This window comes from Acidocella sp. (genome assembly GCF_027352905.1).
Taxonomy (GTDB): Bacteria; Pseudomonadota; Alphaproteobacteria; order Acetobacterales; family Acetobacteraceae; genus Acidocella.
In genome coordinates this window covers 1-46,272 of sequence record NZ_DAIEIF010000021.1, presented here as the reverse complement: position 1 = coordinate 46,272, position 46,272 = coordinate 1, and the positions used below count along the sequence as shown (strand labels likewise).

Sequence of the window (46,272 nt, the reverse complement as noted above, 5' to 3'; positions counted from 1 at the left end):
AAGGGGTTGGTCACCGCGCCGATATGCAGGCAGGCCAGATGCAGCGCCACGAACTCCCACCAATTCGGCAATTGGAAGGAGACGATATCGCCCCGTCCCACCCCCAGCTCCACCAGCCCCAGGGCGATGCGTTTGGACAGGTGCATGAGCTGTCGGTAGGAGACCGAATGGCTCCGCCCCGTCATGCTGTTGATATCGGTGACCGCGATCTTGTCCAGCCGCTCCGGCGGCGTCGCCTCGATGAAATCAAGCAAAATTCTGTCATGCCAGAACCCGCCGCGCCGGTGCCGCTCCTTAAGCGTTTCCGGTAATTGGGTTTGGATCATCGCTCCTCCGGGGGGGTTGGTTTTATATCATCAGCCAGCTTCGAGCCCGGGCAGGATGGCTCAATCCTTCGGCGGGATCAAGCAGGATTGACGACAGCCATCCGGGTTTTCATAGCCAGGGCCGGGCGCTCGACCAGATACCAGCTCATCGCCGCCACAGCCAGCGCCGCCAGCCAATTGAGCCCGGCCAGGACCGGGGCGGAGAGTCCCCGGTGCCATTGCAAGATCACCAAACCCAGCGGCCAGGCATAAATATAGAGTCCATAAGAAAAATCGGCGCGCTCCGCCCAGCGGAAGATACGCCCCGCCCGCTGGGCATGGGCAAGATAGAGAAGCATGTAACCGCCTCCCAGCCCAGTACCAATAGCGGCGAGCAGGGGCGAGCGCAAACACCAAAGAGCGGCGAGCGCGCCCAGGGCCGCCCAACCCGCGCGCGGCCGCCATCCAGGGCGGAGCAGGGCGTAACACGCGCCGCAGCAGAACATGGCGAGCAATTCTAAGACCAGTTCGGGCGGCAAGGGCGAGGCGGTGCGCAGCCCCGGCGCCATCAGCATGAGGGCGGCCCGCCCCAGCAGCAGCCCCGCCGCCAGCCCGGCCAGCCGGGCGGGATGGCGCAGCAGCCCGGCCTTGGCCAGCAGCGGCACGAGGAGGTAGCACGCCGCCTCGCAAGGCAGGGTCCAGAGCGGCAGGTTGAGCTTCTCCTGCCAGGGCGGCAGATGCAGCCCGGCGAACGCCCCCGGCGCCTTGGGCGCCTGCAGCAACGCCATGCGCGCCAGCATCCGCGCCGCCGCCGCCGGCCCGGCCGGCCAGCCGCCCCCGGCCCAGGGGGCCAAACCCAGAGCCAGCAGCAGGAACATCACGATGAAAGCGGGGTAAATCCTGAGCACCCGTTTTTCCAGATACACGCGCAACGAGGCCGACCGCAGATAGCTCCCGGTCACCAGATAGCCGCTGACGATGAAAAACCCGTCCACCGCCAGCGCCCCCAGGCTCACCCCTGGCCCGGCCCAGCCCAGCGGATCGTGGCTGAGATCCCCATAGACCAGCGCCGGCGCGTGGCTGAAAATCACCGCGCTGGCGAGGGCGAGGCGCAGCCAGCCGAAATGGGCGGAAGCATGCCTCATGCCAACCGCCGCCGCGCCTCGGCCAGACACACCTCCCGCCCGGCTAGGCAGCCCCCCATCAGCCACCAGCGCCGCAATTCGGCCAGCAGCGCGCCTAAAGCGGGGCCGGGCGGCACGCCCAGCCCGGCGAGGTCGCGGCCCCGCAGCGGAAAAACCGGGCGCGCCACAGCGCCAAGGCGCGCCCGCAGCGCGTCCCATTCCGGCCCCAACCCCTCCTCGTGCAACCAGCTGCGCCCGATCAGCACGGCCGCCTCCTCCTCCGCCAAGGCTCGGCGCAGCGCGGCGTCGTCATCGCTTGGGCGCAAGCCGAAAGGCCGGCGCAGTGCGGCGAGACGCTCCGCCTCAGTCCCACTCAGGCGCAGCCGCGCCGCCAGCCCCGGCTCGGCGGTCAACGCCGCCAGCCGCAGCAGCGGATCATCGGTGGGCGCGCCACGCGCCAACAGCGCCGCCAAACCCGCCACCTCAGCCCCCGGCAGCGCCACCGCCAGCACCCCGGTGTCCCGCATCAATTCCACCGCCAACAGCGGGTCGGGCGCGGCCAGAATGCGCTTGACCTCGGCCCAGACGCGCTCGGCCGAGAGGGCACGCAGCCCCTCCCGCCCTGCCTGGATGGCCGCCACCGCCTCCGCATCCGGCGCGGCTTTGGCGTAGCGGGCGAAAAACCGGAAAAACCGCAGAATGCGCAGATGATCCTCGGCGATGCGCTGCTCCGCCCTGCCGACAAAGCGCACGATGCCTGCCCGCAGATCCTCCCGGCCCGTGAAATAATCGTAAATCTCTCCAGCGCGGTCGCGCGACATAGCGTTTATGGTGAAATCCCGCCGCGCCGCGTCCTCCCGCCAATCGTCGATGAAGGCGACGCGCGCGTGCCGTCCGTCGGTCTCTACATCCCGGCGCAGGCTCGTCACCTCGAATCCCCGCCCTGCGGCCACCAGGGTCACGGTGCCGTGGGCAAGGCCGGTGGGCACCGCCTTCAGCCCTGCGGCGCGGGCGCGCTCCATCACCACCGCCGGGGGCAACGGCACGGCAAAATCCACATCCGCCACCTCCCGGCCCGCCAGCATGTCCCGCACCGCGCCGCCCACCATCCGTGCCTCGGGCAGGGCCGTCCATACCGCCTCCAGCCCAGGCAAGGGCGGCGGCGCGGTCACGCCGCGGCCCGGTCCAGCCGCGCCGCCAACCCGCGCAGCATCGCCGCCGTGGCGCCCCAGATCACATGATCCGGATGCGGCCATACCCACAGCTGGCGCGCGCCCGTTTTTGCCACCACCTCGCGGCGCAGCGGATAATCCGCGTTGAGCAAGGTCGAGAAGGGTAAGGTGAAAATATCCGCCACCTCATCGACGGCGGGGGTGAGCGCCACTCCGCGCGGCAGCAGCGCCACCACCGGCACGACATGAAACCCGGTGCCGGTGACGTAATCATCCAGACGCCCGAGAATTTCCGCCTGGCCCGGATCGAGCCCGATTTCCTCCTGGGCCTCGCGCAACGCCGCCGCCTCGGCCGAGGCATCCCGCGGCTCGATCTTGCCGCCGGGAAAGGCGACCTGGCCGGAATGATCAGCGAGCCGGGCGCTGCGCCGCGTTAGCCAGACGCCCCGCCCCGGCTCGATCGGCACCAGCACCGCAGCCCGGCGGAGCTTCTCCGCGGGCAACAAGCGCGGTTCAACCTTCTGGATGAAGGCCTGGCGCAACTCCTCTAGCCTCATGGCGCCAGCCCGGCGGATCTTGTGGCGTAACCGCTGGCGGGCGGATATTCAGACCGGCCCCGCCTCCACGTCGCGGCAATCATTCTCCTCGCCGAGTGGAAAGAATACACCGCCGCTCCATACGCCGAGCATCTTGCGGCCCTGGACCATGCCCGGCTCCGCCAGCGCCACCAGCTCATAATAGGTGGCGCGGTTGATCCGCGCCTCGATCGGATATCGGCCCTTGCCATCACGAATGTGAAGATAAGGCACAGGTTCGCAAGTCAGCAAATCATGCATGATCCGTAATTTATGTTCGGGTCCCGCCGTGACGCATTGATCGACATTGGTGCGGAAGGTGAGGCTTTGGTCGCGGCCGGTGCCGGTCCATTGCATCTCCACGGCCAGGAAGGGGGCGTCCTCCACCTCGATCCGCCCGCGCTCCGCCGGGGTCTCCAGCAGATAATGGCCGTCCTCGTCACGGGTGAGCACGCTCGCAAACAGGCAGACCATCGGCTTGCGGTTGATCGGCGTGCCCTTATAAAGCCAGGCGCCGTCCCGTTTGATGAGAAACGGAAGGTCGCCGCAATCCGTGACGCGGCGCGGCGGCCGGGCATCGCCCGCTTCCTCCCCCGCCGGTTTTCCCCTCAGCATCCGCTCCAACACGCCAAACTCCGAATCTTTTCCACGATATAGGCAGGGCAAAGCCCGGCGCAAAGGGAGGGCCGCTTGGGGAGGTCGGTCTCTTGCCATGCGCGCGGTGTTTGGCGTTTTCGCCGCGAATTCGCTAAAGATCGGCCATGGAATACGATGTCATCGTCATCGGCGGCGGCCATGCCGGCGCCGAGGCCGCGGCGGCGGCGGCGCGATACGGGGCGCGCACCTTGCTCATCACGCAAAGCGCGGCGCGGCTGGGAGAGATGTCCTGCAACCCGGCGATCGGGGGAATTGGCAAGGGCCATCTCGTCCGCGAGATCGACGCGCTCGGCGGGCTGATGGGCCAAGCCGCGGACGCGGCCTGCATCCATTTCAAACTGCTCAATCGCGGCAAGGGGCCGGCGGTGCGCGGCCCCCGCGCCCAGGCGGACCGCAAGCTCTACCGCCGCGCCATCCAGGCCCTGCTGGCGGCGCAGGCCAATCTTACCATCCGGGAGGAAGAAGTCACCGGGCTTCAGATTACGCAAGGGCGTCTCACCGGCCTGCGCCTCGCCTCCGGAGCCGTTTTCCGTTGTGGCGCCGCCGTGCTCACCTCCGGCACCTTCCTCAACGGCATGCTGCATTTCGGCTTGCGCAGCATGCCGGGCGGGCGGGCGGGGGACGCGCCCTCGCAAGCCTTGGCCGCCGATCTCCACCGTCTCGGCCTGCCCCTCGGGCGGCTCAAAACCGGCACCCCCGCCCGGCTCGCGCGCGCCAGCATCGATTGGGACGGCCTGCCAGAGGATCGCGGCGAGACCCCGCCCGAGCCGTTCTCCGATCTCACCGCCCAGATCACCAATCCGCAAATCTCCTGCCGGATCACCGCCACCACGGCAACGACGCATGAGATCATTCGTCAAAATATAAAGAAATCAGCTGTTTATGGGGGCGCCCTGGCCGGACGCGGCCCCCGCTACTGCCCCTCGATCGAGGATAAGGTGGTACGGTTCGCCGAGAAGCCGAGCCACCAGATCTTCCTTGAGCCGGAAGGGCTGGAGGACGAGACCGTTTATCCCAACGGCATTTCCACCTCGCTGCCGCCCGAGGTGCAGGAGGCAATGATCCGCACCATTCCCGGGCTGGAGCGGGCGCGCATCCTTCGGCCCGGCTATGCCGTGGAATACGATTATGTGGACCCGCGCGCCCTCGGCCATGGGCTAGAGGTCAAAACCTTGCCCGGGCTGTTTCTCGCTGGCCAGATCAACGGCACCACGGGCTATGAGGAAGCGGCGGCCCAGGGGCTCATCGCCGGGCTGAACGCCGCCCGGCGCGCCAGCGGGGCGGAGCTGGTGGCGCTGGCCCGGTCCGAGGCCTATATTGGCGTGCTGATCGATGATTTGGTAACGCAAGGGGTTTCCGAACCCTACCGGATGTTCACCTCCCGCGCCGAATACCGGCTGAAGCTGCGCGCCGACAATGCCAGCCTGCGCCTGACGCCCAAAGGCTTGGCCTGGGGCTGCGTCGATGCGGCGCGGGCGGCGAATTTCGCCGCGCTGCAAGCGGAGATCGCCGCGTTGGCGGCCGAGCCGGCGGGCCAGAGCAAGGCCGCGCGGATCCTGCGCGCCGATCTGCTTTACGCCGGCTATCTCGCCCGCCAGGAAGCCGAGATCCGCGCCCGCGCCAAGGATGAGGCGGTGAAAATTCCGCATGGTTTCGAGTACCGCCAGGTTGGCGGCCTCTCTTCGGAACTGAAGGAGAAACTCGAACGCGCCCAGCCCCGCAATCTTGCCGAAGCCGGGCGGATAGAGGCGATGACCCCGGCGGCGCTGGGCGCGATTTTCGGAGCGTTGCGTAAAGCCAGCCGCGCCGCATGAATGCGCCCCGGCTGGAGATTTTCGCCGGGCTGGTGCGCAAATGGTCGCCCCGTATCAACCTCGTTTCCAAAGCGGATCTGCCGCAGCTTTGGCCGCGCCATATCGAGGATTCCCTGCGGCTGCTGCCCTTGATTCCAGCCTCTACGGATCGCGCCATCGATCTCGGCTCCGGCGCGGGCTTTCCTGGCTTGGTTTTGTGCATCGCCACCGGCATTCCGTTCGATCTCATTGAGGCGGATGCGCGCAAGGCGGCCTTTCTCATGGAGGCGGCGCGTCAGACCGGCGCCCCGGCCCGGGTGCATCACTGCCGGATCGAGTCCGCGCCCATCTCCCCCGCGCCACTGATCACCGCGCGGGCCCTGGCGCCGCTGGAGATTTTGCTCGGCCTCGCCGCGCCCCTGCTGGCGCCGGGCGGGATTTGCCTATTTCCCAAAGGGCAAGGCGTCGATGCCGAATTGACGGCCGCAACCCGCCTCTGGCAGATGGATGCCGAGCGCCTGACCGCCTCGGATGGGAGCGGGAGCAGCATCCTGAAAGTGAGCCAGATTCGCCATGCCGGAGCCGCATAAGACACCGCGCGTCATCGCCATCGCCAACCAGAAAGGCGGCGTTGGCAAAACCACCACCGCCATCAACCTGGCCGCCGCCCTCGCTTTGGGCGGGCAGAAAATCCTGCTTATCGATATCGACCCACAGGGCAACGCCTCCACCGGGCTCGGCATCGACATCGCGGCGCGCCAGGGCGGCAGCTACGCCCTGCTCACCGGCGAAACCCGCCTGCCTGCAGCCGCCATCGCCACGAATGTCGAAAATCTCTCCATTGTCCCGGCGGTGGCGGATCTCATCGGGGCCGACCTCGAATTCAGCCAGACGCCACGCCGGGAATTTCTGCTTCGCGACGCCCTCGCCCAAGGGAGCGAGGCCGATATCATCTTCATCGATTGCCCGCCCGGCCTCGCCTTGCTCACCCTCAACGCCCTGGTGGCGGCGGATTCGGTACTGGTGCCGTTGCAGGCGGAATTCTTTGCCCTGGAAGGCATTTCTCAGCTCGTCCGCTCGGTGGAAATGGTGAAACGCAACCTGAATCCCCGCTTGCAAATCGAAGGCATTGTGCTGACCATGACCGACAAACGCAATAATCTCTCCGAGCAGGTGAGCGGCGACGTGAGGGCCTATTTCAAAGGCCAGGTGTACGAGACCGCGATTCCCCGCAATATTCGGGTCACCGAGGCCCCTTCCCACGGCACTCCCGTACTGCTTTATGATTTCCGCTCCAGCGGGGCGCAGGCCTATCTCGCCCTTGCTGCGGAATTCTTGCGCCGATCGCGCGGACGAAAGGAAATGGCATGAGCGGCAAACCTCCACATAGACCCTTGGGCCGGGGCTTGGCCGCGCTCTTGGGTGAGGCCACCTCTCCCATTAGCCCGCCCGTCCCGGGCGCGCAGCAATTGCCCGTGGATCTACTCGAACCAAGCCCGTTCCAGCCCCGGCAGGAGATGGACGACACCGCTCTGCAGGAATTAGCGGACTCCATCACGCGCCAGGGGGTTTTGCAGCCATTGCTGGTGCGGCCCAAGCCGGGCGCGCCGAGCCAATACCAGATCATCGCGGGGGAGCGGCGCTGGCGCGCGGCCCAGCGGGCCAGGGTGCACGAGGTGCCGGTGCTGGTCCGCCCTCTTTCGGATTCCGAGGCGATGGCTGCCGGGTTGGTGGAAAACCTGCAGCGGGAGAACCTCAACCCGATCGAGGAAGCGGAGGGATACCGGCGTCTGGCCGGGGAGTTCCAGCTCAGCCACGAGCAACTCGCCGAGGCGGTGGGTAAATCCCGCAGCCATATCAGCAATATGCTTCGGCTGACGCAGCTTCCCGCCGAGGTACAGGCCCTGCTGCGGCAAGGCCAGCTTACGGCTGGCCATGCCAAGGCTTTGCTCGCCCACCCCGACCCGGTCAAGGCGGCGGCCGAGGTGGTCCGGCGGGGGCTTTCGGTGCGCCAGACCGAGGCGCTGGTCCAGCAGGCGGGGCGCCCCACCCTGGCGTCAGAGGCGGCTTTGCGCCCGGCGGCACGGAGCGGCGATGCGGGGGAAATCGCGGCGCTGGCGGCACAGCTTACCGAAAAACTCGGGCTGAAAGTGGAGGTGCGCTATAACGGCCGGGGCGGCGCCCTCATCCTGCACTATACAGATCTCGACCAGCTGGATTCGCTTCTGGCCCTGCTCAACGGCTGATGTTCCACGTGGAACGTAGCCTCAAAGAAAGGGCAATGTTCCACGTGGAACATGGAGCCGCCCTAATTCCGGCTTGCGGTCCTGGCACGGCTAGCCAGGCCCAACAAAACCTGCCGGCAGAAATCCTGATCGGGAATATGGCTGGTTTTGCAGGCCTTTTCCGCTGCCAGCCCTGCCGCCAGCGCCTCATTGACCGCCGTCCACGGCCATAACCTTAACATTTTTTGCACCAGCGGCTGCCGCTTGAAAAATACGGGCGGGCGCAGCGCTGCCATAGCCTCCGCCGCAGACGCGCCTTCCGCCATCCTCGCCGATGCCAGCCGGAGTCGCATCAACTCGCCAAGCAAGGCACGGATCAGCCCGACAGGCGAGACGCCCTCTTCATAGGCCCGTGCCAGCGCTCTGTCGGCCCCTTCCACATCCCCCGTCAGCGCCGCATCTACCGCGTCGACGGCTGAGGTGCCGCCGCCATCGGCCAAAATGGCGCGCGCATCCTCCAATGAAAGCGTCTTTTCCGCTCCGGCGTAAAGAACGAGAAGCTCCACCGCTTGAGCCAACTGCCCCTCCTCGCCGGAGAGGTTTTGCGCCGTCCAGGCGGCTGCTTCCGGTGTGATCGCCACCGCCTCGGCGCGCAGCCGGGCGGAAATCATCTGCGGCAACCGGGCGGGCTCGACGGGATAGCAGCCCAGGCAGGCCATACCCGCCCCTGTTTCCGCCAGCCGCCGCAAACGGGATTTGCCTGGGAGTTCCCCCGCTTCCAAAATCACCAGCGCCTCGGGCGGAGTTTTCAGCAGCGTTTCCACCGCTTTTGCCAGCGGCTCGCGCGCATCGCGCACCCGCACCACCCGCCGCCCGCCGGTCAGCGCGCCGGCCAGGGCCTCAGCCAGCAAGTCTTCCGGCTCTGGGTTGGCGAGTTCCGCATAGCGAAATGGGTCGGAGGCCGCACCCTCCACCGCCCGGACCAATTCCAACCCGCGCGCTGCCACCAGCCCGGCATCTGGCCCGTGCAGCAATACCAGCGGGGCGGAAGGCGACCGCAAAAAGGCCGCAATCCGGCCCGTGTCGATCTTCATGTGGCGGGGTGAACGCGGAACCAGGCGGCAAGCTGGGTGGTGATCTGCGCCGCGATCTGATCCGCCAATTGCTGATCCACCGTATCGGTTTCCAGATTCACCGCGAAATATTGCTGGTCCAGGATGTTAAGCGCATCCATCGCCGTGGCATTGCCTGAGACCAGCGTCTTTTCCGGATGGCCGATGGGCGAGAGCCGCCACGCGGCGCTGGCGTCGAACCGGATACGGCTGGTCGAGCTATCCGGCTGCACCCCTTCGCCAATCTGGGCAATATTATAGTTCACCGCCAGAGTATAAAGTTCCGTTGCGGGCTGGCCGTTGGTATAGAATTGCTGTTGCAAGGTTTGACGAAGAATCTGGCCGTTGCGCTCGGGCAGGTTTTGCACCGCGACCGTCTCCAGCCCGGCGCTGGCGTCAGCGCCTTGCTGGCCACCATAAAGCGGGGCGAAACCGCACCCCGCCAGGGCGAGCCATGGCAGAAAAATCAGGAATTTAAGGTTTGACGACAAAATTCACGATCCTGTCCGGCACGTAGATCTGCTTGACGATGCTCTGCCCGCCTATTGCGCCCGCCACGGCCTCTTTGGCAAGCGGAATGGCGTGGTTCGCATCCGCCCCGGGCGGCAAGCGGATGGTCCCGCGCAGCTTGCCATTAACCTGCACCGCCACCGTCACCTCATCCACCGCCAACAGCGCCGGGTCGGCCACCGGCCAGTCTTGGTTGGCAAGCAGCCCCGCCTGCGGCCGCAGCCGGGTGAAGAGATGCTCAGCCAAATGCGGAACCAACGGCGCGGCGAGCCGCACGAGACTTTCCATCGCCTCGAACCGCGCCGCCGCCAATTCCGGCGCCTCGCCAGCCGCGGCGATGGCATTCAGCAATTCATAAAGCCGGGCGACGGCGAGATTGAAGGCGAAACCCTCCAGCGCCTGGGTCACCGCCTCGATGGCCCGGTGCGTCATCTGCCGCAGCTTGCGCGCGGCGGGCGCATCGCTCGCCTCGCCCGGCCCGGTCCGCGCGACCTCCTCGCCTATGCGGGCTAGGCGCTGCAGAAACCGGTAAGCCCCTTGGACCCCGGTCTCGGTCCATTCCACGTCGCGCTCGGGCGGGTTGTCGGAGAGCACGAACCAGCGCGCAGTATCGGCGCCGAACCGCGCTACGATCGCGCCGGGGTCCACCGTGTTGCGCTTGGATTTGGACATTTTTTCCACCCGCCCCACCGTGACCGGCGCGCCGGTTTTCTTATGCATGGCCCCCTCAGCGGTGCGGATCACCTCATCCGGGTAGAGCCAGCGTCCCTGCGCGTCGCGGTAGGATTCATGGGTGACCATACCCTGGGTAAACAGCCCGGCAAAGGGCTCATCGATCGCCACATGGCCGGTCTTGCGCATGGCGCGGGTAAAGAAGCGGGAATAGAGCAGATGCAGAATGGCATGCTCGATGCCGCCGACATATTGATCCACCGGCAACCAGAAATCCGCCGCCGCCCGGTCGGTGGGCGTGGGCGCGCGCGGCGCGGTGAACCGGGCGAAATACCAGGATGAATCGACGAAAGTGTCGAACGTATCCGTCTCGCGCAAGGCGGGCCGGCCGCAGGCCGGACAATTCACATGCCGCCAGCTGGGATGGTGATCGAGCGGGTTGCCCGGCCTGTCGAAGCTGACATCCCGCGGCAAAACCACGGGCAGCTGGTCCTCGGGCACTGGCTGCGGGCCGCAGGCCTCACAATGGATCACCGGAATCGGGCAGCCCCAATAGCGCTGGCGGGAGATGCCCCAATCGCGCAGCCGCCAGTTCTGCACCGCCCTGCCCGCGCCCCGCCGCTCAAGCTCGGCGATGATGCGCGTGTTGGCCTCTTTGGTCGTCAGCCCGGAAAGAAAGCCGGAATTGACGATATAGCCCTCCCCGTCCAGCGCCTGGTCCTTCACCTCCGGCGCGCTGTCTTTCGCGGGCGAGACGACGACAGGCACGGGCAGATGATATTTCCGGGCGAAATCGAGATCGCGCTGGTCGGCGCAGGGGCAACCGAAGATCGCGCCGGTACCGTATTCCATCAGCACGAAATTGGCGATCCACACCGGATGGCTCTGGCCCGTGATGGGGTTGACCACCCGCAGTCCGGTATCGAAGCCGCGCTTCTCCGCCGCCTCGATCACCGCTTCCGAGGTGCCCTGGCTGGCACATTCAGCAATGAAGGCGGCCGCTTGCGGGTTGGTTTTCGCCACCGCCTGGGCCAGCGGATGCTCCGCCGCGACGGCGAGAAACGACATGCCGAACAGCGTATCCGGCCGCGTGGTATAAACGGCCACGCTGGCCATCCCCTCCACGGGCTCGGCCAGGGGAAACACCACCTCCGCCCCTTGGGAATGGCCGATCCAGTTTTCCTGCATCAGCTTCACCCGCTCGGGCCAGCGGTCGAGCCGTTTCAGCCCGTCCAGCAAATCCTGCGCGTAATCGGTGATCTTAAAAAACCATTGGGAGAGCTTCTTCTTCTCCACCAGCGCGCCGGAGCGCCAGCCCCGCCCATCGATCACCTGCTCATTGGCGAGCACGGTCATATCCACCGGATCCCAGTTAACATTGGCGGCCCGGCGCTCGACCAGCCCCTCCCTCCAGAAATCGAGAAAGAGCTTTTGCTGCTGGCCGTAATACTCGACATCGCAGGTGGCGAACTCCCGCGACCAATCGAGCGAGAAGCCCATACGCTGCAATTCCGCCCGCATATTGGCGATATTCTGGTAGGTCCATTCCGCCGGATCGGCGTTGTTTTCGCGGGCAGCGTTCTCGGCGGGCAGGCCGAAGGCGTCCCAGCCCATCGGGTGCAGCACGGCAAAGCCCCGCGCCCGCTTATAGCGGGCGACGACATCGCCCAGCGTATAATTACGGACATGGCCCATATGGATCTTGCCCGAGGGGTAGGGGAACATTTCTAAAACGTAATATTTTGGGCGGCCATCCCGGGGATGGTCTTCCACCCGGAAGCAGGCTTGTTGCTGCCATTGGGCCTGCCAATACGGCTCGGCGGCGGCGAAATCGTAGCGTGTGGGTTCGGTCTCGGACATGGTGGCGCCTGTTTATCCTCCCGCCCCCGGCGGCGCAAACCGGGAGCGAAATCAAGGCGTGTGCCAACCTTATGGGCAATTTTACATCGTCGAATTGAACGCCCCGCCATCCAGCAGAATATTCTGTCCGACGATATAACCGGCATGGACGGAGCAGAGATAGGCGCACATCGCCCCCAATTCCTCCGGCCGGCCGAGGCGCCCGGCCGGGCTGCGGGCGGCGCGCTCCCGGACCAGCTCCTCCACATCCTTGCCCTTGGCCTTGGCCTCCGCCAGGGCGGCGGCCCGCACCCGGGCGGTGTCGAACGGGCCGGGCAACAGATTATTGATGATGACGTTATGCCGCGCCACCTCCCGCGCCACCCCCGCGACAAAACCGGTCAGCCCGGTACGGGCGGTATTGGAAAGCACCAGGCCCGCCATGGGCGTCTTCACCGCGGCGGAGGTGATGTTAACGATCCGCCCGAACTTGCGGGCGATCATGCCATCCACCGTCGCCTTGATCAGCGCGATGGGCGTGAGAAGATTGGCATTGAGCGCGGCCTGCCAATCGGCGTCGGTGAACTCGCGGAAATCACCCGGCGGCGGACCGCCCGCGTTATTCACCAATATATCGGGGTTGGGGCAGGCCGCCAGGGCGGCGGCGCGCCCCTCCGGCGTGGTGATATCTCCCGCCGCGGTGCGGATGCGCCCGCCGGTGATCTGCCGCAACTCCGCCGCCGCGGCCTCCAGCCGCTCCCGGTTGCGGCCGGTGATGGTGACCTCCACCCCCTCTTGGGCGAGGGCCTGGGCGCAGGCGCGGCCCAGCCCGGCGCTGGCGGCGCAGACGAGGGCGGTGCGGGATTGAAGGCCTAGATCCATCATTCTCTCCTGAATTGCACATGGCTTTTTCCCTTCCGATCCTCTACCATGTACATGGCAATGTACAGAGGAGAATGGTGATGAGCGCCTCGGCGCGGCTGGTGGTGCAGATGACCCCGCGGGAAAAGGAGGCGCTGGCGCGCAAGGCCCGGCGGGCCGGCCTCAGCGCCGCCGAGTTCGTGCGCCGCCGCCTGCGCGACGATACGCTGGGCGAGGCGGCCCAGCGCGAGGAGATCGAGGCCCTGCTCGCCGCCATCGAGACCGCCGCCCCCGCCATTCTCAAATCCCTCGCCAGCACCATTGCGATGACCGAGGCGATGACCGCCCAGCTCACGCAGAAGGACGGGCAAGCGGCGGCATGACCTTATCCGACCGCATCATCGCCGGGCTGAGAACCATGCTCCTCATCCAGGAGCAGGTGACGCGGCTGGAGGCGAGCCAGCTTCACTTCCAGGACGCCCTGCGCGGCAAGACCGAGGATCACGAGCGCCGTCTTACCCGGCTGGAGACGATCATCGAGATCGCCAAGCCGGAAGGGGCGATTCTCCGCATCGCCCCCGCCCGCCCCGCGGACGACCCCGGCTAGTCGTCGAGAAAACTACGCAGCTTGCGGCTGCGGGAGGGGTGCTTCAGCTTGCGCAGCGCCTTCGCCTCGATCTGGCGTATACGCTCGCGCGTCACGTTGAATTGCTGCCCCACCTCCTCCAGCGTATGGTCGGTATTCATGCCGATGCCAAAGCGCATGCGCAGCACCCGCTCCTCGCGCGGCGTCAGTGAGGAAAGCACCCGCGTCGCCGCCTCGCGCAGATTGGCCTGCACCGCCGCGTCCAGCGGGATGATCGCCGCCTTGTCCTCGATGAAATCGCCGAGATGGCTGTCTTCCTCATCGCCGATCGGCGTCTCCAGGCTGATCGGCTCCTTGGCGATCTTCAGTACCTTGCGCACCTTCTCCAGCGGCATGCCGAGCTTCTCCGCCAATTCCTCCGGCGTCGGCTCGCGGCCGATCTCGTGGAGCATCTGGCGGGATGTGCGCACCAGCTTGTTGATGGTCTCGATCATATGCACCGGAATGCGGATGGTACGGGCCTGGTCGGCGATGGAACGGGTGATCGCCTGGCGGATCCACCAGGTCGCATAGGTGCTGAATTTATAGCCGCGGCGGTATTCGAACTTATCCACCGCCTTCATCAGCCCGATATTGCCCTCCTGGATCAGATCGAGGAATTGCAGGCCGCGATTGGTGTATTTCTTGGCGATGGAGATGACGAGCCGCAGATTGGCCTCGATCATCTCCTTCTTGGCGCGGGTGGAATCGCGCTCGCCGCGCGAGACGGTGGTATAGACCCGGCGGAACTCCTCGATCGGCAACCCGGCCTCGGCGGCCACCTTGCCGATCTGCACCCGCAACTCGCCCACCTGGGCGGCGTGTTTCTTGGCGAACTCCTTCCAGCCCTTGCCCGGCAAAGCGGCGACGTCCTGCAGCCAGTTCGGGTCCATCTCCCGGCCCCGGTAATGCTGAAGAAAATCCTCGCGGCTCACCTTGGCGCTCTCGGCCAGGCGCAGCAATTGCCCCTCCAGCCCGTTCAGCCGCTGGTTCAGCACTTTCAGCTGGGCCACCAGCTCCTCGATACGGTTATTATGCAGCCGCACCTGCTCCACCTTGGCCACCAGCTCATCGCGCAGCTTTTCATACGCCTTCTCGGAGCGGGAATTGACGCCGCCGCCGGCGGTGAGATTGTCGATGCGCTTGGTCTGGAGCTTGGCCAGCTTGTCATACAGCTTCTCGATCTCCTCGAAATTCTGGAAGATCTCCGGCTTGAGCTTTTCCTCCAGCGCGGAGAGCGACATGCCGCCTCCCTCGCCATCCTCATCCTCTTCCATCTCCTCGCTGGCCTCGAAGCTGGTATCCCCCGGCTCCGAGCCGCTCTGCATCGCCTCCAGATCGATCACATCGCGCAGCAGCACGCGGCCATTCTTCAGCGCCTCATGCCAGGCGATGATGGCGCGGAAGGTCAGCGGGCTCTCGCACAGCCCGCGGATCATCATCTCCCGCCCGGCCTCGATCCGCTTGGCGATGGCGATCTCCCCCTCGCGGGAGAGCAGTTCCACCGTGCCCATCTCGCGCAGATACATGCGCACCGGGTCATCGGTACGGCTGACCGAGGCTTCCGAGATATTGCCCGCCTGCTCCTCGTCCTCGGCCAGCTCATCCTTGGGCGCGGCGGCGGCCTCGGCCTCCTCGTTCTCCTCGGATTCCACGACCTGCATGCCCATCTCATTGAGCATCGCCATGATATCCTCGATCTGCTCGGAGGAATTCTGCTCGGCGGGCAGAACGGCGTTCAGTTCATCGAAGGTGATGTAGCCCCGTTCCTTGCCCTTGGCGATCAGGCGCTTAACGGCGGCGGACTGGGTGTCCAGCACATTGGCGTCGGCCTCGGCCTCGGGGGCGGCGGGTTCCGTGGTGGCGGTTGGCTTGGTGGCCATGATCTGCAAAACTCCGGAGAAAGCGGCTCTATATTTGACAAGTTAATAAATAGGCAATGACCGGGGCGGATTTGAGTCACGCACCCGCATCATTGGCGATGGCGCGGGTCAACAGCAGGCGGTATCGCAACAGCCGGTCGCAGGCGGCGCGGTCATCGGGGTTCGCGAGCCAGGCGGCCTCAGCCTCCGCGCATTCCGCCCGCAACATGCCGACGCCAAATTCCATCAATTCGTAAAAGCTCCACCAGCTGCGCGCCGCCTCCGCCGGGCTTGCGCCTTGGAGGAGCCGCAACTCCCTCTGCGCCAGCGCGCGGATGGCCGCGGCCCGCCCATCCAGCCCAAGGCCGCCGAGATGGGCAAGCAAGGCGCCGGAGTCAAGCCCGTGCGGGGCGGCAATAAATTCATGCATCGCCGCGCGCAGCGGCTCATCCTCGGGAGGCAGCCGCACATGGGAGAACGCCTCCTCCAGCTCCGGGATCAGGGCTGGAAATTCCAGCAAAATCGCCAGCATCAGCCGCGCCCGGCGAAGATCGGCGGCTCCGGGCTCCGGCGGCGGCGGCGGGCCCGTCCGTCTCGGCGCCGCCACGCCCGGGCCCGCCATGCGCCGCCGTGCCCATTCCGGATGAAACTCCGCCTCGAAGCGGGTTTTCAGCGCCGTCCAATATTCCGTCGCCAGGCTTTTATGGGGAATGGCGCGGGCCAGGGCGCTCAGCCGGTCCTTGAACCGGGCGATCCCCTCCGGCGTCCGCCCCGCCATTTCCGCGCGGGCCAGGGCGTAAAGCGCGGCGGCCAGCGGCTCGGCGGCGGCGAGCGCGGCGGCGAACCCCGCCGGGCCGCCCCGGCGGATCAGGCTGTCGGGATCGTCCTGGGGCGGCAGGCGCAAAACCTTCAAGGATCGCTCGGGAGTCAGATGGGCGAGCGCCAGTTCCGCCGCGCGCAACGCCGCGCGCTGGCCCGCCGCGTCGCCGTCGAAGCAGATCACCGGCTCCGGCGAGATCTGCCACAGCGTTTCCAGATGCTCTTCCGTCAACGCGGTGCCGAGCGGCGCCACCGCCCCGCCGAACCCGGCCTGGGCGAGGGCGATGACATCCATATACCCTTCCGCGACGATCAGCGCCGCGCCCTGGCGCACCGCCCCGCGCGCCAGGCTCAGCCCGTAAAGCGCCCGCCGCTTGGCGAACAGCGCGGTCTCCGGCCCGTTCACGTATTTCGGCTGCCCCTCGCCGATGATGCGCCCGCCAAAGGAGATCAGCCCGCCCCGCCGGTCGCGGATGGGAAACATGACGCGCGAGAAGAACATGTCCACCGGGCCGCGCTCGCTTGCCTTCATCAGCCCGGCCTCGGCCAGCTGCGCCGCGGAGACGCCCCGCCCCGCCAGTGCTGCGGCCAGCGCTCCCCTGCCCTCGCCTGACCAGCCGAGCTGAAAGCGGCGGATTGTTTCATCCTGCAAGCCGCGCCCGCGCAGATAGGCGAGCGCCGCCCGCCCCTCCTGGCCCCAGAGCCAAAGCTGATACTCCCGGCACGCCGCCTCCAGCACCTCGGCCAGGCTGGCGCGCCGGGCCTCGGCGGCGGCGGCCTGGGGGGTGGGCTTGGGCACTTCCAGCCCGGCCTGGGCGGCGAGATCTTGCACCGCCTCCATGAAGGAGAGTCCCCCCGTCTTCATCGTGAAGGTGATGACATCGCCATGCGCGCCGCAGCCGAAGCAATGGTAATGATCGTCATACACGTAAAAGGAGGGCGTCTTCTCGCCATGAAAGGGGCAGCAGCCCTTGCGCTCCCGGCCTGAGCGGCTGAGCTTCACCGTGCGGCCGATCACGGCGGCGACCGGCAGCCGCGCCCGCAATTCCTCGAGAAAATTGGCGGGAAGCGCCATCTACCCGGCCAAACCCGCCTTCACCGCGGCGGAGGCGGCGGCCATGTCCAAAGCCGCGCCGTGCTTGGCCTTCAGCGCCGCCATCACCTTGCCCATATCCTTCGGGCCGGCCGCCCCGCTCGCGGCGATCGCCTCGGCCACGGCCGCCTCTAGCGCCGCGCCCTCCAGCGTCCGCGGCAGGAATTCCGAGATCACGGCAATCTCCCGCTCCTCCTTCGCCGCCAGCTCCTCGCGCCCGCCCTGGCGGTAGAGCGCCGCCGATTCCCGGCGGGATTTGATCATCGAGCGCAGCAGCGCCTGCACCTCCTCATCGGAGATCTGGGTCACGCCCTTGGGACGGGCGGCGATATCCGCATCCTTCAGCTTGGCCTGGATCATCCGCAGGGCGGAGGTGCGCTCCGCATCCCGGGCCAGCATGGCCTCCTTCACGGCGGCGGTCAGTTTCTCTCTTAGGCTCACACTCAAACTCCGTTTCCTGGGCCGGAAAAAATTTCCGCGCCAGCCTATATCCTCGTTGAGCCGGGAACAAAATTCCGCTAAGCGGCCTCATGCCCCGTCCCCTTGATGATATACTCCGCCGCCTCGGCGGTAACGAGGCCGCCGCCCGGCTGGCCGGCGTCTCGGCCGAGGCCGTGCGCAAATGGCGCAGCGCCGGGGTCATCCCGCCCCGCCATTGGCCCGCCATTATGGCCGCAACCGGCCTCGCCTGGGAAGATTTTTCAGCCGCGCCGGAAACGGGCGAGGCCCCGCCCGGCGCCACCGCCGCCCTGGTGCTGGCGGATGGCTCGGTCTTCTGGGGCCGGGGGTTCGGCGCGCATGGCATCAGCGCCCCCGCCGAGCTTTGCTTTTCCACCGGCATGACCGGCTATCAGGAAACCCTGACCGACCCCTCATTCGCCGGGCAGATCATCACCTTCACCTTCCCCCATATCGGCAATACCGGCGCCAATATCGAGGATATGGAGGCGCCGCGCATCTTCGCGCGCGGCCTCGTCACCAAGGAAGACCCGACCCTCCCATCTAATTACCGCGCCGCCGAATCCTTCGGCGCCTGGCTGCGCAAGATGGAGATTCCCGGCATCGCCGGGCTGGACACCCGCGCGCTCACCCTGCGCATCCGCGACCTCGGCCCTCCCGCCGCCATCCTCGCCCACCCCGCCGATCAGAAATTCGACCTTCCCGCCCTGGCGCGAAAAGCCGCCGCCTGGCCGGGGCTGGAGGGGCTGGACCTCGCGCGGGAGGTTTCCTGTACCCAGCCCTATGAATGGACGGACGGGGTCTGGGATTGGGAGCGCGGCTTCGCCGAGACGGCGGGCGGGCGGCTGGTCGTCGCCGTGGATTACGGCGCCAAGCGCAACATTCTCCGCTGCCTGGCCTCGGCGGGCTGCCGGGTCGTCGTCGTTCCCGCCACCAGCAGCGCCGAGGAGATACTCCGCCACCGGCCAGAGGGAGTGTTTCTCTCCAACGGCCCGGGCGACCCGGCGGCCACCGCCGAATACGCCGTTCCCGCCATCCAGGGGGTGCTGGCGGCGGAGGTGCCTGTCTTTGGCATCTGCCTCGGCCATCAATTACTAGCGACGGCCCTGGGCGGGCGCACCTACAAGCTGGAGCGCGGCCATCGCGGCGCCAACCAGCCGGTGAAGGAGCTTGCCACTGGCAAGGTGGAAATCACCTCGCAGAATCACGGTTTCGCGGTGGATGCGGCGAGCCTGCCCGCCGGGGTGGAGGTGACCCATGTCTCGCTCTTCGACGGGTCAAACGAGGGCATCGCCGCCTGGAGCCGGCGCGCCTTCTCGGTGCAATACCACCCCGAGGCGTCACCCGGCCCAAGCGACGCGGCCCATCTTTTCCGCCGCTTCGTGGAGAGGCTGGGCTGAGTAATATGATTTTTATCTTTTTATAGTAAAAAATGGCTATAACTTGATAAATCATCTATAAATTCGCTATGGACCCTGTTCGCAACCCCTTTGCCCCTGGCGCGGGCACGCCACCGCCAGAACTCAGCGGCCGCTGGGAATTGATCGAGCAGGCGCGTGTCGCGCTTGATCGGCTGAAACTTGGCCGTCCGGTGAAAAGCCTGATCGCCGTCGGCTTGCGCGGGGTGGGCAAAACCGTGCTCCTGAACGAATTCCGTCTGATGGCCGAGGCGCGAGGCTATTATTGCCTGAGCCTGGAAGCGCATGAGGATAAGCGTCTGCCCGCCTTGCTTATTCCCGCCCTGCGCCGCCTGCTGCTCGATCTCGACCGCCTCGGCGCGCTCTCGGAACAGGCCAAGCGCGCCTTGCGCATCTTCAAAAGCTTCATGAGCGGGCTGCGGTTAAAATATGGCGAGGCCGAGCTGACCTTGGACGTGGACCCGGAAACAGGAGTCGCGGATAGCGGGGATCTCGAGGCGGATCTGCCGGATCTCTTCACCGCCATCGGCAGGGCGGCGGCAGACCGGCAACGCCATGTCGTCATCCTCATCGATGAGCTTCAATACCTCAAAGAAGCGGAAATGAGCGCGCTCATCATGTCGGTGCACCGCATGGCGCAGCTCGGCCTGCCGATCCTCATGTTCGGCGCCGGCCTGCCGCAGGTGGTGGGCCTGATGGGCCGCTCGAAATCCTACGCCGAGCGCCTGTTCGATTTCCCGCGTGTTGGCGCCCTTAAGGATACCGACAGCATCGACGCCATCCGCAAGCCGATCCAAGCCGAAGGAGAGGAGATCGAGCCGGATGCGCTGAACGAGATTCTCGGCTGGACCCAGGGTTATCCGTTCTTTCTGCAGGAATGGGGATATCAGGCCTGGAACACCACCGCCCGCTCGCCGATCACCCAGGCGGATGTCGCCAAGGCGACGGAGAAGGCCCTGACCCGGCTCGACCAAGGCTTCTTCAAGGTCCGCTTCGAGCGCCTGACCCCGCGCGAGCGGGACTATGTGCGGGCTATGGCCGCGCTGCCCGGAACCGGGTCCTACCGCTCGGGAGAAATCGCCCAGGCGCTCGGCGTCACGCCTCAATCCATCGCCCCTATCCGCAACAACCTCATCGCCAAGGGCATGATTTACGCCCCCGCCCATGGCGACACCGCCTTCACCGTGCCGTTGTTTGAACAATATCTCCGCCGCGTCCGGCCGGATTGATTTTCCCAAAGAGAGCGCCATGCCCAAACGCACCGACATCGCCTCCATCATGATCATCGGCGCCGGGCCGATCGTCATCGGCCAGGCCTGCGAGTTCGACTATTCCGGCGCTCAGGCCTGCAAGGCGCTGCGCGAAGAGGGCTACCGCGTCATCCTCGTCAACTCCAACCCGGCGACGATCATGACCGACCCCTCCCTGGCCGACGCCACCTATATCGAGCCGATCACGCCCGAGATGGTGGAGAAGATCATCGCCCGGGAGCGGCCGGACGCGCTGCTGCCCACCATGGGCGGGCAAACGGCCCTCAACACCGCCATGGCCCTGGCCAGGTCGGGCGCGCTGGAGCGCTTCGGGGTGGAGCTGATCGGCGCGCGGGCCGAGGTCATCGACCGCGCCGAGGACCGCTTGAAATTCCGCGACGCCATGGCCGAGATCGGCGTGATGGGCCCCCGCTCCGCCATCGCCCATAACCGGGACGAGGCGGCGGCGGCCTTGGCCCAGGTCGGGCTGCCCGCCGTCATCCGCCCCAGCTTCACCCTGGGCGGCACCGGCGGCGGCATCGCCTATAACCGCGAGGAATTCTTCGAGATCTGCCTCGGCGGCATCGAGGCCTCGCCCACCAACGAGGTGCTGGTCGAGGAATCGGTGCTGGGCTGGAAGGAGTACGAGATGGAGGTGGTCCGCGACAAGGCGGATAACTGCATCATCGTCTGCGCCATCGAGAATATCGACCCGATGGGCGTGCATACCGGCGATTCCGTCACCGTCGCCCCGGCGCTCACCCTCACGGATAAAGAATACCAGCGCATGCGCGACGCCAGCATCGCCTGTTTGCGCCGCATCGGCGTGGAGACCGGCGGCTCCAATGTCCAGTTCGCCATCAACCCCGAGGATGGCCGCATGGTCGTCATCGAGATGAACCCCCGCGTCTCCCGCTCCTCCGCGCTCGCCTCCAAGGCCACCGGCTTTCCCATCGCCAAGATCGCGGCCAAGCTCGCCATCGGCTACACGCTGGACGAATTGCGCAACGACATCACCCGCACCACCCCGGCCGCCTTCGAACCGGTGCTGGATTACGTGGTCATCAAAATTCCCCGCTTCACCTTCGAGAAATTCCCCGGCACCCCGGCCCTGCTCTCCACCTCGATGAAATCGGTCGGCGAGGCGATGGCGATCGGCCGCAATTTCCAGGAGGCGTTGCAAAAAGGGCTGCGCTCGCTGGAAACCGGTCTCTCCGGGCTGGACGAGATCGACCCCCCCGGCGATGGCGGGGCGGATGCCTTCCGCGCGGCACTCTCCACCCCCCGGCCGGACCGGTTGCTGGTGGCAGCACAGGCGCTGCGCGCCGGGCTCTCCGTCGCGGATATCAACGCCGCCTGCGGGTTCGACCCCTGGTTCCTGCGCCAGATGGCGGAGATCATCGCCGCCGAGCGGGACATCAAGGCGCGCGGCCTGCCCCGCCAGGCGGCGGAATGGCGGCGGCTGAAGGCGATGGGCTTCGCCGACCAGCGCCTCGCCCAGATCGCCGGCCAGAAGGAGGCGGCGGTCACCGCCCAGCGCCTCAAACTCGGCGTCACCCCCGCCTATAAGCGCATCGACACCTGCGCGGGCGAGTTCGCCTCCGCCACCTCCTACATGTATTCCACCTATGAGGGCGGCTTCGCCCCGCCGCTCGATGAATCCGCAGTCTCAGACCGGCGCAAGGTGGTCATTCTCGGCGGCGGCCCCAACCGCATCGGCCAGGGCATCGAGTTCGATTATTGCTGCGTCCACGCCGCCTACGCCCTGCGCGAGGCCGGGTTCGAGACCATCATGGTCAATTGCAACCCGGAGACCGTCTCCACTGATTACGACACCTCGGACCGGCTCTATTTCGAGCCGCTTTTCGCCGAGGATGTCATTTCCCTGCTGCGCAAGGAGCAGGAAAAGGGCGAGCTGCTCGGCTGCATCGTGCAATATGGCGGGCAGACGCCGCTCAAGCTCTCCCTCGCTCTCGAGGCGGCGGGCATTCCCATCCTCGGCACCTCGGCCGATGCCATCGACATCGCCGAGGACCGCGAGCGCTTCCAGGAATTACTGAAGCGCCTGTCCCTGCGCCAGCCGGAGAACGGCATCGCCCGCAGCGTCGAACAGGCGGAGGCGGTGGCGGCGCGCATCGGCTATCCCGTGCTCATCCGCCCCTCTTACGTGCTGGGCGGGCGGGCGATGGAGATCGTCCATGACCGCGCCGGGCTGGAGCGCTACATGCGCGAGGCGGTGCGCGTCTCCGGGGACAATCCGGTGCTGATCGACCGCTATCTCAACGAGGCCGCCGAGGTGGATGTGGATTGTATCTGCGACGGGCGCGACGTCCACGTGGCCGGGGTGATGGAGCATATCGAGGAGGCGGGCATCCATTCCGGGGATTCCGCCTGCTCCCTGCCGCCTTATTCGCTCTCCCCCGCCATTGTCGAGGAGTTGCGGGCGGAGACCGTCGCCCTCGCCAAGGCGCTGGGCGTGGTGGGGCTGATGAATGTGCAATACGCCATCCAGGACGAAACGATCTACGTGCTGGAGGTCAATCCCCGCGCCTCGCGCACCGTTCCCTTCGTCGCCAAGGCCACCGGCGTGCCCGTCGCCAAAATCGGCGCGCTGGTCATGGCGGGGGCCAGGCTGGCGGGGTTCGGCCTGGATGATTCCGTGCCTCCCGCCCATGTGGCGGTGAAGGAGGCGGTGTTCCCTTTCGCCCGCTTCCCCAATGTCGATACCATCCTGGGGCCGGAGATGAAATCCACGGGCGAGGTGATGGGGCTGGACACGAATTTCGCCCGCGCCTTCGCCAAGGCCCAGCTGGGCGCGGGGGTGCAATTGCCGCTCTCCGGCGCCGCCTTCGTCTCGGTGAAGGACGCGGACAAGCCCGCCATTCTGCCAGTGGCGCGGCGCCTGGCCGAGCTCGGCTTCGCCCTCATGGCCACCGGCGGCACCGCGCGGGTGCTGGCCGAGGCCGGGATTCCGGTGCGCCGGGTCAACAAGGTGCTGGAGGGCCGCCCGCATTGCGTGGACGCCATCCGCTCCGGCGAGGTGCAGCTGATCATCAACACCGCCTCCGGCGCGCAGGCGGTGGCGGACAGCTTCGCCATCCGCCGCACCGCCCTCACCCACGCGGTGCCGCATTTCACCACCATCGCCGGGGCGCGGGCGGCGGCGCACGCCATCGCCGCCCTGAAATCGCGCACTCTTGAAGTCGCGCCGCTCCAGTCGTATTTTACGCAATCCTTCTGATCGCCGCCGGCGTTCACGCGCCGGCGGCGGTTTTTCACGTCACCCCAACCCGCGGGAGCCCCTGGCCCCGAGGAGCAGCAGTTGCAGAAATTTCCCATGACCGCGGCGGGCCTCGCGGCGCTCGAAGATGAGTTGCGGACCCTCAAGAGCGTTGAGCGCCCCGCCATCATCCGCGCCATCGCCGAGGCGCGCGCCCATGGCGACCTCTCGGAGAACGCCGAATACCACGCCGCGCGGGAGCGCCAATCCTTCGTCGAGGGACGCATCGCCGAGCTGGAGGAGATCGTCTCGGCGGTGGAGGTGATCGACCCCGCCGCCCTCTCCGGCGATACGGTGAAATTCGGCGCCACCATCCATCTGGTGGACGAGGATAACGATCAGGAAGTCTCCTATCAGATCGTCGGGCTCTACGAGGCGGATGTGAAACAGCGCAAGCTCTCCATCACCTCGCCTCTCGCCAAGGCGCTGATCTCCAAGCGCGTGGGAGATACGGTCTCCGTGCCCGCCCCTGGCGGCGACCGCTCTTACGAAATCCTCAAAATCTCCTACGTCTGAGATGCTCCGCTTCGAGGACGTCCTGGCCGCCCGCGAGCGGATCCGGGGCAGCGTGGTGCGCACCCCCTTCCTGCGCTCGGAGTCGCTCTCCCGTCTCACCGGGGCGGAGCTATACGTCAAATACGACCATCTCCAGGCCATCGGCGCCTTCAAGGAGCGGGGCGCGGCCAACCGCATCGCCCTGCTCACGCCGCAGGAGCGGGAGCGCGGCGTCGTCGCCATGTCGGCGGGCAACCACGCCCAGGCGGTGGCCCGCCACGCCGCGCTGGCGGGCATTGGCGCCACCATCGTCATGCCCCGCCATACCCCCGCCACCAAGGTCACGCGCACGGCGGGCTGGGGGGCAAATGTGGTGCTGCATGGCGAGACCCTGGCCGAGGCCGCCGCCGAGGCGCGCCGGCTTGAACGCGAGGAGGGGCTGGTCTTCATCCACCCCTATGACGACCCGGCGGTGATGGCGGGCCAGGGCACGATGGCGCTGGAAATGCTGGAGGACGTGCCGGATCTCGACGCGCTGGTGGTGGCGACCGGCGGGGGCGGGCTGGTGGCGGGCAGCGCCATCGTCGCCCGGCACATGCGCCCGCAATGCAAGGTCTATGGCGTGGAGGTCGAGCGTTACGCCGCCTTCGCCCAGGCGCTCGCCGGGCAGGAGATCAAGGTGGGAGGCCCGACCATCGCCGAGGGCATCGCCGTGCGCGATATCGGCCAGCGCCCGCTCGCCGTGCTGCGGGCGCTCGGCGTGCCGGTGCTGGTGGTCAGCGAGCACGCGGCGGAGAGCGCCATCGCCGCCTTCGCCGAAAACGCCAAACAGATCACGGAAGGGGCGGGCGCGGTCGGGCTGGCGGCGGTGATGAGCTTTCCCGAGCATTTCCGGGGCCGCAAGATCGGCATCTCCATCTGCGGCGCCAATATCGATCCGCGCATCCTCGCCAACACGCTGATGCGCTGCCTGCTGCGCGACGGGCGCATGCTGCGCCTGGTGCTGGAACTGCCGGACCGGCCCGGCATGCTGGCCGAGGTCTCCCGCCGCATCGGCGATCTCGGCGGCAACATCCTCGAGGTGGCGCATCACCGCCTGTTCTCCAGCCCCTCGGTGCAGGACGCCCAGCTGGAGGTGATGATCGAGGCGCGCGATGCCGGCCATGGCGAGGCGATCGAGGCCTCGCTGGCCGAGGTCTTCGTCCTGCGCCGGCTCTAGGCCGGCCTAGAGCCGTCTCGTCTGATTTGAATGATCACAGGCTTCAAATCAGATGATTGAAATTGCTCGTTAAAACCAGGCTGGCTAGGCAGGGGGAGAGCGCTGGGCTATGCGTCGCTTAATCAAGCGGGCGGAGATCCACCATGTCCTGGCTGCATCATCCCACCGGCCCGCAAGGCGGGGCGGCCCTCATCATCAACCCCGTCATCCATGAGCTGGGCGGGCTGCGCGTCGGCCGCGCCCTCCCCCATGCCCGGCGGCGCATGGTCGGGCCGTTCGTTTTTCTCGACCATATCGGCCCGGCCCGCTTCGCCCCCGGCGAGGGGCTGGATATCGGCCCCCATCCCCATATTGGCCTGGCGACGATCACCTATTTGCTGGAGGGGCGCATCCGCCACCGGGATTCGCTGGGCAGCGACCAGGATATCGTCCCCGGCGAGGTCAATTGGATGACGGCCGGGCGCGGCATCACCCATTCCGAGCGCACGCCCGGCGAGGCGCGCCGCCACGGCCATTCCCTGCTCGGCGTGCAAAGCTGGGTGGCGCTGCCGCGCGCGGCGGAGGAGACGGAGCCCGGTTTTTATCACCACCCCGGCACCGATCTGCCGCTGCTGGAGGATACCGGCCTCGCCGTGCGGGTCATCGCCGGCCAGGCCTATGGCGCCCGCTCCCCCGTGCGGGTCTTCTCCCCCACCCTGTACGCCGATGCGCGGCTGGAGGCCGGCGCCGCCTTGCCCCTGCCCGGCGAGCATGAGGAACGCTCCGCCCATATCATCGAGGGCGAGATCGAGATCGCGGGGGAGCGCTTCACCACCGGCCAATTGCTGATCTTCCGCCCCGGCGACGCCATCACCCTGCGCGCCCTGGCCGAGAGCCGGGTGCTGCTGCTGGGCGGCGCGCCGCTGGACGGCCCGCGTCACATCTGGTGGAATTTCGTCAGCTCCTCGCCAGAGCGGATCGCCGCGGCGCGCGAGGATTGGCTGCGCGGCCATTTCGGCCCGGTGGCGGAGGAGGAGCCCGCCTTGAACGATACGAGCAGGGAGAAGAGCCGATGAGCGACGAGGTCACCATCCACATCACCCGCCAGGAAGGCTACCGCTATCTTGTCGAGTTCGGACCGCAATACGCGACGCTGATCGCGGACCAGCCGGAGCCGATCGGCCAGGATTCCGGCCCCTCCCCCGAGCATCTGCTCGCCGCCGCCATCGCCAATTGCCTCTGCGCTAGCCTCACCTTCGCCTGCGCCAAATATCATGGCAATCCCGGCGAGGTCTCCGCCACCGTCACCTGCCGCACCGGCCGCAACGAGCGCAACCGCGTGCGGGTGCGCCAGGTCGATGTCACAATCACCCTCGGCGCGGCGGCGGCGCAATTGCCGCATCTTGACCGGGCCTTGGCGAGCTTCGAGGATTTCTGCACCGTCACCGCCAGCGTGCGGGAGGGGATCGCCGTCGCCGTCACCGTGCGGGGGCCGGATGGCGCGGCGCTGACGGCCTAGCAGGCTAGGGCAATTTCAGCCAGGCGGGCGGGCAAGGGGTCAGCGGCGCGCCCGCCGCCGCCAGCGGCCGGGCGAGCGCGTCCAGCCGCAACATCGCCAGCGCCATATCGCCCGCGCCGGAGCGCAGCGTGCCCGCCTCCTGCTCCCCGGCCAGCACCGGCGTGCAGGGCAGCGCCCCGGGCGCGGCCAGCCGCACCGGCAGCAGGCGGCGCTTGACGAGACCGCGATATTTGGTCCGCGCCGTCAGCTCCTGGCCCATATAGCAGCCTTTCTGCCAATCCACCCCGCCCAGCTCGTCGAACCCCGCCTCCAAGAGCAGGGTCTTGTCGGGTTCCAGATCGGGCGGCCCGTCCGGCAGGCCGAGCGGGATGCGATGCGCCGCATACTCCGCCGCCGTCGCGTTCGCGGCCATGCCCGGCGGCAGCAGGCGGCGATACCCGGCGGCGGGCAGGCGCGGATCGGCGGCGGCGAGCGGGTCTTTCGCCGGCGGCGGCCCGCCGCCCCAGAGCGCATAGACGCCGAGCCGCTCCGAGACGTCGGCGATCTCCACCGCGGCGCGCAGCTTGAAGCGGCGCAGCTTCTGGATGAGCCCGGGAATGGCGGCGCGGGGCGTATCGAGACACAGCCTCTCCCCGTCGGAAAAAATAAAGAAATCCACGAGATAGCGGCCCTGCGGGGTGAGAAGCGCCGCCCACACCGCCCGGCCCGGCCCGGCCCGGGCGACATCGTTGCTGACCAGGCCGTTGAGAAAACCCACCCGGTCCGCCCCGCTCAGCTCCACCACGCCGCGCTCCGGCAGAAACGCCATCTTATCCATGGCGGCAAGATGGACACGCCCCGCCCCGGGCGCAAGCCGGTTTGCGATGGCGGCGGCGGCGGGCTACAGCCGCTGCCCATGCGGATTCTGTTCGTCACCTCCTCGCGCATCGGCGACGCCGTTATCTCCTGCGGGATACTCGAGGCGCTGCGTCAGTCCCATCCGCAGGCCCGCTTCACCATCGCCTGCGGCACGGTGGCGGCGGGGGTGTTCACCCGCTTTCCCGCGCTGGACCGGCTGATCATTTTCAAAAAAGAGCGGTTCGACCTGCACTGGGCGCGGCTCTGGACCAAGCTCGTTCCGCAGATCTGGGATCTGGCGGTGGATGTGCGCGGCTCCGGCCTCACCCTGGCTCTCGCCGCGCGCAAGCGGCGGATTCTGCGCGGCGGCCGCCGCCCGGGCCGCCGCTATGCCCAGCTGGCGGCCGCGCTGGGCTACGACCCGCCGCCCCTGCCGGTGGTCTGGACCGCCCCCGCCGACGAGGCCAAGGCGGCGGCCCTGCTGGGCGAAGGCCCGTTCATTGCCCTCGCCCCCACCGCCAATTGGGCGGGAAAGCTCTGGCCGCCGGAGCGATTCATAAATTTGTTTTATGAATTGCGGCGCTCCCTTCCCGGGGCGCGCGCCGCGGTGTTCGGCGGGCCGGGCGCGGCGGAGGCCGCGATGGCCGCGCCGGTTCTCGCCGGCTTGCCCGGCGCGCTCGACCTCACCGGGCGGCTCACCTTGCCCGAGGCCGCCGCCTGCCTGCGCCGGGCAAGCCTGTTCGTCGGCAATGATTCCGGCCTCATGCATCTCGCCGCGGCGGCGGGGGCGCCGACGCTCGGCCTGTTTGGCCGTTCGCGCGCCAGCGAGTACGCTCCCGCCGGGCCTCGCACCGCCATCGCCGTGGCGCCGGGGCCGGAGGGCGAGGCGCCGATGGCCGGGCTCAGCGTCGAGGCCGCCGCCGCCGCCGCCCTGGCGCTTCTCGGCCGAGGACCATAATTCATGAGCTACGATCTGATCCTGGAAAACGGCACCGTGCTTTTCCCCTGGGGCGAAGCGGCGGCGGATGTGGCGGTCCAGGACGGGCGGATCGCCGCCATCGGCGCCCGGCTCGGCGCGGCGGCGGCGCGCTTCAACGCCTATGGGCTGCACGTGCTGCCCGGCATCATCGACCCGCATGTCCATTTCCGCGATGGCGGCCAGGGCGGCATACCGGGGGTGGAAGACATGCGCTCCGGCTCGCTCGGGGCGGTGCTGGGCGGGGTGACGGCGGCCTTCGACATGCCCAACACCACTCCGCCCGGCGTGGACGCGGCCAGCCTCACGGCCAAGCACCACTATATCGCCGGGCATAGCTGGTGCGAAATCGGCCTGTTCGCCGGCGCGACGAGGGAAAATCTCGACGAGAGCGGCGCGCTGGAAACCCTGCCCGGCATCTGCGCGATGAAGGTCTTCGCCGGGTCCTCCACCGGGGACCTGCTGGTGGCGGACGATGCGAGCATCGAGCGGCTGATGCGCTCCGGGCGGCGGCGGGTCGCCTTCCATGCCGAGGATGAGGAGCGGCTGCAGGAGCGCAAGCCCCTTTTTGCCCAGGGCGGCCCCTATAGCGACCATTGCCAGTGGCGCGACGTGGAATGCGCCTTCAAAGGCACGCGCCGCATCACCGCCATCGCCCGGCGCACCGGCCGCCCCGCTCATATCCTTCATGTGTCGACGGCCGAGGAATTCGCCTTCCTGCGCGGGCAGAAGGATCTGGTGGGCTGCGAGGTGCTGGTGAACCATCTGCTGCAATGCGCGCCGGAAGTATATGAGCGCCTGCGCGGCTACGCGGTGATGAACCCGCCCTTGCGCGAGAAGCGCCATATGGAAGCGGCCTGGGCGGCGGTGGCGGATGGCACGGTGGACAACATCGCCTCCGACCATGCCCCCCACCCCCGCGCCGCCAAGGAGCGGCCCTGGCCGGCCACCGCCGCCGGGCTGACCGGGGTGCAAACCCTGCTGCCGCTGATGCTGACGCAGGTGCATGCGGGCCGGCTCTCCTTGCTGCGGCTGGCGCAGCTGATGGCGGAAGGCCCGGCCCGCATTTACGGCGCGGTGGGCAAGGGCCGCATCGTCGCCGGCAACGACGCCGATTTCTCGGTGGTGGATCTCCGCGCGGTTCGGCGGATCGAAAACCGCTGGATCGCCAGCCCCTGCGGCTGGACGCCCTTCGACGGAGTGGAATGCACCGGCTGGCCGGTGGCGACGATCATTCGCGGCCAGGTGGTGATGTATGAGGGGCAGGTGACCGGCGAGCCCATCGGCCGCCCGGTGAGCTTCCGCTCCTGAATCCGTTCAGAACCGACGCTCGAACACGGTGATGACATCCCCCGGCTGCACCGGCGCGGCGGGCGAGGCGCGGTATTGGCTGCCGCCGCGGGTGACGCCGACATAACCCGTCTCCGCCCGGTCGGTGAAGCCGCCCGCGATGGACACCGCCGTCAGTACGCTCATGCCCGGGCGGAAGGGATATTGGCCGGGCGCGTTGACCTCGCCCAGAATATAAAAAGGCCGGTAGGCCGCGACCTCCACCGCCACCGAGGGGTTGAGAATGAACTGGCGCTGGCGCAGCGCGGCGGCTATGCGCGCGGCGAGCTGATCCGGGCTGGCCCCGCCCGCTTGCACCGGCCCCAGCAAGGGCATGTCGACGGCGCCGCTGTCATCCACGTGATAGCTGCCGGAGAGCTGCGGCTGGTCATAGACGCGGATGGCGAGCGCGTCGCCCGGGCCCAGCCGGTAGGGACCGGGCGGCGGGGCGGGCAAGGGGGGCAGATGCGCCCCGGGCGCCCGCCAGGAGGCGCAGCCGGAGAGCAGCAGGGCCAGGCCGCCGAAAACGCCGCGCCGGTACAGCATGCGGATAAACTCCCGTATCTCCCGCCCTGTTTACCGGAGCCGGGAAACGCGGCAAAGCGAATCCCGACTCACCGGGGGTTTCGCATGCGCCGTCTCGCCGCCTTGTTCTCGCTGCTCGTCATCATCGCCGCCGGCGCTTTCCTGCTCTGGCCACGCGGGCAGGGCGGCGGCGAAGAAAAACATCCGGGCGGCGGCCCTCCCCCGGCGGCGGCCAATCACGACCCCCGCCCCCTCACCGCCGCCGAACAGGCGGCGTTTCTGCCGCTGGTCTGCGCCGGGGCCGGCGGCCCCGCCCAAGGCTTCGCGCATCAATGCGCCTCGCTGCCCGGCTATCCCTCCCAGGATTACGGCGGGGCCGGGCTCGGTCTCGGCATCAGCCTCGACACCGTTATTCTCGGCCATCTCACCAGCGCGGGCGCGGATGAGGCCTATGTGACCTATGAAGGCAGTTTCGAGCCGCACGCCACCAATTTCGGCGGCGGCATTCTCTTCAGGCGCGGGCCGCAGGGCTGGCGGCGCCAGGGCTGGTATCCGGGCGGCCAGGCGGATCGCTGCGTCTCCCTCAACCCCACCGGCCAGGCGGTGTTTCTCTGCCTCACCAGCTGGGAGGGCCAGGGCGAGGCGGACAGCGCCGTGACCCAGGAAACGCTGCCGCCCGGCCAGACGCGCCACGTGCTGAGCGCCAGCGATCTGCGCGGCACGCTCGACCCCAACGCCAATTGCCAAACGCTGGGGGCGGGGCGGGCGGTGCTGCTGGCCATCGAGAATCTCGCCCCCGTCCCGGGCGGCGCCTTGGCCCATATCGTCTACGTAAGCGCCAGCGACGCCAAAACCGCCTGCGCCGCGCATGATTTCCCCAGCGCCCCGGAGCGGAAGGCGGCGCTCGATCTGCGCTGGAATGGCAAGAGCGTCAGCGTCTCTCCCGAGCTCGCTTTCGCCGCCCCGGCGCAATGAGCGGCGCTGGCTGGCGGCGGGAGCTGATCGCCGCGGCGCGGGAGATGGCGGCGCGCGGATTGGCGGTGGGCACGGCCGGCAATGTCTCGCTGCGCGCGCCGGAGGGGATTCTCATCACCCCCTCGGCTGTGCCTTACGCGGAGCTTACCCCGGAGATGATCCCGGTGCTCCATGAGGATGGCGGTTTCGAGGGGCGCTGGCGCCCGTCATCGGAATGGCGGTTTCATCTCGACATCTATCTCACCCGGCCCGAGGCGGGTGGCATCGTCCACCACCACGCGCCGCATACCACCGCGCTCGCCATGGCGCGGCGGGAAATTCCTGCCTGCCATTACATGATCGCCCGGTTCGGCGGCGCGCCGCTGCGCTGCGCGGAGTATGCGCTCTTCGGCACCGCCGCCCTCTCCCAGGCCCTGCTGCGGGCGCTGGCGGGGCGCACGGCCTGCCTGATGGCCAATCACGGCGGGCTGGCCCTGGGCGCGGACGTGCATGGCGCGCTGGCCGCCGCCACCGAGCTGGAGGCGCTGGCCCAGCATTATCTGCTCTCGCTCCAGGCGGGCGGGCCTGTGCTGCTCAGCGAGCGCGAGGTGGCCGAGGCGGTGGAGCAATTCGCCACCGCCTACCGGCCCAACCGGCCAAAGGGGTGAGCGCTCAGACCGGCTTGATGTTGATGGCGGCGTCCTTGCCGCGTTCCTTGGTGATGTCGAAACTCACCTGCTGGCCCTCATCCAGCCCGCGCAGGCCGGCGGCCTGCACCGCGGTGATATGAACGAACACATCCTTGCCGCCATCCTGCGGCACGATGAATCCGTAACCCTTCGTCGTGTTGAACCATTTCACGGTGCCGCTTGGCATAGTCTTCGCTCCTCCAACTCTGCGGGCCCGGCCAAAAGGCTGGCCGGAACAATCGGGGGTTTTGCCGCCTTGTCTGCGTCCGGCCCGCGAAGCGCGCGTGAACTCAAGCCAAAGTCTGAAATCGATTGCGGCAAAATCAGGCACAGAAATGTGGGGGTTTGTCAACGACTCGGCAAGAACCGGGCGCAGATGCGGAACGCGCTTTCACGCCGGCGGGAAGTTTGCCATAATCGTTGAAGCCAAAAAACAAGCTGGAGGGCCACGCTTTGTCCGACACCGATCTCATTCCGGTCAAGCCGGAAATCGCCGCCAGATCCTTCATCGACGCCGCGCGGTATGAGGAGATGTGCAAGCGCGCCGCCGAGGACCCGGACGGATTTTGGGCCGAGGAATGCAAGCGCATCACCTGGATGAAGCCCCCCACCCGGATAAAGAATGCCAGCTTCGCGGACGAGGTCTCGATCAAATGGTTCGAGGACGGCACGCTGAACGCCGCCGCCAACTGCCTGGACCGGCATCTGGCCGAGCGCGGCGACGCGGTGGCGATCATCTGGGAGGGGGACGACCCCGGCCAGTCCCACAAAGTCACCTACCGGCAACTGCACGAGCAGGTCTGCCGCCTCGCCAATGTGCTGACCGCCCAGGGGATCAAGAAGGGGGACGTCGTCACCATCTATCTGCCGATGGTGGTGGAGGCGGCGGCGGCGGTGCTGGCCTGCGCGCGCATCGGCGCCATCCATTCCGTGGTGTTCGGCGGCTTCTCGCCGGACAGCCTCGCCAGCCGCATCCAGGATTGCGGCTCGGTGGCGCTGATCACCGCCGATGAGGGCCGCCGCGGCGGCCGCCGGGTGGCGTTGAAGGCGAATGCGGACGAGGCGCTGAAAACCTGCCCGAGCGTCAAGACCGTCATCGTCGCGAGGGTCACCGGCGGCGCGGTGGAGATGCAGGCCGGGCGAGACCTCTGGTACCATGAGGAGACCGCGAAGGCCGCCCCCACCCATGCGGCGGTGGAGATGAACGCCGAGGACCCGCTATTCATCCTTTATACCTCCGGCTCGACGGGCAAGCCCAAGGGCGTGCTCCACACCACCGGCGGCTACATGGTCTGGGCGAGCTACACCCACCAATACGTGTTCGATTACCGGCCCGGCGAGGTGTATTGGTGCACCGCCGATATCGGCTGGGTGACCGGCCACACCTATATCGTCTACGGGCCGCTCGCCAATGGCGCGACGACGCTGATGTTTGAGGGCATCCCCAGCTATCCCAGCAGCTCGCGCTTCTGGGAGGTGGTGGACAAACACCAGGTCAATATCTTCTACACCGCTCCCACCGCCATCCGCGCGCTGATGCGCGAGGGAGAGGGGCCGGTGAAGAAAACCTCCCGCAAGAGCCTGCGCCTGCTGGGCTCGGTGGGCGAGCCGATCAACCCCGAGGCGTGGCGCTGGTATTATCACGTCGTCGGCGAGGACCGCTGCCCGATCGTGGATACGTGGTGGCAGACGGAAACGGGCGGGATCTTGATGTCGCCGCTGGAAGGGGCGATGGCGCTCAAGCCCGGCTCCGCCGCCAAGCCGCTGCCGGGCGTGCTCCCGGTCATCGTGGATGGCGCGGGCAAGGAGCTGAGCGGCGTGGCGGAGGGTAATCTCTGCATCAAGGAAAGCTGGCCGGGGCAGATGCGCAGCGTCTATGGCGACCATGCCCGCTTCGTGCAGACCTATTTTTCCACCTTCAAGCACTTGTATTTCACCGGCGACGGCGCCCGCCGCGACGCGGACGGGTATTACTGGATCACCGGGCGGGTGGATGACGTCATCAACGTCTCCGGCCACCGCATGGGCACCGCCGAGGTGGAATCCGCCCTCGTCGCCCATAAGGCGGTGGCGGAGGCGGCCGTGGTCGGCTACCCGCACGAGCTCAAGGGCCAGGGCATCTACGCCTATGTCACGCTGAAGGAGGGGATCGAGCCGAACGAGGAGTTGCGCAAGGAGCTCATCGCCTGGGTGCGGCGGGAGATTGGGCCGATCGCCGCGCCGGATGTGATCCAATGGGCGCCGGGCCTGCCCAAGACCCGCTCGGGCAAGATCATGCGCCGCATTCTGCGCAAGATCGCCGCCAACGAGACCGACAGCCTGGGCGACACCTCCACCCTCGCCGATCCCGGCGTGGTAACCGAGCTGGTGGACAACCGCGCCGCCTGACCGCAGGGGCGGGCCGGCGGAACCCGGGGCCGCCCGCCCCCTCGACGCGGTTGGCTATTGTCTGGTTCCGCCGTCTTTGTTAGCGTTTCACAAAAAAGGACAGAGGAGCGGACACGATGACTGAACTCGCGATGAATCTCATCCGCCGGCAGAATTTGGGCGACACGTTACGGCGCGCCGCCTTTGCCGCGCCAGACAAGGCGGCGGTGATCTTTTACACCACCGAGGGCGCCAGCCGCACGATCACCTTTAGCCAGATGAACGCGCGGGCCTGTTCCGTGGCCCAGACGCTGCTCGCCGAGGGCGTCCGCCATGGTGACCGCGTCGTGATTTTGTCCCGCAACAGCATCGAGTTTCTCATCGTCAGCTTCGCGCTGCACAAGATCGGCGCCTGGGCGGTGCCGGTGAATTTCATGCTGCCGCCGCCCGATGTCCAGCATCTCATCCAATTCTCGGAAGCGCGCTGGGTGTTTGTCGAGGACGCGCAGGCCGCCAAGGTCACCGCCATCATCGCCGCCATCCCCCATGTCGAGGCCTTCGTGCAGATCGGCAATGGAGCGCCGCTCCCCGCCGGCTGGCGCGAGTTCAACGAGCTGCTCGCCGCGCCGCCCGAGGAGCCGGAAATCCTCATCGAGAGCGATGACGTCGCCACGCTGCTATTCACCAGCGGCACGGAATCCGCTCCCAAGGGGGTGATGCTGTCGCACGCGAATTATTGCGCCGCGCATCTGAGCTGGTCCTTCAATTTCAATTTATCCGAGCAGGACCGGTTTCTCCTCAGCATTCCGCTCATCCACATGGCGGGGTATCTGTTCTCCACCCTCTGCCTCGCCAACCGCGCCACCATCGTGATGACGCAAACCCCCCAGCCGGCGCAGATGATCGAGCTGATGGCGCGCCACCGCCTCACCGGCACCGCCTTGCCGCCCACCCTTTACGTGTCGATGATCTCCCAGCCCAATTTCCGCACTTCCGACCTCACCTGCGTGACCAAATGCCTGAGCTGGGCATCCACCATCCCCAAGGCGATGGTGGATGGCTGGCGCTCCGTCTCGCCCCAGCTGCGCTTCTTCTCCGGCCAGGGGATGAGCGAATCCACCGCCGCGATCCTCACCGGCGGTTTCTTCGGCGAGTGGAGCGACCTGCCCAATGGCGATGGCCGCTGGGTGGGCCGCGCCTGCTCCTTCGGCGTGGATGTCCGGCTGGTGGATGACGAGGACAAGGATGTCGCCATCGGCGAGCCGGGCGAGCAGATCGTGCGCGGGCCGATCATCATGAAAGGCTATTACAAGAACGAGGAGGCCAATCGCCGCGCCTTTCGGGGCGGCTGGTTCCATACCGGCGACGTGCTGATCCGCGACGCGGAGGGGAATTATTTCTTTGCCGACCGGGTGAAGGACATGATCAAGACCGGCGGGGAGAATGTCTACTCCCAGGAGGTCGAGAGCGTGCTCGGCACCCATCCCGAGGTGATGCAATGCGCCGTGTTCGCCGTGCCGGACCCGCATTGGGGCGAGGCGGTGGCCGCCGCGGTCATCGTCAAGCCCGGCAGCGACCCGGCGGAGGCGCAGCTGATCGCCTATTGCCGCGAGCGGCTGGCCGGGTTCAAGACGCCGAAATACATCTTCTTCCGTGAGACCATGCCGGTGAGCGCCGCCAACAAATTGCTCAAGCGCGAGCTGAAGGCCGAGTACGGAAAGAAGATGGCGAGCTAGAGCCGGGTCAGGGCAGCATCAGCGCCCGGACCCGGCCATGCCGGCGCAGATGCGTCTCGATCACCTCATCCACCGCGGCGAAGCTGTCGAGCCGGTACCAGACGCCTTCCGGGTAGAACACGGCGCAGGGGCCAAGCTCGCAGCGGTCGAGGCAGCCCGCCTGGTTCACCCGGATATTTTGCAGCCCCAGCTCCTTCACCCGCGCCTTCATGTAATCGCGGATCTTCTCGCTGCCCTTGCTCGCGCAATCCCCGCGCGGATGCCCCGCCGGACGGCGGTTGCCGCAGACAAAAACGTGCGTCTCATAAAAAAGCGGCGGGTCGCCGGCCATTCTTTCGCCCAACTCTGGTCTCCTCTGGCGTGATCCCCATGTGATAGCGGTATCGCGACCGAAGCCCAACCGCGGAGGAGACGGCCATGCGCAACCGCCTGGGAGAGGCGTCCTCTCCCTATCTGCTCCAGCACAAGGATAATCCGGTGCATTGGCATATATGGGGCGAGGAGGCCTTCGCCGAGGCGCGGGCGCGCGACGTGCCGGTGTTGCTCTCCATCGGCTACGCCGCCTGCCATTGGTGCCATGTGATGGCGCATGAGAGCTTCGAATCCCCCGCCATCGCGGCGCTGATGAATGAGCATTTCGTCTGCATCAAGGTGGACCGCGAGGAGCGGCCCGATATCGACCAGATCTATATGACCGCCCTGCAAGCCATGGGCCAGCCGGGAGGCTGGCCGCTGACCATGGCGCTGACCCCGGAGGGCGCGCCTTTCTGGGGCGGCACCTATTTTCCGCCCGCGCCGCGCTTCGGCCAGCCGGGCTTCCCCCAGGTACTGGTAGCCCTCGCCCGCGCCTGGGCGCAGGACCGCGAGCGCCTTCTCCAGTCAGCGGCGGCGTTCGGCGCGGCGCTGGGGGAGGCCGCCGCGCCCCGCCCGGGCGACCCGCCCGGCCCGGCCCTGCTGGCGGCGGTGCGCGGGGCGTTTCTGCGCGGGGTGGATTGGGAGCAAGGCGGGCTGGGCGGCGCGCCGAAATTCCCCAACATCCCGGTTTTCCGGTTCCTCTGGGCTGAATATTTCCGGACCGGGGAGGCGGATTGCGCCCGCGCCACGCATCTGCTGCTGGAGCGGATGAGCCAGGGGGGAATCTACGACCATCTGGGCGGCGGCTATGCCCGCTACGCCACCGATGCGGCCTGGCTGGTGCCGCATTTCGAGAAGATGCTCTACGACAACGCCCTTATCCTCGAAATGCTGGCGCTGGCGCAGGCCGACCGGCCGGGTCCGCTCTACGCGGCGCGGGCGCGCGAGACGGTGGGCTGGCTCACCCGGGACATGCGGGCGGAGGGCGCCTTCGCCGCCTCTGAGGATGCGGATTCCGAGGGCGAGGAAGGCAGGTTTTATGTCTGGAGCCGCGCCGAGATCGAAGCGGTGCTGGGCGGCGAGACCGAATTTTTCGCCCGCCACTATCCTCTGCCCGCCGCGGGCAATTGGGAGGGAAAGATCATCCTGGAGCGGCGCAGCGGGTTCGGCGCGGAGGAGGCGCGGCTCGCCGCCTGCCGGGCGCGTCTCCTCGCCGCGCGGGAGAAGCGGGTGCGGCCGGGGCGCGACGACAAGGTGCTGGCGGATTGGAACGCCCTGGCCGTGGCGGCGCTGGTCAAGGCCGGGGTGGTGTTCGGCGAGCCGGGCTGGGTGAGGCTGGCGGCGGAGGTCTTCGCGGCGCTGCGAGCCGGGCTCGGCCAGCCGGATGGCCGCATCGCCCACGCCATGCGCCAGGGCCGGGTCTCCGCCGCCGGGCTGCTGGAGGATCAGGCGGCGATGATCCGCGCCGCGCTGGCTTTGTACCAGGCGACCGGGGCGGCGGCGTATCTCGGGGCGGCGGAGACGATCCTCGCCGCCGCCGAGGCGCGTTTCAGCGATGGCGCTGGCGCCTTCTTCACCACCGCCGATGACGCGGCGGATGTCTTCACCCCGCGCGGGCGCAGCGCCCAGGATGGTCCCACCCCCTCCGGCATCGGCATGATGGCGGCCAATTACGCCGTCTTCTACCATCTGACCGGGCGGGATGGGTACCGCGCCCGCGCCGAGGCGGCGCTGGCCGCCTATGGCGGCGATGCCCGCGCCCTCGCCGCCGCCCCCAGCCTGCTCCTGGCGGCGGGTCTGCTCGCCAATGCCGCCTGCGTGGTGGTGACGGGCGAAGCGGAGGATCTGCTGGAAACCGCTCTCGCCGCCGCCGACCCCGCCGTGCTGGTGCTGCGCGGCGGCGGCGAGCTGGCGCCCGGGCATCCGGCCCATGGCAAACCGGCCGGGGCGCGCGCCGCCTATATCTGCCAGGCCGGAATGTGCGGGCCGGTGGTGGGGGAGGCCGCGGCTTTGCGCGCGGCGCTACGCCGGAAGGCGGATGAGGGACATGGTGGGCGCGACAGGGATTGAACCTGTGACCCTTCGCGTGTGAAGCGAATGCTCTACCGCTGAGCTACGCGCCCGCCGCGCGGCGCTGGATAGGGGCAAGCGGCGGGGCTGTCAATGATCCGTCCCGCGGCTTTTGCCTGAAGGGACAAAAACGGCCAGAATGGGAGCGATGGCAGACGATACCCGGCGGAATCCCGATGGCGAATGTGACGGGGCGGCGATGCTCGCCGCCTTCCGCGCCGCCGCGTTCTCCCTGCCGGGCTATCTCTGGACCGCCGGCCCCGACGGCCGGGTGAACTGGATGTGCGACTCCCTGCGCGCCTGCCTCGCCGGGGGCGGGGAGGCCGGGGAGGATTGGGGAGGGCTGGTCCACCCCGCCGACCGCCAGCGCATCACCCGGCTCTGGGCGGAGGCCTTGACGAAAGGCGGGATATACGAGGCGGAGTGCCGGATGCGCAGCGCCTCGGGCGAATATTTCTGGCATCTCATCCATGCCACCGCCCTGCATGAGCCGGGCGGCGGTATCGCCGGCTGGATTGGCAGCAATGCCAACATCCATGCCCGCAAGCTGGCGGAGCGCGAGGCGGGGCGGGCGCGCAGCCGCATCTGGGCGCTGAGCCGGGTCTTCATGCTCATCTTCGACAATGAGTGGAAAATCCGCCAGGCCAATCCGGCCCTCCAGCGGGCGATGGGTTGGCGGCCGGATGAGATCGAGGGCCGGGATTTGCTCTCCTTCGTCCATCCCGAAGATGCGGAACGCGCCCGGGAGACTCTTCAGCGGATCGCCCGGAAGGAGGTGGTCGAAGGCTTCGAGTGCCGGGTCAGCACGAAAAGCGGCGCCTACCGGGTGATGGATTGGGAGATCGTGCCGGATGGCGGCCTGAACCAGGCCGTGGGGCGCGACCTGACCGAGCAGCACGAGGCGAGACGGGAATTGGAGCGCACCTGGGCGCTTTCCCCCGTGCTGAAATTCGTGCTGCGCCCGGATGGCGGCATCATCACCGTCAACCCCGCCTGGAGCAAATCCCTGGGCTGGAGCGAGCCGGAAACGCTGGGGCGGAGCATTTATGAGTTCATCGCGGCGAAGGACATTCCAGCAATGCGCGCGCGGCTGCGCCAGGAGCAGGGCCCCGCCGCCACGCTCGGCCTGACCATGCTGACCCGCCAGGGCGAGGAGCGCGACATCACCTGGACCAGCATATTCGATGGCGGGCTGCTTTACGGCTTCGGCCGGGATGTGACGGCGGAACGGCGGGCGGCGGCGGCGGCGGCGGCGGCCAGCGCCGAGCGCGAGCGCGTCTGGACCTCCACCAACGACCTGATGACGACGATGGAGGTGGACGGCCGGTTGCGGGCCGTGAATCCGGCCTGGACCCGGCTGCTTGGCCATGCGGAGAGCGACCTGCTCGGCGCCCGGGCCCTCTCCTTCGTGGTGCCGGAGGACCGGGGACGGGTGATGGCGGCGATCCGCGCCCTGAGCCAAGGCGAGGCGATGCGCAATCTCGAATGCCGGATGATCGACCAGGCCGGGCGGCGGCCGCTCATTTCCTGGTCCGCCGACCCGCAAGACGGCTATATTTACATGGTCGGGCGCGATGTCAGCGCCCAGCGCGAGGCGGAGGAGCAGCTGCGCCAGGCCCAGAAGATGGAGGCCGTGGGCCAGCTCACCGGCGGTATCGCCCATGATTTCAACAATTTCCTGCAAGGGATCAAGGGTAGCCTGGAATTGCTGAGCAAGCGCCTCGCCCGGGGCGAGACCAGCGGGCTGGAGCGGTTCATCAGCATCGCGGCGGAGGCGGCGGACCGGGCGGCGGCGCTCACCCACCGGCTGCTCGCCTTCTCCCGCCGCCAGCCGCTCAACCCCAAGCCGGTGGAGGTCAACCCCCTCATCGCCTCGATCGAAATGCTGCTCCAGCGCACGCTGGGCGAGCATTCGGAGTTGCGGCTGGAGTTGCAGGAGGATCTCTGGCGCGTTCTCTGCGACCCCAACCAGCTGGAAAACGCGCTGCTCAACCTCGCCATCAACGCGCGGGACGCGATGCCGGAGGGGGGGCGGCTGAGCATCCGCACCGGCAACGTGACCTTCGGCAAGGCGGCGCCGGGCGGGCTGGCGCCGGGAGAGTATGTGTGCATCGATGTCACCGATACCGGGGTGGGCATGGATGCGGACACCCTCGCCAAGGTGTTCGAGCCCTTCTTCACCACCAAGCCGGTGGGGCTGGGCACGGGGCTCGGCCTCTCGATGATCTACGGCTTCGCCCGGCAATCCAACGGCCATGTCGAGATCGACTCCGCGCCGGGGCGGGGCGCCACCGTGCGGCTCTATCTGCCCCGCCATGACGGCGAGCCGGAGGAGGAGCTTGCCGAGGAGGAAGAGGCGGCGGCGCATGACGAAACCCCAGGCAGCGAGACGGTGCTGGTGGTGGAGGACGAGCCGCTCGTGCGCGGGCTGATCGTGGAAACGCTCACCGGGCTTGGCTACACCGCGCTGGAGGCGGCGGGCGGCCCCGCCGGGCTGGAGATCCTACAATCCCGCCAGCGGATCGATCTGCTGATCACCGATGTCGGCCTGCCGGGGCTGAATGGCCGCCAGATCGCCGAGGCGGCCCGGCTGCGCCGGCCCGGGCTGAAAATTTTATTCATGACCGGCTACGCCGAGACGGTCGTGATCGGCGAGGGACGGCTGGAGCCGGGCATGGACCTCATGCCCAAGCCCTTCACCATGGAGGCGCTCGCCGCCCGGGTGCGGCAGATCCTCGCCGGGCGGGCGTAAGGGCGCGGCTTCCGGCGCCGCGCGGCGGGTGCTAAATCCCGGGCATGGCCGGACATTCGCAATTCAAGAACATCATGCACCGCAAGGGGGCGCAGGACGCCCGGCGGGCCCGTATCTTCGCCAAGCTGATCCGCGAGATCACCGTCGCCGCCAAAGAGGGGTTGCCGGACCCGGCGGCCAATCCGCGCCTGCGCGCGGCGGTGGCGGCGGCGCTCAAACAGAATATGACGCGCGACGCCATCGACCGTGCGATCAAGAAGGCCGCCGGCGCGGCCGGGGCGGAGAATTACGAGGCGGTGCGCTATGAGGGTTATGGCCCGGCGGGGGTGGCGGTGATCGTCGAGGCGCTGACCGATAACCGCAACCGCACCGCCGCCGCCATCCGCGCCGCCTTCAACAAGGCGGGCGGGGCGCTGGGGGAGACCAACTCCGTCTCCTTCCTGTTCACCCGGCTGGGGGTGGTGCGCTACCCGCCCCAGGCGGCGGATGCGGATGCGATGCTGGAGGCCGCGGTGGAGGCCGGGGCCGAGGATGTGGCGAGCACTGAAGAGGGGCACGAGGTGCGCACGGCGGTGGAGAATGTGTTCGCGGTGCGCGACGCCCTGGCCCGCCGCTTCGGCGACCCGGCGGAGGCCGGGATCGAGTGGCGGCCCAACACCACCGTGGCGGTGGACGAGGAGAAGGCGGCGGCCCTGTTCAAGCTGATCGACACGCTGGAGGAGGATGACGACGTGCAGAATGTCTACGCCAATTTCGAGGTGGCGGAGGACGTGCTGGCCAGGCTCTCGGCCTGATGCGGCTGCTCGGCATCGATCCTGGCCTGCGCTTCACCGGCTGGGGCGTGGTCGAGGCCGAGGGTACCCGGCTGCGCCATGTCGCGGATGGCGTCATCGCCGTCGCGGCGGGCGGGGAGGTGGCGCTGCGCCTCAAGGCGCTGGACGAGGCGCTGGCTGAGATTCTCGTGCGCTTCCAGCCGCGGGAGGCGGCGGTGGAGGAGACCTATGTCAACCGCAACGCCGCCGCCACGCTCAAGCTGGGCTATGCCCGGGGGGTGGCGCTGCTGGCCCCGGCGCGGGCCGGGATTCCGGTGTTCGAATACGGGGCAAAGACGGTGAAGATGGCGGTGGTGGGCACGGGCGGCGCGGATAAGGAGCAAGTGGGGCTGATGGTGCGGCGGCTGCTGCCCGGCGCGGCGCGCCAGCGCGCCGACGCGGCGGACGCGCTGGCCGTCGCCATCTGCCATGCCCATCACCGCGCCACCGCCCGGCTCTGGGCCGCGGCGCCATGATCGCCCGGCTGCGCGGGGTGGTGGATTCGCTGGAGGAGGGGCGCTGCGTCATCGACGTCAATGGCGTCGGCTATCTGGTCTTCTGTTCCTCCCGCACCCTGGCGGCGTTGCCCGAGGGCGTGGCGACGCTGCTGATCGAGACGCAGGTGCGCGAGGACGCGATCAGCCTCTACGGCTTTCTCACCGCCGCCGAGCGCGGCTGGTTCCGCCTGCTGACCACGGTGCAAGGGGTAGGGGCGCGGGTGGCGCTGGGGATTCTCTCCGCCCTCTCGCCGGAGCAATTGGCCGCCGCCATCGCCGGCCAGGACAAGGCGGCGCTCACCCGCGCGCCGGGGGTGGGGGCCAAGCTCGCCCTGCGCCTGCTCACCGAGCTGCGCGAGAAGGCCGGGGCGCTGCCCAGCGCCGGCGGCGCGGTTCCGCCCGCCCTTCCCCCCGCGCCGCCGGGCCCGCTGGCGGATGCGCTTTCCGCCCTCGTCAATCTCGGCTACCGGCGGGCGGAGGCCGAGCCCGCCCTGGCCCGCGCCGCCGCCGCGCTGGGTGAGGATGCGCCGCTAGATGCGCTGATCCGCGCCGGGCTGAAGGCGCTGGCCCGGTGAGCGAGCGCCTCACCTCCGGCGAACGCCTGCCCGGCGAGGCAAGCGAGGCGGCGCTGCGCCCGCAAAGCCTCGGGGATTTCACCGGCCAGGCCGCCACCCGCGAGAATCTCGCCATCTTCATCCAGGCGGCGCGCGCCCGGGGCGAGGCGCTGGATCATGTGCTGCTGCACGGCCCGCCGGGCCTCGGCAAGACCACCCTGGCGCAGATCGTCGCCCAGGAGATGGGGGTGGGATTCAAGGCCACCTCCGGCCCGGTGATCCAGAAATCGGGCGACCTCGCCGCCATTCTCACCAATCTTCAGCCGCGCGACGTGCTGTTCATCGACGAGATCCACCGGCTCCAGCCCGCCATCGAGGAGATCCTCTATCCGGCGATGGAGGATTTCCAGCTCGATCTCATCATCGGCGAGGGGCCGGGGGCGCGCACCGTGCGCATCGACCTGCCCCCTTTCACCCTGGTGGGGGCCACCACCCGCGCCGGGCTGCTCGCCACGCCGCTGCGCGACCGTTTCGGCATTCCGCTGCGGCTGGTCTTCTATACGCCGGAGGAGCTGGCCAGCATCGTCGCTCGGCTGGCGCGCAAGCTGGAGTTCCGCCTCACCGCCGAGGGCGCGTTCGAGATCGCCCGCCGCTCCCGCGGCACGCCCCGCATCGCCGGGCGGCTCACCCGCCGGGTGCGGGATTTCGCCACCGCCGCGGGGGCGGCGGAGGTGACCCGCGACCTGGCGGACGCCGCCCTCACCCGGCTGGATGTTGACCAGAAGGGGCTGGACGCGATGGATATGCGCTATCTCCGCCGCCTGGCCGAGCACCATAATGGCGGGCCGGTGGGGGTGGAGACGCTGGCGGCGGCGCTGGCGGAGGCGCGCGACACGCTGGAGGATGTGGTCGAACCCTATCTGATCCAGGAGGGGCTGCTGCTGCGCACCTCGCGCGGGCGGATGCTGGGCGAGCCGGGCTGGCGGCATCTGGGCCTGGCGCCGCCACAGCGCGGACCCGACCTCCTCGACCTCCTGGGCGAATAGGAGGCGGCGATGATCTACCGCTATACCACGCGCGTCTATTATCACGACACCGATGCCGGCGGCATCGTCTATCACGCCAATTATCTCATGTTCGCCGAGCGCGCCCGGGCGGAGGCCCTGCGGGAAATGGGCGCGCCGCATGCGGAAATGGTGGCGGCTTATGGGGTGATGCTGGTGGTGCGGCGCGTCAATCTGCTCTATCAGCGCCCCGCAAGGATCGATGAGCTGATCACGGTGGAGACCGAATTCACGGAATTGCGCGGCGCGCGCGTTACATTATGCCAGAAATTCCTGCGCGACAGCGACTCGCTCGCCGTGCTTGATCTCGGCCTGGGCTGCGTGCGCCTGGAGGATGGCCGGGCGGCGCGCATTCCGCGCGAATGGGCGGCGCGGCTGAAACTTTGAACGGGGAAAAATAGTGGATCAAACGGTGTCTCAGGCGGCGGTGGCCGCGCCGCAGGCGAATCTCTCCCTGCTGGGGCTGTTCCTCCAGGCGGATCTGGTGGTGAAGCTGGTGATGGTCATCCTGCTGCTCGCCAGCGTGTGGGTGTGGGCGATCATCATCGAGAAGGTGATGACCCTGCGCCGCGTCAACCGCGAGGCCGATGCCTTCGAGGATGGCTTCTGGTCCGGCGGCAGCCTGGACGAGCTTTACGAGCGCGAGGGCGCCGACCCCACCAACCCGATGGCCGCCGTGTTCGGCGCGGCGATGAGCGAATGGAAACGCACCGCGCGCATCGCCGGGGCCGAGATCGGCAAGACCAGCGTGAAGGAGCGGGTGGACCGGGCGATGAACGTCACCATCATGCGCGAGATGGAGCGGCTGGAGCGGTTCATGACCTTTCTCGCCTCGGTGGGCGCCACCGCCCCCTTCATCGGCCTGTTCGGCACGGTCTGGGGCATCATGCATTCCTTCTCCGCCATCGCCGCGATGCATAATACCGATCTCGCGGTCGTCGCCCCCGGCATCGCCGAGGCGCTGTTCGCCACCGCCATCGGCCTGGTGGCGGCGGTGCCCGCCGTGCTCGCCTATAACAAGCTCTCCAACGACCTCGCCCGCTTCGCCGGCCGGCTGGAGGGCTTCGCCACCGAGTTCTCGGCCATCCTCTCCCGCCAGACCGAGGAGCATAAATAATGGCCGGCGGGCTGATCGGCGGCAATGGCAATGGCCGGCGCCGCTACCGCCCGATGGCGGAGATCAACGTCACCCCGCTGGTGGACGTGATGCTGGTGCTGCTGATCATCTTCATGATCACCGCGCCGATGATCACCTCCTCCGTGCAGGTCAACCTGCCCCAGGCCAACGCCAAGCCCACCAACGCCGATTCCAAGCCCATCACCATCACGGTGGATAGCAAGGGCAATGTCTATCTCAACAACAGCCAGATCCAGCTTTCCAACCTCGTCAGCACCTTGCAGCAGGCCTCGCAGAACAACCCCGAGCAGCGCATCTTCATCCGGGGCGACAAGGACGTGGATTACGGCACGATGCTGCAAGTGATGGCCGATGTGGTGCAGGGCGGCTTCACCAAGGTTTCCCTTCTCGCCCAGCAGCCCGGGCAATAGCCGGGGCAGGGGGATTTTCTCATTGGACCGGGATCTGCGCCGAGGCGCGACCATCTCGCTGATCATCCACGCGGCGGTGATCATCGCCGCGATCGTGACGCTGCCGCTCCAGCCGCTCGACACCTCGGCGGATGAGAGCGTGGATGTGGATCTGGTGGGGCCCACCCAGCCGCAAACGGCGCAGACCACTGGCAAGGTGGCCGCGCCCAGCAACACGCCCGTGCCGCATCAGGGGCCGGTGAACCCGACCCAGCCAAAACCGCAGCCGGTGGAGGCGCCGCCGCCGCCGCCACCGCCGCCGCCGCCCGCGCCGGAGGAGAAGCCCACCCCGGCGCCGCCCACCCC

The 46,272-nt window shown here is 68.0% G+C and carries 45 protein-coding genes and 1 tRNA gene; 29 read left to right on the top strand and 17 right to left on the bottom strand.

Translation table 11 applies throughout. The features are described 5' to 3' along the window. The 5 genes from M7H45_RS03395 to M7H45_RS03375 form a co-directional block, all read right to left on the bottom strand. On the bottom strand, nt 1-326 hold a 326-nt coding region (locus M7H45_RS03395), incomplete at its 3' end, for an AMP-binding protein (protein WP_298214714.1). A 77-nt stretch (nt 327-403) separates the two neighbouring features. Then, nucleotides 404-1,450: an acyltransferase gene (locus M7H45_RS03390; RefSeq protein ID WP_298214712.1), complete on the bottom strand. Its 1,047-nt coding sequence runs from the start codon at nt 1,448-1,450 to the stop codon at nt 404-406. Further along, a complete protein-coding gene (locus M7H45_RS03385) occupies nt 1,447-2,538 on the bottom strand; it encodes a CCA tRNA nucleotidyltransferase (RefSeq protein WP_298214725.1) in 1,092 nt (363 codons plus the stop codon). Before M7H45_RS03385 ends, M7H45_RS03390 begins: the two co-directional genes overlap by 4 nt. Before the next feature lie 59 nt (nt 2,539-2,597). Then, nucleotides 2,598-3,158 carry a CoA pyrophosphatase gene (locus M7H45_RS03380; RefSeq protein WP_298214711.1) on the bottom strand — a complete coding sequence of 187 codons (561 nt, stop codon included), beginning with the start codon at nt 3,156-3,158 and terminating at the stop codon, nt 2,598-2,600. Between the two features lie 48 nt (nt 3,159-3,206). After that, on the bottom strand, nt 3,207-3,791 hold the full coding sequence (locus M7H45_RS03375) for a DUF1285 domain-containing protein (protein WP_298214710.1): 585 nt from the start codon (nt 3,789-3,791) through the stop codon (nt 3,207-3,209). A gap of 146 nt (nt 3,792-3,937) precedes the next feature. Between M7H45_RS03375 and mnmG the strand changes: the two genes are divergently transcribed. From mnmG to M7H45_RS03355, 4 genes are read left to right on the top strand one after another with little or no spacing between them, the layout of a single operon-like run. Continuing rightward, nucleotides 3,938-5,647: a tRNA uridine-5-carboxymethylaminomethyl(34) synthesis enzyme MnmG gene (gene mnmG / locus M7H45_RS03370; protein ID WP_298214708.1), complete on the top strand. Its 1,710-nt coding sequence runs from the start codon at nt 3,938-3,940 to the stop codon at nt 5,645-5,647. Further along, nucleotides 5,644-6,216, top strand: coding sequence for a 16S rRNA (guanine(527)-N(7))-methyltransferase RsmG (gene rsmG / locus M7H45_RS03365; protein ID WP_298214706.1), 573 nt, complete (start codon nt 5,644-5,646; stop codon nt 6,214-6,216). The genes mnmG and rsmG overlap by 4 nt, the downstream gene beginning before the upstream one ends. Next, nucleotides 6,200-6,997, top strand: coding sequence for a ParA family protein (locus M7H45_RS03360; protein WP_298214704.1), 798 nt, complete (start codon nt 6,200-6,202; stop codon nt 6,995-6,997). Before rsmG ends, M7H45_RS03360 begins: the two co-directional genes overlap by 17 nt. Then, on the top strand, nt 6,994-7,872 hold the full coding sequence (locus tag M7H45_RS03355; protein ID WP_298214703.1) for a ParB/RepB/Spo0J family partition protein: 879 nt from the start codon (nt 6,994-6,996) through the stop codon (nt 7,870-7,872). The genes M7H45_RS03360 and M7H45_RS03355 overlap by 4 nt, the downstream gene beginning before the upstream one ends. Before the next feature lie 62 nt (nt 7,873-7,934). On the opposite strand, the gene holA is transcribed toward M7H45_RS03355, so the two are convergent. The 4 genes from holA to M7H45_RS03335 form a co-directional block, all read right to left on the bottom strand. Continuing rightward, nucleotides 7,935-8,912 (bottom strand): DNA polymerase III subunit delta, encoded by a 978-nt coding sequence (gene holA / locus M7H45_RS03350; protein WP_298214701.1) that lies wholly within the window; start codon nt 8,910-8,912, stop codon nt 7,935-7,937. Nucleotides 8,913-8,941: 29 nt separating this feature from the next. Further along, nucleotides 8,942-9,454 carry an LPS assembly lipoprotein LptE gene (locus tag M7H45_RS03345; RefSeq protein WP_298214699.1) on the bottom strand — a complete coding sequence of 171 codons (513 nt, stop codon included), beginning with the start codon at nt 9,452-9,454 and terminating at the stop codon, nt 8,942-8,944. Further along, the gene (leuS, locus tag M7H45_RS03340) at nt 9,438-12,005 is read right to left on the bottom strand and encodes a leucine--tRNA ligase (RefSeq protein ID WP_298214697.1); all 2,568 of its coding nucleotides are present in this window, start codon (nt 12,003-12,005) and stop codon (nt 9,438-9,440) included. The genes M7H45_RS03345 and leuS overlap by 17 nt, the downstream gene beginning before the upstream one ends. Nucleotides 12,006-12,086: 81 nt before the next feature. Next, nucleotides 12,087-12,866, bottom strand: coding sequence for an SDR family oxidoreductase (locus tag M7H45_RS03335; RefSeq protein WP_298214723.1), 780 nt, complete (start codon nt 12,864-12,866; stop codon nt 12,087-12,089). A gap of 80 nt (nt 12,867-12,946) precedes the next feature. Between M7H45_RS03335 and M7H45_RS03330 the strand changes: the two genes are divergently transcribed. Together M7H45_RS03330 and M7H45_RS03325 are read left to right on the top strand one after the other, a co-directional pair. Beyond that, nucleotides 12,947-13,228 (top strand): plasmid mobilization protein, encoded by a 282-nt coding sequence (locus tag M7H45_RS03330; protein WP_298214685.1) that lies wholly within the window; start codon nt 12,947-12,949, stop codon nt 13,226-13,228. Further along, entirely contained in the window at nt 13,225-13,452 is a 228-nt protein-coding gene (locus M7H45_RS03325; RefSeq protein WP_298214683.1) for a hypothetical protein, read from the top strand. The genes M7H45_RS03330 and M7H45_RS03325 overlap by 4 nt, the downstream gene beginning before the upstream one ends. On the opposite strand, the gene rpoD is transcribed toward M7H45_RS03325, so the two are convergent. From rpoD to M7H45_RS03310, 3 genes are all read right to left on the bottom strand, one after another. Then, nucleotides 13,449-15,353 carry an RNA polymerase sigma factor RpoD gene (rpoD, locus tag M7H45_RS03320; protein ID WP_298214681.1) on the bottom strand — a complete coding sequence of 635 codons (1,905 nt, stop codon included), beginning with the start codon at nt 15,351-15,353 and terminating at the stop codon, nt 13,449-13,451. The two genes, M7H45_RS03325 and rpoD, sit on opposite strands and share 4 nt — an antisense overlap. A 76-nt stretch (nt 15,354-15,429) precedes the next feature. Then, a complete protein-coding gene (gene dnaG / locus M7H45_RS03315; RefSeq protein WP_298214679.1) occupies nt 15,430-17,226 on the bottom strand; it encodes a DNA primase in 1,797 nt (598 codons plus the stop codon). Beyond that, nucleotides 17,227-17,685, bottom strand: a complete 459-nt coding sequence (locus M7H45_RS03310) for a GatB/YqeY domain-containing protein (protein WP_298214677.1) — start codon at nt 17,683-17,685, stop codon at nt 17,227-17,229. Between the two features lie 89 nt (nt 17,686-17,774). Here M7H45_RS03310 and carA point away from each other — a divergent pair, with 89 nt between their 5' ends. From carA to M7H45_RS03275, 7 genes are all read left to right on the top strand, one after another. Then, entirely contained in the window at nt 17,775-19,103 is a 1,329-nt protein-coding gene (gene carA / locus M7H45_RS03305; RefSeq protein ID WP_298214675.1) for a glutamine-hydrolyzing carbamoyl-phosphate synthase small subunit, read from the top strand. A gap of 68 nt (nt 19,104-19,171) precedes the next feature. Further along, a complete protein-coding gene (locus M7H45_RS03300) occupies nt 19,172-20,350 on the top strand; it encodes an AAA family ATPase (protein ID WP_298214673.1) in 1,179 nt (392 codons plus the stop codon). Between the two features lie 19 nt (nt 20,351-20,369). Continuing rightward, nucleotides 20,370-23,612, top strand: coding sequence for a carbamoyl-phosphate synthase large subunit (carB, locus tag M7H45_RS03295; protein WP_298214671.1), 3,243 nt, complete (start codon nt 20,370-20,372; stop codon nt 23,610-23,612). A gap of 81 nt (nt 23,613-23,693) precedes the next feature. Then, entirely contained in the window at nt 23,694-24,167 is a 474-nt protein-coding gene (gene greA / locus M7H45_RS03290) for a transcription elongation factor GreA (RefSeq protein ID WP_298214669.1), read from the top strand. A 1-nt stretch (nt 24,168) separates the two neighbouring features. Then, nucleotides 24,169-25,365, top strand: a complete 1,197-nt coding sequence (locus M7H45_RS03285) for a threonine ammonia-lyase (RefSeq protein WP_298214667.1) — start codon at nt 24,169-24,171, stop codon at nt 25,363-25,365. 143 nt (nt 25,366-25,508) lie between these two features. Beyond that, a complete protein-coding gene (locus M7H45_RS03280) occupies nt 25,509-26,420 on the top strand; it encodes a pirin family protein (protein WP_298214665.1) in 912 nt (303 codons plus the stop codon). Further along, nucleotides 26,417-26,863 carry an OsmC family protein gene (locus tag M7H45_RS03275; RefSeq protein WP_298214663.1) on the top strand — a complete coding sequence of 149 codons (447 nt, stop codon included), beginning with the start codon at nt 26,417-26,419 and terminating at the stop codon, nt 26,861-26,863. The genes M7H45_RS03280 and M7H45_RS03275 overlap by 4 nt, the downstream gene beginning before the upstream one ends. A gap of 4 nt (nt 26,864-26,867) precedes the next feature. On the opposite strand, the gene M7H45_RS03270 is transcribed toward M7H45_RS03275, so the two are convergent. Next, nucleotides 26,868-27,671: a folate-binding protein YgfZ gene (locus M7H45_RS03270; RefSeq protein WP_298214661.1), complete on the bottom strand. Its 804-nt coding sequence runs from the start codon at nt 27,669-27,671 to the stop codon at nt 26,868-26,870. Between the two features lie 87 nt (nt 27,672-27,758). Between M7H45_RS03270 and M7H45_RS03265 the strand changes: the two genes are divergently transcribed. Beyond that, nucleotides 27,759-28,658 carry a glycosyltransferase family 9 protein gene (locus M7H45_RS03265; RefSeq protein WP_298214721.1) on the top strand — a complete coding sequence of 300 codons (900 nt, stop codon included), beginning with the start codon at nt 27,759-27,761 and terminating at the stop codon, nt 28,656-28,658. Between the two features lie 3 nt (nt 28,659-28,661). Next, nucleotides 28,662-29,987: a dihydroorotase gene (locus M7H45_RS03260; protein WP_298214659.1), complete on the top strand. Its 1,326-nt coding sequence runs from the start codon at nt 28,662-28,664 to the stop codon at nt 29,985-29,987. A 6-nt stretch (nt 29,988-29,993) separates the two neighbouring features. Here the strand turns inward: M7H45_RS03260 and M7H45_RS03255 are convergent, their stop codons facing one another. Then, nucleotides 29,994-30,551, bottom strand: a complete 558-nt coding sequence (locus M7H45_RS03255; protein WP_298214657.1) for a polysaccharide biosynthesis/export family protein — start codon at nt 30,549-30,551, stop codon at nt 29,994-29,996. Between the two features lie 84 nt (nt 30,552-30,635). Between M7H45_RS03255 and M7H45_RS03250 the strand changes: the two genes are divergently transcribed. After that, a complete protein-coding gene (locus M7H45_RS03250; protein ID WP_298214655.1) occupies nt 30,636-31,505 on the top strand; it encodes a hypothetical protein in 870 nt (289 codons plus the stop codon). After that, nucleotides 31,502-32,152, top strand: a complete 651-nt coding sequence (locus M7H45_RS03245) for a class II aldolase/adducin family protein (RefSeq protein WP_298214653.1) — start codon at nt 31,502-31,504, stop codon at nt 32,150-32,152. Before M7H45_RS03250 ends, M7H45_RS03245 begins: the two co-directional genes overlap by 4 nt. Before the next feature lie 4 nt (nt 32,153-32,156). On the opposite strand, the gene M7H45_RS03240 is transcribed toward M7H45_RS03245, so the two are convergent. Continuing rightward, complete coding sequence (locus M7H45_RS03240; RefSeq protein ID WP_298214651.1) at nt 32,157-32,360, bottom strand: cold-shock protein; 204 nt, start codon at nt 32,358-32,360, stop codon at nt 32,157-32,159. 266 nt (nt 32,361-32,626) lie between these two features. Here M7H45_RS03240 and acs point away from each other — a divergent pair, with 266 nt between their 5' ends. Continuing rightward, a complete protein-coding gene (gene acs / locus M7H45_RS03235) occupies nt 32,627-34,561 on the top strand; it encodes an acetate--CoA ligase (RefSeq protein WP_298214649.1) in 1,935 nt (644 codons plus the stop codon). A 116-nt stretch (nt 34,562-34,677) separates the two neighbouring features. Further along, nucleotides 34,678-36,276 carry an AMP-binding protein gene (locus M7H45_RS03230; RefSeq protein ID WP_298214647.1) on the top strand — a complete coding sequence of 533 codons (1,599 nt, stop codon included), beginning with the start codon at nt 34,678-34,680 and terminating at the stop codon, nt 36,274-36,276. Between the two features lie 7 nt (nt 36,277-36,283). On the opposite strand, the gene M7H45_RS03225 is transcribed toward M7H45_RS03230, so the two are convergent. Continuing rightward, nucleotides 36,284-36,607, bottom strand: a complete 324-nt coding sequence (locus M7H45_RS03225) for a ferredoxin (RefSeq protein ID WP_298214719.1) — start codon at nt 36,605-36,607, stop codon at nt 36,284-36,286. A gap of 86 nt (nt 36,608-36,693) precedes the next feature. On the opposite strand from M7H45_RS03225, the gene M7H45_RS03220 reads away from it, so the two are divergent. Then, nucleotides 36,694-38,700, top strand: a complete 2,007-nt coding sequence (locus M7H45_RS03220; protein ID WP_298214645.1) for a thioredoxin domain-containing protein — start codon at nt 36,694-36,696, stop codon at nt 38,698-38,700. On the opposite strand, the gene M7H45_RS03215 is transcribed toward M7H45_RS03220, so the two are convergent. Further along, nucleotides 38,679-38,753, bottom strand: a tRNA-Val gene (locus M7H45_RS03215). The two genes, M7H45_RS03220 and M7H45_RS03215, sit on opposite strands and share 22 nt — an antisense overlap. 95 nt (nt 38,754-38,848) lie before the next feature. On the opposite strand from M7H45_RS03215, the gene M7H45_RS03210 reads away from it, so the two are divergent. The 9 genes from M7H45_RS03210 to M7H45_RS03170 form a co-directional block, all read left to right on the top strand. Further along, entirely contained in the window at nt 38,849-41,452 is a 2,604-nt protein-coding gene (locus tag M7H45_RS03210; RefSeq protein ID WP_298214643.1) for a PAS domain-containing sensor histidine kinase, read from the top strand. A 44-nt stretch (nt 41,453-41,496) separates the two neighbouring features. Next, a complete protein-coding gene (locus M7H45_RS03205) occupies nt 41,497-42,246 on the top strand; it encodes a YebC/PmpR family DNA-binding transcriptional regulator (RefSeq protein ID WP_298214642.1) in 750 nt (249 codons plus the stop codon). Next, nucleotides 42,243-42,740, top strand: a complete 498-nt coding sequence (gene ruvC / locus M7H45_RS03200; RefSeq protein ID WP_298214717.1) for a crossover junction endodeoxyribonuclease RuvC — start codon at nt 42,243-42,245, stop codon at nt 42,738-42,740. The genes M7H45_RS03205 and ruvC overlap by 4 nt, the downstream gene beginning before the upstream one ends. Next, entirely contained in the window at nt 42,737-43,336 is a 600-nt protein-coding gene (gene ruvA, locus M7H45_RS03195; RefSeq protein WP_298214640.1) for a Holliday junction branch migration protein RuvA, read from the top strand. Before ruvC ends, ruvA begins: the two co-directional genes overlap by 4 nt. Next, on the top strand, nt 43,333-44,361 hold the full coding sequence (gene ruvB / locus M7H45_RS03190) for a Holliday junction branch migration DNA helicase RuvB (RefSeq protein WP_298214638.1): 1,029 nt from the start codon (nt 43,333-43,335) through the stop codon (nt 44,359-44,361). Before ruvA ends, ruvB begins: the two co-directional genes overlap by 4 nt. Before the next feature lie 9 nt (nt 44,362-44,370). Next, complete coding sequence (locus M7H45_RS03185; protein WP_298214636.1) at nt 44,371-44,766, top strand: YbgC/FadM family acyl-CoA thioesterase; 396 nt, start codon at nt 44,371-44,373, stop codon at nt 44,764-44,766. A gap of 13 nt (nt 44,767-44,779) precedes the next feature. Continuing rightward, nucleotides 44,780-45,496 (top strand): protein TolQ, encoded by a 717-nt coding sequence (gene tolQ / locus M7H45_RS03180; protein WP_298214634.1) that lies wholly within the window; start codon nt 44,780-44,782, stop codon nt 45,494-45,496. Beyond that, nucleotides 45,496-45,927 carry a protein TolR gene (gene tolR, locus M7H45_RS03175; protein ID WP_298214632.1) on the top strand — a complete coding sequence of 144 codons (432 nt, stop codon included), beginning with the start codon at nt 45,496-45,498 and terminating at the stop codon, nt 45,925-45,927. Before tolQ ends, tolR begins: the two co-directional genes overlap by 1 nt. 22 nt (nt 45,928-45,949) lie before the next feature. Beyond that, nucleotides 45,950-46,272, top strand: a 323-nt coding sequence (locus M7H45_RS03170) for a hypothetical protein (RefSeq protein WP_408832384.1), incomplete at its 3' end; no start/stop codon positions are given.

Bases quoted from the DNA above. Each gene is read 5' to 3' on its own strand.
- M7H45_RS03390 (WP_298214712.1), bottom strand. From the start codon at position 1,450: ATGAGGCATGCTTCCGCCCATTTCGGCTGGCTGCGCCTCGCCCTCGCC.
- M7H45_RS03385 (WP_298214725.1), bottom strand. From the start codon at position 2,538: ATGGTGGGCGGCGCGGTGCGGGACATGCTGGCGGGCCGGGAGGTGGCG.
- M7H45_RS03380 (WP_298214711.1), bottom strand. From the start codon at position 3,158: ATGAGGCTAGAGGAGTTGCGCCAGGCCTTCATCCAGAAGGTTGAACCG.
- M7H45_RS03375 (WP_298214710.1), bottom strand. From the start codon at position 3,791: ATGCTGAGGGGAAAACCGGCGGGGGAGGAAGCGGGCGATGCCCGGCCG.
- mnmG (WP_298214708.1), top strand. From the start codon at position 3,938: ATGGAATACGATGTCATCGTCATCGGCGGCGGCCATGCCGGCGCCGAG.
- rsmG (WP_298214706.1), top strand. From the start codon at position 5,644: ATGAATGCGCCCCGGCTGGAGATTTTCGCCGGGCTGGTGCGCAAATGG.
- M7H45_RS03360 (WP_298214704.1), top strand. From the start codon at position 6,200: ATGCCGGAGCCGCATAAGACACCGCGCGTCATCGCCATCGCCAACCAG.
- M7H45_RS03355 (WP_298214703.1), top strand. From the start codon at position 6,994: ATGAGCGGCAAACCTCCACATAGACCCTTGGGCCGGGGCTTGGCCGCG.
- leuS (WP_298214697.1), bottom strand. From the start codon at position 12,005: ATGTCCGAGACCGAACCCACACGCTACGATTTCGCCGCCGCCGAGCCG.
- M7H45_RS03335 (WP_298214723.1), bottom strand. From the start codon at position 12,866: ATGGATCTAGGCCTTCAATCCCGCACCGCCCTCGTCTGCGCCGCCAGC.
- M7H45_RS03330 (WP_298214685.1), top strand. From the start codon at position 12,947: ATGAGCGCCTCGGCGCGGCTGGTGGTGCAGATGACCCCGCGGGAAAAG.
- M7H45_RS03325 (WP_298214683.1), top strand. From the start codon at position 13,225: ATGACCTTATCCGACCGCATCATCGCCGGGCTGAGAACCATGCTCCTC.
- rpoD (WP_298214681.1), bottom strand. From the start codon at position 15,353: ATGGCCACCAAGCCAACCGCCACCACGGAACCCGCCGCCCCCGAGGCC.
- dnaG (WP_298214679.1), bottom strand. From the start codon at position 17,226: ATGGCGCTTCCCGCCAATTTTCTCGAGGAATTGCGGGCGCGGCTGCCG.
- carA (WP_298214675.1), top strand. From the start codon at position 17,775: ATGCCCCGTCCCCTTGATGATATACTCCGCCGCCTCGGCGGTAACGAG.
- M7H45_RS03300 (WP_298214673.1), top strand. From the start codon at position 19,172: ATGGACCCTGTTCGCAACCCCTTTGCCCCTGGCGCGGGCACGCCACCG.
- carB (WP_298214671.1), top strand. From the start codon at position 20,370: ATGCCCAAACGCACCGACATCGCCTCCATCATGATCATCGGCGCCGGG.
- M7H45_RS03285 (WP_298214667.1), top strand. From the start codon at position 24,169: ATGCTCCGCTTCGAGGACGTCCTGGCCGCCCGCGAGCGGATCCGGGGC.
- M7H45_RS03280 (WP_298214665.1), top strand. From the start codon at position 25,509: ATGTCCTGGCTGCATCATCCCACCGGCCCGCAAGGCGGGGCGGCCCTC.
- M7H45_RS03275 (WP_298214663.1), top strand. From the start codon at position 26,417: ATGAGCGACGAGGTCACCATCCACATCACCCGCCAGGAAGGCTACCGC.
- M7H45_RS03270 (WP_298214661.1), bottom strand. From the start codon at position 27,671: ATGGCGTTTCTGCCGGAGCGCGGCGTGGTGGAGCTGAGCGGGGCGGAC.
- M7H45_RS03265 (WP_298214721.1), top strand. From the start codon at position 27,759: ATGCGGATTCTGTTCGTCACCTCCTCGCGCATCGGCGACGCCGTTATC.
- M7H45_RS03260 (WP_298214659.1), top strand. From the start codon at position 28,662: ATGAGCTACGATCTGATCCTGGAAAACGGCACCGTGCTTTTCCCCTGG.
- M7H45_RS03255 (WP_298214657.1), bottom strand. From the start codon at position 30,551: ATGCTGTACCGGCGCGGCGTTTTCGGCGGCCTGGCCCTGCTGCTCTCC.
- M7H45_RS03250 (WP_298214655.1), top strand. From the start codon at position 30,636: ATGCGCCGTCTCGCCGCCTTGTTCTCGCTGCTCGTCATCATCGCCGCC.
- M7H45_RS03245 (WP_298214653.1), top strand. From the start codon at position 31,502: ATGAGCGGCGCTGGCTGGCGGCGGGAGCTGATCGCCGCGGCGCGGGAG.
- M7H45_RS03240 (WP_298214651.1), bottom strand. From the start codon at position 32,360: ATGCCAAGCGGCACCGTGAAATGGTTCAACACGACGAAGGGTTACGGA.
- M7H45_RS03230 (WP_298214647.1), top strand. From the start codon at position 34,678: ATGACTGAACTCGCGATGAATCTCATCCGCCGGCAGAATTTGGGCGAC.
- M7H45_RS03225 (WP_298214719.1), bottom strand. From the start codon at position 36,607: ATGGCCGGCGACCCGCCGCTTTTTTATGAGACGCACGTTTTTGTCTGC.
- M7H45_RS03220 (WP_298214645.1), top strand. From the start codon at position 36,694: ATGCGCAACCGCCTGGGAGAGGCGTCCTCTCCCTATCTGCTCCAGCAC.
- M7H45_RS03210 (WP_298214643.1), top strand. From the start codon at position 38,849: ATGGCAGACGATACCCGGCGGAATCCCGATGGCGAATGTGACGGGGCG.
- M7H45_RS03205 (WP_298214642.1), top strand. From the start codon at position 41,497: ATGGCCGGACATTCGCAATTCAAGAACATCATGCACCGCAAGGGGGCG.
- ruvA (WP_298214640.1), top strand. From the start codon at position 42,737: ATGATCGCCCGGCTGCGCGGGGTGGTGGATTCGCTGGAGGAGGGGCGC.
- M7H45_RS03185 (WP_298214636.1), top strand. From the start codon at position 44,371: ATGATCTACCGCTATACCACGCGCGTCTATTATCACGACACCGATGCC.
- tolR (WP_298214632.1), top strand. From the start codon at position 45,496: ATGGCCGGCGGGCTGATCGGCGGCAATGGCAATGGCCGGCGCCGCTAC.